General features: G+C 41.0%; 51 protein-coding genes, 2 pseudogenes and 3 CRISPR repeat arrays (1 of these 56 running past the window's edge). Of the genes and pseudogenes, 23 read left to right on the top strand and 30 right to left on the bottom strand.

Annotation, left to right across the window (positions count from 1 at the left end; all coding sequences use genetic code 11):
- A protein-coding gene (locus tag ACM0OX_RS18295) for an RNA-guided endonuclease InsQ/TnpB family protein (protein ID WP_414516489.1) crosses the window boundary here: on the bottom strand, nt 1–687 show its 5' portion. The gene continues 564 nt to the left of window position 1, outside the view; 687 of the gene's 1,251 nt are visible here — the first part of the coding sequence; it begins with the start codon at nt 685–687; its stop codon lies beyond the left edge, outside the window.
- Between ACM0OX_RS18295 and tnpA the strand changes: the two genes are divergently transcribed.
- Nucleotides 667–1,074 carry an IS200/IS605 family transposase gene (gene tnpA, locus ACM0OX_RS18290; RefSeq protein ID WP_199338549.1) on the top strand — a complete coding sequence of 136 codons (408 nt, stop codon included), beginning with the start codon at nt 667–669 and terminating at the stop codon, nt 1,072–1,074. The genes ACM0OX_RS18295 and tnpA overlap by 21 nt on opposite strands.
- A 203-nt stretch (nt 1,075–1,277) precedes the next feature.
- Nucleotides 1,278–2,303, top strand: a complete 1,026-nt coding sequence (locus ACM0OX_RS18285) for an endonuclease NucS domain-containing protein (protein WP_414516488.1) — start codon at nt 1,278–1,280, stop codon at nt 2,301–2,303.
- 52 nt (nt 2,304–2,355) lie between these two features.
- A CRISPR array of direct repeats spans nt 2,356–2,991; the repeat unit is 37 nt; unit sequence GTTTCAGTCCCCGTGAGGGGATTTAGTCAATGGAAAC.
- 262 nt (nt 2,992–3,253) lie between these two features.
- Here ACM0OX_RS18285 and cas6 (ACM0OX_RS18280) read toward each other — a convergent pair.
- Nucleotides 3,254–4,405: a CRISPR-associated endoribonuclease Cas6 gene (cas6, locus tag ACM0OX_RS18280; protein ID WP_414516487.1), complete on the bottom strand. Its 1,152-nt coding sequence runs from the start codon at nt 4,403–4,405 to the stop codon at nt 3,254–3,256.
- 164 nt (nt 4,406–4,569) lie between these two features.
- Nucleotides 4,570–6,538: a CRISPR direct-repeat array (repeat unit 37 nt; unit sequence GTTTCAGTCCCCTTGCGGGGTAATAGTCTTTGGAAAC).
- 45 nt (nt 6,539–6,583) lie between these two features.
- On the opposite strand from cas6 (ACM0OX_RS18280), the gene ACM0OX_RS18275 reads away from it, so the two are divergent.
- A complete protein-coding gene (locus ACM0OX_RS18275; protein WP_414516486.1) occupies nt 6,584–6,757 on the top strand; it encodes a hypothetical protein in 174 nt (57 codons plus the stop codon).
- On the opposite strand, the gene cas2 is transcribed toward ACM0OX_RS18275, so the two are convergent.
- From cas2 to ACM0OX_RS18240, 7 genes are all read right to left on the bottom strand, one after another.
- Nucleotides 6,758–7,051, bottom strand: coding sequence for a CRISPR-associated endonuclease Cas2 (gene cas2, locus ACM0OX_RS18270; protein ID WP_114082173.1), 294 nt, complete (start codon nt 7,049–7,051; stop codon nt 6,758–6,760). It abuts the gene before it with no gap.
- A 25-nt stretch (nt 7,052–7,076) separates the two neighbouring features.
- Nucleotides 7,077–8,054, bottom strand: a complete 978-nt coding sequence (gene cas1d / locus ACM0OX_RS18265) for a type I-D CRISPR-associated endonuclease Cas1d (protein WP_414516485.1) — start codon at nt 8,052–8,054, stop codon at nt 7,077–7,079.
- Between the two features lie 79 nt (nt 8,055–8,133).
- Nucleotides 8,134–8,733: a CRISPR-associated protein Cas4 gene (cas4, locus tag ACM0OX_RS18260; RefSeq protein ID WP_114082171.1), complete on the bottom strand. Its 600-nt coding sequence runs from the start codon at nt 8,731–8,733 to the stop codon at nt 8,134–8,136.
- Between the two features lie 27 nt (nt 8,734–8,760).
- Nucleotides 8,761–9,786, bottom strand: coding sequence for a CRISPR system precrRNA processing endoribonuclease RAMP protein Cas6 (cas6, locus tag ACM0OX_RS18255; protein ID WP_414516484.1), 1,026 nt, complete (start codon nt 9,784–9,786; stop codon nt 8,761–8,763).
- Nucleotides 9,764–10,534: a hypothetical protein gene (locus ACM0OX_RS18250; RefSeq protein ID WP_414516483.1), complete on the bottom strand. Its 771-nt coding sequence runs from the start codon at nt 10,532–10,534 to the stop codon at nt 9,764–9,766. Before ACM0OX_RS18250 ends, cas6 (ACM0OX_RS18255) begins: the two co-directional genes overlap by 23 nt.
- The gene (locus ACM0OX_RS18245) at nt 10,515–11,477 is read right to left on the bottom strand and encodes a DevR family CRISPR-associated autoregulator (RefSeq protein WP_414516482.1); all 963 of its coding nucleotides are present in this window, start codon (nt 11,475–11,477) and stop codon (nt 10,515–10,517) included. The genes ACM0OX_RS18250 and ACM0OX_RS18245 overlap by 20 nt, the downstream gene beginning before the upstream one ends.
- Nucleotides 11,470–13,305, bottom strand: coding sequence for a hypothetical protein (locus ACM0OX_RS18240; protein ID WP_414516481.1), 1,836 nt, complete (start codon nt 13,303–13,305; stop codon nt 11,470–11,472). Before ACM0OX_RS18240 ends, ACM0OX_RS18245 begins: the two co-directional genes overlap by 8 nt.
- A 76-nt stretch (nt 13,306–13,381) precedes the next feature.
- Between ACM0OX_RS18240 and ACM0OX_RS18235 the strand changes: the two genes are divergently transcribed.
- Nucleotides 13,382–13,513 carry a hypothetical protein gene (locus tag ACM0OX_RS18235; protein ID WP_414516480.1) on the top strand — a complete coding sequence of 44 codons (132 nt, stop codon included), beginning with the start codon at nt 13,382–13,384 and terminating at the stop codon, nt 13,511–13,513.
- Nucleotides 13,514–13,516: 3 nt separating this feature from the next.
- Here ACM0OX_RS18235 and cas3 read toward each other — a convergent pair whose 3' ends face one another.
- Both cas3 and ACM0OX_RS18225 read right to left on the bottom strand, forming a co-directional pair.
- Nucleotides 13,517–15,562, bottom strand: a complete 2,046-nt coding sequence (gene cas3, locus ACM0OX_RS18230; RefSeq protein WP_414516479.1) for a CRISPR-associated helicase Cas3' — start codon at nt 15,560–15,562, stop codon at nt 13,517–13,519.
- Complete coding sequence (locus ACM0OX_RS18225; RefSeq protein WP_414516478.1) at nt 15,543–16,169, bottom strand: DEAD/DEAH box helicase; 627 nt, start codon at nt 16,167–16,169, stop codon at nt 15,543–15,545. Before ACM0OX_RS18225 ends, cas3 begins: the two co-directional genes overlap by 20 nt.
- 125 nt (nt 16,170–16,294) lie before the next feature.
- Between ACM0OX_RS18225 and ACM0OX_RS18220 the strand changes: the two genes are divergently transcribed.
- The gene (locus tag ACM0OX_RS18220; RefSeq protein ID WP_414516477.1) at nt 16,295–16,933 is read left to right on the top strand and encodes a Uma2 family endonuclease; all 639 of its coding nucleotides are present in this window, start codon (nt 16,295–16,297) and stop codon (nt 16,931–16,933) included.
- Between the two features lie 12 nt (nt 16,934–16,945).
- Here the strand turns inward: ACM0OX_RS18220 and ACM0OX_RS18215 are convergent, their stop codons facing one another.
- From ACM0OX_RS18215 to ACM0OX_RS18160, 12 genes are all read right to left on the bottom strand, one after another.
- The gene (locus ACM0OX_RS18215) at nt 16,946–17,299 is read right to left on the bottom strand and encodes a hypothetical protein (protein ID WP_414516476.1); all 354 of its coding nucleotides are present in this window, start codon (nt 17,297–17,299) and stop codon (nt 16,946–16,948) included.
- Nucleotides 17,300–17,336: 37 nt separating this feature from the next.
- The gene (locus ACM0OX_RS18210; protein ID WP_414516475.1) at nt 17,337–18,359 is read right to left on the bottom strand and encodes an IS4 family transposase; all 1,023 of its coding nucleotides are present in this window, start codon (nt 18,357–18,359) and stop codon (nt 17,337–17,339) included.
- A 71-nt stretch (nt 18,360–18,430) separates the two neighbouring features.
- Entirely contained in the window at nt 18,431–19,276 is an 846-nt protein-coding gene (locus ACM0OX_RS18205; RefSeq protein WP_414516474.1) for a putative CRISPR-associated protein, read from the bottom strand.
- Nucleotides 19,277–19,315: 39 nt separating this feature from the next.
- Nucleotides 19,316–20,572 carry a TIGR02221 family CRISPR-associated protein gene (csx2, locus tag ACM0OX_RS18200; RefSeq protein ID WP_414516473.1) on the bottom strand — a complete coding sequence of 419 codons (1,257 nt, stop codon included), beginning with the start codon at nt 20,570–20,572 and terminating at the stop codon, nt 19,316–19,318.
- A gap of 2 nt (nt 20,573–20,574) precedes the next feature.
- The gene (cas6, locus tag ACM0OX_RS18195; RefSeq protein ID WP_414516472.1) at nt 20,575–21,345 is read right to left on the bottom strand and encodes a CRISPR system precrRNA processing endoribonuclease RAMP protein Cas6; all 771 of its coding nucleotides are present in this window, start codon (nt 21,343–21,345) and stop codon (nt 20,575–20,577) included.
- A complete protein-coding gene (csm5, locus tag ACM0OX_RS18190; RefSeq protein ID WP_414516471.1) occupies nt 21,339–22,637 on the bottom strand; it encodes a type III-A CRISPR-associated RAMP protein Csm5 in 1,299 nt (432 codons plus the stop codon). The genes cas6 (ACM0OX_RS18195) and csm5 overlap by 7 nt, the downstream gene beginning before the upstream one ends.
- 6 nt (nt 22,638–22,643) lie before the next feature.
- Nucleotides 22,644–23,693 carry a type III-A CRISPR-associated RAMP protein Csm4 gene (gene csm4 / locus ACM0OX_RS18185; RefSeq protein WP_414516470.1) on the bottom strand — a complete coding sequence of 350 codons (1,050 nt, stop codon included), beginning with the start codon at nt 23,691–23,693 and terminating at the stop codon, nt 22,644–22,646.
- Nucleotides 23,690–24,658: a type III-A CRISPR-associated RAMP protein Csm3 gene (csm3, locus tag ACM0OX_RS18180; RefSeq protein ID WP_414516469.1), complete on the bottom strand. Its 969-nt coding sequence runs from the start codon at nt 24,656–24,658 to the stop codon at nt 23,690–23,692. The genes csm4 and csm3 overlap by 4 nt, the downstream gene beginning before the upstream one ends.
- 2 nt (nt 24,659–24,660) lie before the next feature.
- Nucleotides 24,661–25,137, bottom strand: a complete 477-nt coding sequence (gene csm2 / locus ACM0OX_RS18175) for a type III-A CRISPR-associated protein Csm2 (RefSeq protein WP_414516468.1) — start codon at nt 25,135–25,137, stop codon at nt 24,661–24,663.
- 4 nt (nt 25,138–25,141) lie between these two features.
- On the bottom strand, nt 25,142–27,421 hold the full coding sequence (gene cas10, locus ACM0OX_RS18170) for a type III-A CRISPR-associated protein Cas10/Csm1 (RefSeq protein ID WP_414516467.1): 2,280 nt from the start codon (nt 27,419–27,421) through the stop codon (nt 25,142–25,144).
- Between the two features lie 67 nt (nt 27,422–27,488).
- Nucleotides 27,489–28,415 carry a CRISPR-associated protein Csx3 gene (locus tag ACM0OX_RS18165; RefSeq protein WP_414516466.1) on the bottom strand — a complete coding sequence of 309 codons (927 nt, stop codon included), beginning with the start codon at nt 28,413–28,415 and terminating at the stop codon, nt 27,489–27,491.
- A 44-nt stretch (nt 28,416–28,459) separates the two neighbouring features.
- Entirely contained in the window at nt 28,460–28,765 is a 306-nt protein-coding gene (locus tag ACM0OX_RS18160; protein WP_414516465.1) for a CRISPR-associated protein Csx3, read from the bottom strand.
- 102 nt (nt 28,766–28,867) lie between these two features.
- Here ACM0OX_RS18160 and ACM0OX_RS18155 point away from each other — a divergent pair, with 102 nt between their 5' ends.
- Together ACM0OX_RS18155 and ACM0OX_RS18150 are read left to right on the top strand one after the other, a co-directional pair.
- On the top strand, nt 28,868–30,262 hold the full coding sequence (locus ACM0OX_RS18155; protein ID WP_414516490.1) for a TIGR03985 family CRISPR-associated protein: 1,395 nt from the start codon (nt 28,868–28,870) through the stop codon (nt 30,260–30,262).
- Between the two features lie 7 nt (nt 30,263–30,269).
- On the top strand, nt 30,270–30,848 hold the full coding sequence (locus tag ACM0OX_RS18150) for an HD domain-containing protein (protein ID WP_414516464.1): 579 nt from the start codon (nt 30,270–30,272) through the stop codon (nt 30,846–30,848).
- Nucleotides 30,849–30,930: 82 nt separating this feature from the next.
- Nucleotides 30,931–33,351: direct repeats of the CRISPR family, unit length 37 nt; unit sequence GTTTCAGTCCCCGTGAGGGGATTTGGTTAATGGAAAC.
- Nucleotides 33,352–33,615: 264 nt separating this feature from the next.
- Here the strand turns inward: ACM0OX_RS18150 and ACM0OX_RS18145 are convergent.
- Both ACM0OX_RS18145 and ACM0OX_RS18140 read right to left on the bottom strand, forming a co-directional pair.
- Entirely contained in the window at nt 33,616–34,602 is a 987-nt protein-coding gene (locus ACM0OX_RS18145; RefSeq protein ID WP_414516463.1) for a hypothetical protein, read from the bottom strand.
- A gap of 109 nt (nt 34,603–34,711) precedes the next feature.
- On the bottom strand, nt 34,712–34,957 hold the full coding sequence (locus ACM0OX_RS18140; protein WP_179076365.1) for a helix-turn-helix domain-containing protein: 246 nt from the start codon (nt 34,955–34,957) through the stop codon (nt 34,712–34,714).
- Nucleotides 34,958–35,141: 184 nt separating this feature from the next.
- On the opposite strand from ACM0OX_RS18140, the gene ACM0OX_RS18135 reads away from it, so the two are divergent.
- From ACM0OX_RS18135 to ACM0OX_RS18085, 11 genes are all read left to right on the top strand, one after another.
- Entirely contained in the window at nt 35,142–35,999 is an 858-nt protein-coding gene (locus ACM0OX_RS18135) for a hypothetical protein (RefSeq protein ID WP_414516462.1), read from the top strand.
- Between the two features lie 114 nt (nt 36,000–36,113).
- The gene (locus ACM0OX_RS18130) at nt 36,114–36,440 is read left to right on the top strand and encodes a hypothetical protein (protein WP_414516461.1); all 327 of its coding nucleotides are present in this window, start codon (nt 36,114–36,116) and stop codon (nt 36,438–36,440) included.
- Nucleotides 36,433–36,633 carry a hypothetical protein gene (locus ACM0OX_RS18125; protein WP_414516460.1) on the top strand — a complete coding sequence of 67 codons (201 nt, stop codon included), beginning with the start codon at nt 36,433–36,435 and terminating at the stop codon, nt 36,631–36,633. The genes ACM0OX_RS18130 and ACM0OX_RS18125 overlap by 8 nt, the downstream gene beginning before the upstream one ends.
- A gap of 25 nt (nt 36,634–36,658) precedes the next feature.
- Nucleotides 36,659–37,117 carry a DUF1392 domain-containing protein gene (locus tag ACM0OX_RS18120; RefSeq protein ID WP_414516459.1) on the top strand — a complete coding sequence of 153 codons (459 nt, stop codon included), beginning with the start codon at nt 36,659–36,661 and terminating at the stop codon, nt 37,115–37,117.
- A gap of 43 nt (nt 37,118–37,160) precedes the next feature.
- On the top strand, nt 37,161–38,054 hold the full coding sequence (locus tag ACM0OX_RS18115; RefSeq protein ID WP_414516458.1) for a hypothetical protein: 894 nt from the start codon (nt 37,161–37,163) through the stop codon (nt 38,052–38,054).
- 55 nt (nt 38,055–38,109) lie between these two features.
- The gene (locus ACM0OX_RS18110) at nt 38,110–38,250 is read left to right on the top strand and encodes a hypothetical protein (RefSeq protein ID WP_414516457.1); all 141 of its coding nucleotides are present in this window, start codon (nt 38,110–38,112) and stop codon (nt 38,248–38,250) included.
- Nucleotides 38,251–38,261: 11 nt separating this feature from the next.
- On the top strand, nt 38,262–38,711 hold the full coding sequence (locus tag ACM0OX_RS18105) for a hypothetical protein (protein ID WP_414516456.1): 450 nt from the start codon (nt 38,262–38,264) through the stop codon (nt 38,709–38,711).
- An 8-nt stretch (nt 38,712–38,719) separates the two neighbouring features.
- Nucleotides 38,720–38,923, top strand: a complete 204-nt coding sequence (locus ACM0OX_RS18100; RefSeq protein ID WP_322709592.1) for a hypothetical protein — start codon at nt 38,720–38,722, stop codon at nt 38,921–38,923.
- Nucleotides 38,920–39,609, top strand: coding sequence for a hypothetical protein (locus ACM0OX_RS18095; RefSeq protein WP_414516455.1), 690 nt, complete (start codon nt 38,920–38,922; stop codon nt 39,607–39,609). Before ACM0OX_RS18100 ends, ACM0OX_RS18095 begins: the two co-directional genes overlap by 4 nt.
- The gene (locus tag ACM0OX_RS18090) at nt 39,597–40,196 is read left to right on the top strand and encodes an alpha-ketoglutarate-dependent dioxygenase AlkB family protein (protein ID WP_414516454.1); all 600 of its coding nucleotides are present in this window, start codon (nt 39,597–39,599) and stop codon (nt 40,194–40,196) included. The genes ACM0OX_RS18095 and ACM0OX_RS18090 overlap by 13 nt, the downstream gene beginning before the upstream one ends.
- Nucleotides 40,197–40,378: 182 nt before the next feature.
- Complete coding sequence (locus ACM0OX_RS18085) at nt 40,379–43,600, top strand: plasmid replication protein, CyRepA1 family (protein WP_414516453.1); 3,222 nt, start codon at nt 40,379–40,381, stop codon at nt 43,598–43,600.
- A 19-nt stretch (nt 43,601–43,619) separates the two neighbouring features.
- On the opposite strand, the gene ACM0OX_RS18080 is transcribed toward ACM0OX_RS18085, so the two are convergent.
- Nucleotides 43,620–49,043: an AAA family ATPase gene (locus ACM0OX_RS18080; RefSeq protein ID WP_414516452.1), complete on the bottom strand. Its 5,424-nt coding sequence runs from the start codon at nt 49,041–49,043 to the stop codon at nt 43,620–43,622.
- Nucleotides 49,044–49,117: 74 nt separating this feature from the next.
- A pseudogene (locus ACM0OX_RS18075) lies at nt 49,118–49,336 on the bottom strand (sensor histidine kinase); the annotation flags it as partial.
- Between ACM0OX_RS18075 and ACM0OX_RS18070 the strand changes: the two are divergent.
- The 5 genes from ACM0OX_RS18070 (at nt 49,320) to ACM0OX_RS18050 (ending at nt 54,006) form a co-directional block, all read left to right on the top strand.
- Nucleotides 49,320–50,096: a DnaB-like helicase C-terminal domain-containing protein gene (locus ACM0OX_RS18070; protein ID WP_414516451.1), complete on the top strand. Its 777-nt coding sequence runs from the start codon at nt 49,320–49,322 to the stop codon at nt 50,094–50,096. The pseudogene ACM0OX_RS18075 and the gene ACM0OX_RS18070 sit on opposite strands and share 17 nt — an antisense overlap.
- 115 nt (nt 50,097–50,211) lie before the next feature.
- A complete protein-coding gene (locus ACM0OX_RS18065) occupies nt 50,212–51,630 on the top strand; it encodes an ATP-dependent DNA helicase (protein ID WP_414516450.1) in 1,419 nt (472 codons plus the stop codon).
- A gap of 207 nt (nt 51,631–51,837) precedes the next feature.
- Nucleotides 51,838–52,230, top strand: coding sequence for an ASCH domain-containing protein (locus tag ACM0OX_RS18060; RefSeq protein WP_414516449.1), 393 nt, complete (start codon nt 51,838–51,840; stop codon nt 52,228–52,230).
- The gene (locus ACM0OX_RS18055; protein WP_414516448.1) at nt 52,227–53,813 is read left to right on the top strand and encodes a DNA cytosine methyltransferase; all 1,587 of its coding nucleotides are present in this window, start codon (nt 52,227–52,229) and stop codon (nt 53,811–53,813) included. Before ACM0OX_RS18060 ends, ACM0OX_RS18055 begins: the two co-directional genes overlap by 4 nt.
- A gap of 19 nt (nt 53,814–53,832) precedes the next feature.
- On the top strand, nt 53,833–54,006 hold the full coding sequence (locus ACM0OX_RS18050; protein WP_414516447.1) for a hypothetical protein: 174 nt from the start codon (nt 53,833–53,835) through the stop codon (nt 54,004–54,006).
- A 113-nt stretch (nt 54,007–54,119) separates the two neighbouring features.
- On the opposite strand, the gene ACM0OX_RS18045 is transcribed toward ACM0OX_RS18050, so the two are convergent.
- The 3 genes and pseudogenes from ACM0OX_RS18045 to ACM0OX_RS18035 all read right to left on the bottom strand — a co-directional run.
- Nucleotides 54,120–54,920 carry an isopentenyl phosphate kinase gene (locus ACM0OX_RS18045; RefSeq protein ID WP_414516446.1) on the bottom strand — a complete coding sequence of 267 codons (801 nt, stop codon included), beginning with the start codon at nt 54,918–54,920 and terminating at the stop codon, nt 54,120–54,122.
- 74 nt (nt 54,921–54,994) lie between these two features.
- Nucleotides 54,995–55,129 (bottom strand): annotated as a pseudogene (locus ACM0OX_RS18040) (IS4 family transposase); the annotation flags it as partial.
- 203 nt (nt 55,130–55,332) lie between these two features.
- The coding region (locus ACM0OX_RS18035) for a DUF6519 domain-containing protein (RefSeq protein ID WP_414516445.1) at nt 55,333–57,671 on the bottom strand (2,339 nt) is incomplete at its 5' end.

Here is a 57,671-nt window from a genome sequence, read left to right as displayed (position 1 = left end):
TTCCAGCCCGACATCTATGCCAGTATTCGTTTTAATTTCGTCAATCGGTAGCAATTCAGGTACAGTTTTATCTTCAAGAGAAAAACTGACATACCACCCATCAGCTTTACTTAAAATTGTCGCTTGCTTAATCTCAAAACCATCTGGTATTGGTCGATGCAAGATAACTTCAATCTCACCAATCTTGGACAGCTTGAGAGTATTGCCTACCAGATGTGCGCCAGCCTTGGGTGAATTAACACGAGGGAATGTAAATGAACTTATATTACCTCGCTTTTTAAAACGTGGTTTACCTCCTCTCTTACCTTTTTTATCAGGTATTAACCACCGCTTCCATGCCTTGTCCAACCGTATTAAATTTTGTTGTTGGCAATCGGCATAAATGCTTTTGTAGTCGGGGAATAGTTCTTTGGTTTGCTTGAGTAACGAAGCTTGTGTATAGTAATCCGGTTTCTCTGGTATCTCACCAATTGGCTCAGAAACTAAGCTACATCGGTCAATTTGTGACCTTGTACGTTTTAACCAGTCCAGTCTTTCCCCTAGCGCGTAGTTCCAATGACGACGCAGTAACTCGCCCCAGATTTCAAGAATGACAATCTGTTCGGGAGTGGGATTGAGTTTGTACTGGTAAGTTAGTAGCATATAGTCATAATACCATTTGGTGGCATGACTTACAATATAGGACACAGAGCAGTTTATAGCCTAAATATTCATTTAGTGCTTGTAACGAAATACCGGAGAAAAGTTATCAATCAAGCAATGCTCAAGCGACTGCAAGAGATATTCGAGAGTACTTGCGCTAAGTGGAGAAGTAAGGTTACAGAGTACAACGCAGAATCAGACCATGTTCACTTGGTTATCAGTTATCCGCCGGATGTGGAAGTAAGCAAGCTCGTAAACAACCTCAAAACCGTTTCTAGTCGTTTAATTCGCAAGGAGTTTAATGAACACGTTAACCAGTTCTATAACAAGCCAGTATTTTGGACAGGTGCGTACTTTGTTGCTTCGTGCGGTGGTGTCACCCTTGAGCAACTTAAATCTTATGTTGAAAAGCAAAGTAGTCCTGATTGCTGATTTCGGGGGGATTGACCCCCACTCAATCAGCCCGGACTACCCCCGTCACCGCTAATTGGAGTACCAACGTGGCGGGAGTACCCCGGAGGTTTAGATGGTCGCAGTCAGTATTGATGCGATGAAAATTTTCCACAGCGATCGCAATCTTACTTTGCTCAAGGTAAGCTAAGTGTAATTTGATTTTTTAACGTTGACCCAAAAGTATGCTGGCTGGTGCTGCTTTAAGAAAAACAGGTGAGGGTTGGGAGTTTGCGTCCGAAGCTGCCTTAGAAGATTTTATTTGGGAGAATCTACAGCAATTATTAAGTTTTACACCTCTCAAACGGCAGTATGCGGCTAAGGGCGAATTCTGCGATATCTTAGCTTTGAACGAGAGCAAACAGTTAGTTATTTTAGAACTAAAAAATGCTGAAGATAGATATGTTATCCAGCAGCTAACCCGTTATTATGATAATTTGCTAGATGAGCGACCTTTTTGTGAACAAATAGACTATCACCAACCAGTTAAACTGATAGCTGCCGCACCTTCATTCCACAGACATAATCTGATTGATTGCAAGTATAATCTGCTCAAAATTGATTTATTGCAGATTCAAGTATTCAAAGACAATCAACAGTTCCAGTTATGTTTGCAAGACATCAGCACTAATCAAACTTGGTCAATTCCTATTTCCTATCAAGAGCTAAGTTTCAGCAGTACAAAACATGGCATTTCAGAAACACCACAATTGCTTTTAGATTGGCTCGGTGCTTGTTCAGCAGAGGAACAGCAAGCAATTCTTAAGTTTCGAGAGAAAATTTTGAGCTTTGATGAGCGAATCAAGGAACAAATTGAGGGTAGAAATACTATCAGGTATGGCAAGGGTAAATCGAAACCTGTGGCTGAATTTTGCTATCAAAGGGCATCTCATAAACCAGTTGTATTTTTGTGGTTGCCAACTCCTACATCATGTTGGTTTGGGCAAAAAGAAGTGATTGGCAGGTTACGCCTATGGATAGATGGTGAAACAGTTACTGATATAGGTCATGTCCCCGAAGGCTTTGGAAGAATGAGGCTTCAGATTGAATGGGACGCTATGCCACGAGAGAAACGACCTAAAAATATGTTTCATAGCGGTTCTTACAAATCATTTACACCAGTACCAATTCCTCAAGGTTACAATAACGTTTCTAATGCTTTAGAATCTCTGTCAGATTTAGCGCTAACAAAGTGGCTTGCTAGAATTTGATGTCTTACATTTCATCTGGCCCATAACCCCTTCAGATAGATACTAGCGCTAAGTTTCAGTCCCCGTGAGGGGATTTAGTCAATGGAAACACGTAAAAATTATCTTTATTCTCTTCAAGCATAAAGGTTTCAGTCCCCGTGAGGGGATTTAGTCAATGGAAACTTGGCTGTAGTGCTGTTGCGGTGGACGCCGGGGGGTGTTTCAGTCCCCGTGAGGGGATTTAGTCAATGGAAACTTTCAGCTTCAGTTAAAGTCATAATACTCCTGGATTGTTTCAGTCCCCGTGAGGGGATTTAGTCAATGGAAACTTGACTAGTTTTGATGGAGCGATATCAGGGGAAAAGTCGTTTCAGTCCCCGTGAGGGGATTTAGTCAATGGAAACCCGCAAGAGTATTTACCCTTGCCTCTCCTTTGCCCATTAAAAGGTTTCAGTCCCCGTGAGGGGATTTAGTCAATGGAAACCGGGTAAATTGCTTAGGGCGAGGCAGGTCTGGAAGTTTCAGTCCCCGTGAGGGGATTTAGTCAATGGAAACCCCAACAGGTGCAACTGCCTCAGAAACGATATTAGGTTTTAGGGTTTCAGTCCCCGTGAGGGGATTTAGTCAATGGAAACAAAAAACTAAATGTCGCAATCTAAACATTCCAATCAAGTTTCAGTCCCCGTGAGGGGATTTAGTCAATGGAAACCGCTCGGTGCTAAAACTGTTACAGAGCAGGCTTTCTGGGAAGCATTTTGACGGATTGAAAAAAAAGGTCATTTTCAGCCCTTCTTATTGCAAATAGTTTGCAACTTCCCAAAGTCTTGAAACGCTGTAATTATTTACTTGTCAAGGTTCTAGTGAATTTGGCAGAACCCCCAGGGTTTTAGGCCCCGCTTCGATTTGCCAAACATCAATTTGATTACCCAATCATAAGACAATTACTTATCCTTGTCCATAAGCAAAGGTTTTCAACTATTGCTTTCTTGTTTGAAGGACTTTCTGGCTAATTTCACATAAGTTTTCACGGTCAACACCGGCATCTCTAAATCTTCGGCGATTGCCTTCAATGATTCCCCCATCTCTCGCCGCGCCAAAATCGTTGCCCAGGTAACAGCAATTTTATCAGTACGCTGCCCTCCTGTGCGTTTGCGTTGTGCAGTAAATAATTCTGTCAGTTCCTCAATTCGCTCTCCAAGAAGATTTGCAAGCAACTGAGTTGATTTATTCGTTTCCGGCTCTACCCAATCCAAGCGAGTTTGTCCTAGCCCAAAAGTAGTTTTATGTCCTGTACCACAGTAAGGAGCCAACCGTACTAAAGCATAAAACAACTCGCTAAATTCTTCTTTGGCTAAAGCTGCTTTGGTTAAACCTAATGAGATTGCGCCTGTGAAACCTGTGACTGACCCACGCTTGCCTGCTGCCACTTTCTCTGATTCCAAGCGGTGTTGATGAATAATCACTTCTTCATCTATCCATTTGAGAAAAGGTTCTTGTTCTGTTAGCATCGCTGAAAAATCATTCCACCGCCGCAAGTAACTATGGAAAAGATTCTCTGGTACTGGCAAAGGGAAATGATTTCCTTTTCGACGAAAGCTTGTAGGTGAAATAAAACTGAGACTGATTGTAAAAGGTTTATCTGTATATGATTGCAGGAGTTGTTTGTAGGTAGTCGGTGCATGGGCAATGCTTACCTGTTTTATCTGTAGAGATGCACCTTTTAAATCTAAAGAATGTGGTAGTTGGGTCAACCAGTGTTTGAGAAACCGTGCTACCCGTTTAGATAAAGCATTGACGTGCCAGTAGTAAATTTGATTGGCTTCTAATCGTAGTTGTTTGCCACTGGCAATTAGTTGACCTGACAGCGCTGAGATATTAAAAGGTTTTTCTGACTCTCCATCATGAAGATAAGCTGAAAGGTCTGGGTCAAATTGTCGTACCTGCTCCAGAAACCATGCGTGCAGTCCGATCGTGTACTGCGAGTAAAGCAAAGCAGAAGCAGTTGACTCCAGTTCAAACACTAATCCCACTAATTCGATTTCATCTGCCCATGTCACAACAGAGGTGACAGATTTTTGCTTTGGCTTTGGTTTATGATTAGTAGATGTAGCTGCTCTTGGCATTGCTTAGGAATTTACCAATAATGCTCAATATTGTACGCAATTTCCATCCTTTCTGACTGAGCAAGAGACAAACAGCTAGTGATGCACTCTCGTGAACTTGGCAGGGTTATAGTCCTTGGAAACATCTTGGCTTTCCATGAAGGATTTACGCTTGAAGAAGAGTTGTTTCAGCCCCCTCGCGGGGTAATAGGTTTTGGAAACTCTATTCGCTAAAATCCATCAATTCCGTCTACTTCAAGAGTTTCAGTCCCCTTGCGGGGTAATAGTCTTTGGAAACAATTACAAGCACAAGTTGCAGAACAACTAATTGATGAGTTTCAGTCCCCTTGCGGGGTAATAGATTTTGGAAACTTGCGATCGCTTCCGCCCAAAGACGTGACCCCAACCAAGCTGGAGCTGTTTCAGTCCCCTTACGGGGTAATAGATTTTGGAAACTATTTTCTACTCTTTGGACAACAGCCTCTAGTTGTTGTTTCAGTCCCCTTGCGGGGTAATAGATTTTGGAAACGGTGAAGACTTTCTACGATCACAAAGCTGAGACGATGTTTCAGTCCCCTTGCGGGGTAATAGTCTTTGGAAACATTAAGTTTCTAAGGTTATCGATATCAATTGAATGTTTCAGTCCCCTTGCGGGGTAATAGTCTTTGGAAACCAAAATACTTTGCAGTATCTTTTATTTTGTGGTAGTTTCAGTCCCCTTGCGGGGTAATAGTCTTTGGAAACGATATTAAGCCAGCAGCTGCAAAAGTGGGAGTGTTAGTTTCAGTCCCCTTGCGGGGTAATAGTCTTTGGAAACTTTGAGCTTATTGTTGCCTCTGAACACCATAGGGAAGTTTCAGTCCCCTTGCGGGGTAATAGTCTTTGGAAACCTTGAAAGCTGAAATTAAACTATCAGACTTTCATAAAAAGTTTCAGTCCCCTTGCGGGGTAATAGTCTTTGGAAACTTAATCCTCTTCCGGTTTCTGGTGATAAGCTTGCGGTGTTTCAGTCCCCTTGCGGGGTAATAGTCTTTGGAAACCACCGCCTCTGTGGGTTAAATCAAAACTCAAATATGCTGATAAGTTTCAGTCCCCTTGCGGGGTAATAGTCTTTGGAAACTTGCGTGAATCTTGAACTCCAAACTTTGCGATCGCAGGTTTCAGTCCCCTTGCGGGGTAATAGTCTTTGGAAACCGAGAGTCCTGATATCCTGCGATCGCGGCTCAAATGTTTCAGTCCCCTTGCGGGGTAATAGTCTTTGGAAACCGAATCGCTCCTAGAAAGTCGCAAGTTTTACTCATAGTTTCAGTCCCCTTGCGGGGTAATAGTCTTTGGAAACCGAGTACATTTCCAAAAGTTGGCATCATTTTCTGTTGTTTCAGTCCCCTTGCGGGGTAATAGTCTTTGGAAACCGGACTTCTTAATCATTGTCAGGAACCTCAAGCAAAGTTTCAGTCCCCTTGCGGGGTAATAGTCTTTGGAAACCAAAGTTTGGGGGCATCCAGATGCTAAAGAAGTGCCATAAGAGTTTCAGTCCCCTTGCGGGGTAATAGTCTTTGGAAACTTCTGGCAAGATGCTGTTTGCTCAAGGAAAATGCAGTTTCAGTCCCCTTGCGGGGTAATAGTCTTTGGAAACGTCTGCTTTGGTAAAAAATAAAGTTCCTATATCAAGTTTCAGTCCCCTTGCGGGGTAATAGTCTTTGGAAACCTAAATCAGGTTTGCATTTTGCGGATTTGATAAGGCACTCGCGTTTCAGTCCCCTTGCGGGGTAATAGTCTTTGGAAACGCAGCGGCGGCTACATCGTTATGAGTGGCGGACAGTGTTTCAGTCCCCTTGCGGGGTAATAGTCTTTGGAAACTCTTGACGCACATCCTTGGACACCGGAGTTATTGAGTTGTTTCAGTCCCCTTGCGGGGTAATAGTCTTTGGAAACTCAGCGATCGCTTGTCAAAAGAACTTCACGCTTGCGTTTCAGTCCCCTTGCGGGGTAATAGTCTTTGGAAACCTTAAATTATTTATGTTCCAACAAGCTATTATTTGGTGTTTCAGTCCCCTTGCGGGGTAATAGTCTTTGGAAACAAAAATGCTCCCAATTGGCGGTGATTATACTGAAACGTTTCAGTCCCCTTGCGGGGTAATAGTCTTTGGAAACCGCTCCATCTGAAACTGTTACGGAGCAAGCTTCTTGGGAAGGTTTTTGACGGATCGAAAAAAAAGGTCATTTTCAGCCGCTCTTATTGCAACTAATTTGCAACTTCCCGAATTTTTGAAACGCTGTAATTATTTACTTGTCAAGGTTCTGGCGATTTTGGCAGATGCCCAGGGTTTTAGCCCCCGCTTCGGCTTGCCATCCATCAAGCTGATTACATAATCATAAAACTATTGTTTGCTCTTGTCGAGGGATTTCAGATCCGTATGTAATTGTTCGCTTGATTGCACCAGCATCAAGTATATACAATCGTACCGAATCCTCTTCAGGCTTAACCAGTTTTTCTATTTTGGTCTGGAGTGTCGCAAATTGGATCGCGGTTAAAAAACACTCAAAAACGCTGTATTGTGTCCATTTTCCGTAACCAGACAACATTTTATGTAAGCGAGTGCGACGTTTATTTGCGGCTTTGTTATCAGGCAGGTCATAAATAATCAAATAAAACAGAGTAGTCATTGTCAAATTTTTCGATAATTGATAATTAACGTAAAGCTAAAGCTTTATATGGAATCCCTTCTTGTAAATGGCGGGCCAATAGCCGCGCTTGTAGTTCAATCGCTCGTCTATAAGTGCATCTATACTCAAAAACTGGATGTTTAAATTCATCATTCATTTTGCGCTCGAATGCCTGTAAGAAAGTTTTTCTGGCAGTATCCTTGAGACGATATGCACCTAAACTTTCATTAAAATCATCAGGTTGAATTTCATGTTTATGCAATACAGCTAACACTACATTGTCAGCGATCAATGAGCGAAACTCTTCCATGAGATCCAGCACCATTGCGGGCTGACCATGATGGACTTCATGTAAATAACCAATATAAGGATCTAACCCAGCAACATGAACCGCAGCTGTTACTTGAACTCGCAACAAACCGTAGGCAAAACTGAGTAACGAGTTCACTGGGTCAGTAGGCGGACGACGATTTCGACCAGTAAATGTCCATTGTTTTCCAACCATCCGTGGCCAGCAAGCAAAATACTCTCGTGCAGCTAAACCTTCAATTCCTCTGACCTGATCTATGGTTTTTTGGCTTTTGACAAGACTTTTACGCTCTTTGAGAGGATTATCTCGCTCATTGTGGCGATACAAAACCTGATATTGATTATGAATTTTGGCTGTCACAATTGCTTTGACTAATTCTAAACGTCCGACGGGATCGCTATATAGTTTATATTGTGCTAATCGCAATTGACCATTGCGCGAATAACCAGGAAGTGCAGAACCCAGATATTTACCAAAACTAGAAAGATAGTGAACAGGCATACCTAATTCCAAAGCATAAACTAGAGCATCACCTGTGACTTGAGGATTGCCCATCAAGACAACTTGTTCAACAGTTTGGGCTGCAACAGTCTGTTTTTTCCAAGAACCATCTGATTGTTTAAGAGCAACATTAAAAGCTTCGTAATTCTTGCTCAAAACGGCATCAGCCTGAGTTACGTAAAGTACTGACATTTTAGATTTGTGATAGTGAGTTATGGTTGAAGAAGAATTCAGCTATTCTGAATTCAGGGGTCACTTACTCCCGATGAAATTAATCCTCCGTTTCAGAAGTCATTGACACCCGTAACTGTTTAACTTCAAAAGGCAGACAAATCTCTTTTAAACTGCATGAAAGACACTTTTTAGTGTTATCAATTGGTACAGGCATAGTTGTTTGAGATGCAAGTTGAGCAAGAACAATTGCTTGCTCAGTCATTTGTCGTAGTTGAGGTGTAAATGCTACTGTCTGTCTTCTGCGGTTAGTATGATAAAAAATCTCACCATAAGCAAGGCAGCGTCCGGTACGTTCTTCTAGACACAAAGCTGCTGCACAAAGTTGAAAATGGTCATTAAGATGTTGTGCCATCTTCCCTTTTTTATATTCCACAGGGACAAGTTGACCATCGCATTCTTCAACTGCATCAATGATACCTGCGACTTTCAAGCGATCGCTCCACACCCACTGCTGCTGATGAATCAGCATCTCTCCTTCTTGAAGTGTTCCTTCTTCATTGATATTGCGGTGTATGTGGCGACCCAAGATAATATGCTCGTTATCTGACATTTCGCCCAACACATATTCAAGGTAAAATCTGCGTGGACAATATTCCCAGGCATTGAGGTATGCCAAGGGTAAGTAATCTTCATTCATCTTTTCGTTTGAATGCGTATTTTTAGTTCAGCCCCGTAATCGGGATTCAACCGATCTCACTTGGCCCATTCCCATTGCTGTTTTACGCCCAACCCCTGCAAATGTTGCAAAATGAGCTAAGATTGTGGCTATTCTTGCTTGCTCAGAATCTAAAAATCGATACTTTACCCATCCTTGGGCACCAATTTCTGCTCCACCTTCCATTTTTAAAGCATGGGTTTTGAGGTCATAAGCAGAAACTAAACCATTCCACTCAACTTCGGGAAATTTCAGTTCTGGCGGAGCAAAGGTATTCCAACGGCGCAATAGACTGTTAAAAACTAATTCTGGTAGGGGGAAAGGCTGCACTGCTCCATTTTGCTTGAAGCTAGTAGGTGAAAGAAAGCGCAACTCAATCACGCTTTGGGTTGTTGCCTGCGCTAGTTTTTCAAAACTATTAGCTTGCAGGATATCTATGCATTTTCCTAATTGGCAAGGTATGCCTGCCAGCATGATTGACTTTCCCAGGTTGGTACTTAATCCCCAAAGTAAAGGTGCTAGCAGTTCTTTTTTCAACAAAGTAATTCTCAACTGCATCTTTTGTGGAGAAACATACTGCATTGCCACAGTTAAGGGTAAGGTATTTTGTTGATGCAAGTGTTCAGCTAAGGCAGTATCGGCATTAGCGAACCACTGAAAACATTGAGCATGGATGGCTCGTCCTAATGTTGGCAGGGGTGCAGCAGATGCAACAGAGACTTTAATCACATGCAAAGCCTCGGAATCTACTTCAACCCCTGTTAGTTCATAGGGTTTTTGCCACCACTCCACCAAGGTATTCTGAGCAATCTGCTGACAAATAGATTGCATCAGATTTGAATATAAAACTGAGTTTGGCAATACAGGCATAATTTTGGTAACACCTCCATTAATCCGTAAAGGAATCCAAACTGGTAAAAGCTGAGTTTCTGATAGCCAAGAGTTCAGTGAAGTGGGGCTAATTGAAGTTTCTACTTGTTTGAGAACTACACTAAGTCCAGCGAATGTGATTTCAGTATCTTTGGTAGATATCATAACGGGCGCTTGTAGCAACAAGTCGTAAAGGTAGAAATCCAGGTTTAATTACCCGGTCTTTATCCAGTTGTGCCTTCTCAGTGGAAAAAGGATTGATTCGGTTAAACGTAGCCTTTTCACCTAAATCATCCATTGGCTGTGCTGTAAAGCCAGTAATAAGATTTGATTGAAATAATGGTTCAGAAGTCTCTTGTTTGTATTCAGGAAGATATTGAAAAAAACAGCCCCGTTTGCCAAAGTAGTTAATTTGAGCAAACAGCCGCTCTAGTTCTGCCAAGCGATCGCACCCACCACAACAAATTTGTAGATGTCCTTGTAAATGCACCCATTCCCGAAAGACAAACCCACCCTGCATAGGTAGTGTCGCCCGGCTCTTATCTGCCTTATCAGCAGTTTGGTCGTAGTAGCGGAGTTTGTAGCCATTGCGATTCACAACTAATTGCTCTGGCGGCCAAATATAAATTTGTAAGTCTCGGATCCAGGTAAATTCGCTTTTAATCCATCGATCAAAATCACTTTGATGCTGTCTTCCTTGACTTTCCAACAACACTTTCAGCAACGCCATCTTGATCGCATAAGGAGTTGGCACTAGATTAGACCGAGCCGCCATGCTCGTTGCATCGGAGCGTTTGAGGGAGAATAGACTAACGGGCTGATAGGTAACGGTTAACCATTGGCTAGTGGTTGCTTTCACCTGCTGCTCCTCTTTTGGCAGTGAGGATTTTGATTTATTCGATGGCTTCGACATTGTTACTCTCCCAAGGTTGCGATCGCTCAATTAGAGTTTGAATTTGTTCAGCGAACTGGGCAATTGTCTCAAAATCAAAGCAGTGAATTGTACCTGCGCCATTAAGATTATTTAGGGTGTCAGCCAAGCTATGAATTTGGCGCTTGTAACTTGCGGATAAGGGACTGAGCATTGGTGCGGGACAACGGCGAGTGCTAACAGTAATTACACCTTCAAAATGGTCAGGATGGGGTAAATGGGTATTGCGCTTTGCACCATTGGGTTGCAAATAGGTATACAGCACACTTTTGAGTAAGACATCTAGCCGCTTTTTGCGTTCAATAGGATCAATGCTGTAGCTAAAATTATGGGGATTGTAGCCAATACGAAAAGCTTCAATATTGAGGACAGTTGCATATAAACCGGAACTGACCTGTACATTGTAAGGAGTTGGATTATCTGTTCCATATTTCGCATGGAAGTAACTCTGGGTTTTGACTAAGGTTGGTAAACCCACAGCCGCCCCAAATTCAATTACAGATTCCCGTTTTAGAGTTTGTCCACCCTTAACTGTCACCATAAATCCCTCTAAGTCGCTGATTGTGCAACGTTGGAGTACTTGGTTCGTTTTGGCAGTTAAATCTGTGTCTGACTGCGTAAAAACCGGAAGTCCTTTTTCCAAGTCATAACCAATACGGTCAGGATGAAATTGTTTACCTCCTTCTGAAAGTGTTAGTCCTTCCTGAATTGCAATCCGGTGCAGATGTTCTGCTTGGATATGTTTGAGCATATCCCCAGAAACTCCATTAACATATTCAGGTTCACTCATATCTTTCTGAATAATATAGTAGCGACGCGTTAGCGATTGATTGCCCTCGTTGCCTTCATTATTCAGAGCATGAAGTTGCCAGGATAGTACACCGCTTATAGAAATTGAATAAATCGGAAATTTTGTCTTAGTCATTGTTGGATTCTCCTAAATTCTCAGTTGGTTCCAAGTTGTTTAAATCTTGGTCGTCATTAATATCTGCATTCTCATCTTCCAAATCCACTTCTTTCGCCTTTGTCCAACGGGCATACCCGTAGGCAATTAACAAATTGGCAACCAGTACTGTGTCATAGTTTTCAACCAATTCAACTAATCGGTCTAGGTCTTCCTTGGTTGTCCAAACTCGTCTTAGGGATTTGCCTTCCTTGAGAAGTTGTTCCGATAACCGTAAATTTTCTGCTTGGTATTTCGCCAGAAAATCAGTAACTTCGCTCAAAAAATCCTTCTTGGAGCCAGATTGACTGCTCAAACGTTGTGCCAATCCATAGGTGCGTTGCCAATCTAGTTCTATAACACCCTGTTGGGTTTTCACCTTCCCTGCATATACTGTTGCTTGATTAATTGCTTTGGCGATGCGGAGAAAGCTGGGGTCTGTAGTAATTTTGGTGAAATCTGTGTCTTTTTTAGTCATAGTGTTCAGTCCAGCAATTGAAAATAAACGGGGAGGTTTTGCTTTGGGATCTGCCAAGCGTTTAACTATGTAATCGGCGTAACTGGCCTGAAAACGAAAAAACCTACGAAGATTTGTCCCAGTAATAAAATCTCGATATGCAGCCAACAGTTCGCTGTGTCCCTCTTCCGCCGATAGGCTACCGATTACAAACAGATGCTCATTTAGAACCTTCAAATAATCTGTCAATTCCTCAGAATTTTCTGGTCTAATCCACCCAGGAAGCCCCAAGGTAAAAACTTCTTTGACACCATAAACCTGCCCTTTGGAGCCAAAGTGAGTGCCTACAAAGTTGCTGACAAAATGGTTAATCGGTTGCCATAGGTCAAAGTCATCTAGTTCTGCATCAACTTGAGATGGGTGACTATTGAGCAGTTGTTGACAAAACCGCAACACTAACTCTGCATCAAACCGGGCAATCCCATGTCCTCCAGAAGGTGGGTTATATTTGCGTAATTTATCTAACACCTCCCGATATTTGCTCAACTGAATATCTAATGGTTCTAACGCTACAACTCGCCAGTCATAAACTCGTTCGGCAATTTTGACCCGTTCAGCAACCCCAAAGCTAAATAATCCTCCTGCAATCAGCCATAAACTTAACCAATCTGCTTTTTGGGAATCTACTTTGTTGCTATCCGCCTTGATGCGGTTAACTCCCTGAACTGATGTGGGCAGGTAAACTTTCACGGCGCTGGCTTCTTGAGGCAACTGGCGACCAGTTGCTTGTTTGAATAACTCTGCAACCTGCTTAGTTTCTCCATTCAAGCTAGAGTAATTCTCTTGGCTAAAAGCTTGGAAGAGGGTAACAAGCAAAATGCCGTAGTCATCCTTATTTTGCCAACCCAATTGCCACAGTTCATTATGATTGCGATCGTGGCGCATGGAAGTTAGGACTACACCATTTTGAGTACTAGGATGGGGTGGATCTGGTGCATCTTCATTAAATTGAACTTTGCCCCGTTGCTGAAATACATAATCTCGGTAGAGTTTTCGCGCATCGCTTTGTTGTACTGTGTCAAAGATAATTGTTTCCTGAGATATTTTGCTGATATCTGTCTTTTTACCTTTGACTGGTGGAAACGGGTTGGTGTAACTTAGTTTACCTATTGGTTCTAAATTGACAGCCTTCTTCAACTGGATGCAGTAGCGTGTCCCTTCATCCACAAGCTGAATGTTGATTTTTTGGTTAGTCGCTTTCAGGGCATATTCCACAAGCTGCACCAGACCTAGCATTAGAAAGGTGTCGGCATAAGTGCCGAATTTTTTAGTGACAAATAGGCGCTCTATCATCTGGCGTTTTACCCATGAGTGTTGTGTACTTCCAAAGATTCTATACCCCGTTGGAAGAGGGCTATTCCAATACAATATGTCAAACCTTTTCCAATACAAAGCCCATTACTTAGAGTTAGAGCAAAGTAATATTTTCTTTGCTGTACTTGTGATGGCACACCTGCGGACACAGAAAGTAAATCAAGACTTCGTTGGCCGATTCCGTTGATAGCTAGATATTGTGAAGCTGTACTGAACGCTGATCGCAAAGGCGCAAAGCTCTGACCACTAGTAAATAAAGTTGTAAATATTCAGTTTGGTCGGATGTAAACCTATTTAAATCAAAGTCTTTTTTAATCGGGTACACATCTTTACTCAAGTTTGCTTTTGGTAAGGATAATGGCTGTGGTAAAAACCTATGAATACTTCGCCAACTATCAGCGATCGCTTGCTTTGCCCCTGGGTGTAACTCTATACTTTTAATCTTAGCCGTTGCTGCTTGATCCCATCCCCCTGTCCAAGCAGAATGGTGACGACCCGCAGCCATGATTACTGTATGACAGATGTATTTAATTTGTTCTGTATCTGCGGAAAAATCATCTTGCAGTAGGGGTACTAACGATTGCTTGAGAATATCTTGAGCTAAGTAAGCACTTTCAACTGCATGGTTTGGACGCTTGTGTTTCTTTTCATAGGCTTTGAGCGCATCTCGTTGGCGTCTATCTTCTGGGCTGTAGTCGGTGTGCGCTAGTAGATGTTTTCCGGGGTTTCTGCCAGAGAATGAAGAATGAGCCACCGCTTGCCATCCCCGCATCACTTCTTGCCATTTCACTTGTAGTTTCCCCAGGTCATGGGTAAAAATAGCCAGAAATACTAGTAATTCAAATAAAGCTTCTGCTTCTTTTTCCTGCGCCTGCGGGAAAATTTTACCTTTGATAAATTGTCCACCAGCCGCTAACAGTTCATCACGAACACTAGTATAAGTAGTTTCTATGGGCATTCCATTTTTTAATCGGTTTAGCGTAAATGCTTCCCGCCAGCATTTCCACATCAACACTAGATGCCCTACATAATTGTCCATCTGGTAACGATACTCACTGGCGATTGCACGCTTTGACTTATCAGGAGAAACGAAGTGGTTTCCGAAAACATCAATACCAATTAACAAGCCAATATGTTCGTCATAATGAACATAGCGAGGATTGACTAAAATCCGTATACTGCCAATAAGTGCCTCACGAGATTTAATTAGAGTACAAACAGGTTGACTATACGTTTCTGCTTTCCCTTTTGGGTTTTCAATCTGCTTAAAAATCCAGTCTGCTCCAAATTCCATATTTTGAAACTCCCGCCACACTTTGCATAACATGGAAACAGGCAGCGAAAAACTTAGCAGTTTTTGGGGGTCAACTACTTCCTCTTCAATATCAATTAAGCCATCTTCTTCCCAGATAAACACACTGCGGCTATCAACTGAGCGAATCAATTCCCTCCCGGCAGATTGATCCCCTCTAAAAAACGCATCCTCAAAGCGCTGTTCAAAATTCATCCGGTTGTTAAGTCGTCGCTGTTGCTGTAGTAAGTCTTCTGTAGTGTGAACTTGATTTATCCATTGTTCTTCAGTACGAAATCCAACATTCTCATTGGACTGTACAGATTGACTGTGTTCCTGTAACACAAGCCATGTGAGTTCACAGGTTTCTTGAGGATATGGCAGAAAGCTTTGCTTTTTAGGTGCTGATTCTTCTTCTAGTTCTTGATCTGCGATTGCTGTTTTACAAGAAGCTGGATTAACTTCAACTGTAGGATAAATATAGACTTCTCCTTTCTCACCACCAAACCGAGCGCAACGTCCAGCCCGTTGTAAAAGCGAGTTCATTGGACAAAGTTGAGTGTGCATGACTTGGCAGGTGATGTTGATTCCTGCTTCTATTACTTGGGTAGAAATCAAAACGTAGCAATTACCATCATCTTGCCAGTTTTGGGCAAATATAGTTTTCAGGTCAGTTTCTTTATGGGCACGATGTTCTGGGAGGAATCTCGAATGTAACAATGTAACGTGTAATATTCCCTCGTAGTTCAGTTCCTCTAAATCCCGAAATAAACCCTGAGCCTGGGAAACTGTGTTACAGATGATTATTACTCGTTTACGCTGGTTGGCTTGAATATCGTTTAGGATTACCAAAGCATTAAGAGGATGGGATATGGCTTGAAATGTACGACAGCGATCGCCTTCTATCGACTGTAAATCTGCATCTTCAACTTGAATAATTTCCATTGTTTACCAACGTCTGTATTTGGGTTGCAAGTTCATTAGTTAAAGTGGCGGTCATTAGCAAAAATGGGGAAATGCCTTTAACTTGTTGCAAAACTTTCAAAACAGTAGCGAAAGAGCGGTCTGGGTCAAGCAGATGTAATTCATCAAATACGAGATATGAGGCAAAAATCGCTCCTGAGTTAACATTGGCAGAACCACGACCGACTGAGTAAGGAATATTCAGGAAGCTGCTCAACATTTGGTCAATTGTGCAGAAAACTATATCACCTTCAAAGCGGGGGTCTTCTGGGTTCTCTCCTGTTTGTAGGGTGACAGCTAGAGAACGGGATGATGGATAAACCTTCTCCCAGTTCGCAACTAATATTTCAGTACGTTGGCGGAGGCTGTTGGCTAGGGTTCGCAGGGGGACAACGTAGATGAGTTTATTGGGAAAGTCTATATTCAGGGCTTTGGCGAAGAGGAAGGGTGCGATCGCTGTTTCTGTTTTTCCTGACCCTGTTGGTGCCCGGAGGAGGATATCTTGACGCTGTAAGAGTTTGGCGATCGCTTCTCGTTGAAAGTTGCGCGGGGCGTAGGTCGTGAGGGTTTGGAAATATTCATCAATCATAATTGATAAAATGAATTAGGATGATTTTGATATTAGTTAGTAATCAGTTATAAGTTTAGAAACTTATACTAAGTTCTTGCTGAATACTGATTATCATTAACTGCTTACTGATTCTGCGAGGAATTATGCTGCTAACTGAACATCGCGCTGACCGAGTGGTTCTTTATAATATCAGTTGGCAAAAATTTGAGAATTTATTAGTAGACTTAGGTGAAAGCCGTTCAGCTAGGGTAGCTTATGATGATGGCACATTAGAGATTATGACACCGTTACCAGAACACGAATATTACAAAGAAATAATTGGTGACATCATCAAAGATACGGCTGATGTTTTGGAGCTAGATTATGAGTGTTACGGCTCAACTACCTGGAAACGAGAACTAAAAAAGGCTGGAATAGAATCTGATAATTGTTTTTATTTTCAAAATGAAGCTTTAATTCGAGGTAAACTCAAGTTTGATTTAAATCAAGACCCACCTCCAGATTTAGCTTTAGAAATTGATGTTACCAGTAAATCTTTAGATCGCTTTCCCATCTATGCACGGTTAGGCGTACCTGAAATTTGGTCTTATGACTCTGGAGAAATCAAAATTTACCAGTTGCAAGGTGAGGAATATCTTGAAAGAGAAACAAGTTTAGTGTTTCCTAATCTGAATATTCAAGAAATTCCGTCACTAATTGAAAGATACCGTATGGTGGGAAGGCGAGTTTTCCGACAAGCGATTAGGGAGTGGGTAAGGGGACAGATGGATGAAGAAGGGTAAGGCGATGGCTATTTATCTTGACTTTAACTCGTAGTAGCTATCAGAATCTACACGCATGAATGGAGAATATGCTCGACGTTCACTATCAGGATTCACTTTAACTTTAGTTGGGTAGTTAGAACCTTCCTGATCTTCACGAATTGCTCTCCATACCAACATACGCCAACCTTCTACAGATACTAAATAACGATCTGTTGTTCTACCAGGCTTTAGCCAGTATAGTCCATTGCCCACATTAATATGTTTGTCAGATTCAAAAGCTGCTGTAGAAGCAGAAACTTTTGATAGATACCGAAATGGATCGCAGTCATCTAATTTTGCTATGTTATCAAAGCAGAAATGTTGAATCCTAATACAAAACTTCACATATCTAGTTACACTAACTCTAAATGGCCGAAAATAGTCAACATAACATCATCTCCTCAAACCAATGAACATAACTGATCTTCTGACACATACAAGATTGTAAATAGCGGAATTTATCTAATAGCGTATGTCCCCATTGTTGTGGAATTGATAATATCTGTAAAATTAAGTAAGCTATTAAACTAACGTAAATTTGTATGGTGATACCATTGACATTCTTAGTAATTAATTTGTCAAGTTTTAAGTGCATCTTTAAAAACTTCCACAACAATTCAACTCCCCAACGTAATCGATAAATATCCCTAATTTCATCATCACTAACGGCAGCCTCTCCCAAAGCTGGTAAATTAGTAACTAGACGAAACTCAGTTTTTGCCTCTAAATCACAAAAATTAATTACTCTATAAGCTTGTGCATCATCAGATGCACCAACTTTGACCAACCCATTTGAGCCATCAAATTCTAGTTTCCAGTTGTTTTTTATCCGCAAAACAAAATATTTATTTTCTTGTACTAATTCTTTGATAAATTTTAATCCAGCAAAACCCCTATCCATTACCCCAACAGCATTTATTGGTAGACTAGACATCATTTTAGAACCAAATTTATAATCATGGTCATGCCCAAAATTGATGAAGTTATCTGATGGACTTCCAGTAGCTATATTTAGGGAACTAAAAAGTTTTACTTGATGGTGTCCTAGTATCCATAACAACTTACTGGTGAGAGTGATAATTGTTGAGTCAATTGGACAAATTGCATATTTATCGTGTAATTTTTTTTGAACTTTATTCTGTACTAATTCATTTAATTTTTGGTAGATTTCTTGAAATGGTTTTTGGCTTCGATGTAAATTTGCTTTAGAGAAAGTAGAAATATCTACCTCAAATCCTGTGTTGTTTAATCTCTTAAACAAATCTCGCATACTTGTTAAGCTGTTATCTATAGCATAAGATAACCAGCACTCAAAGAACAGACGACTGTTCAATACTGGATAATCGTTTTTTGGCAGTCTTCTCAAGATACCTTTGACAATCTTGGGAAATGAATTTATAATCACTATCAAATAGATATACTTTAATCTTCCGCCCAAAACTTAACATATTTTGGGCTATTTTTATCGGATTTTTCTTAACATTCAACACTTTTGTTATCAAAGCAATCTTTAATAGCTTTTTGAGAAAGAAAAGGAACTAAAGCTGAAGGTTCACGCATTTCCTCAAGGAATAAGAAACCTATCGCAGAAATGGTTACTTGTTTATTAGAAACTTCAACCAAAGGTTCTAAAAGTTTTCTTTCTATATAAGGAACTTTTTCTTCCCATTCTGCTTGAGATATTTCTGTCTCACGCTCTATTTTTTCAAATAAATCTTTATATATATCAAATTGGGATCGCTTAAACTCTACAGGAAGCGGTGGCAATTCTAGTAATGTAGTTGACTGCTCAAATATGTAATCACACTTAATTCCCTTTAACATACCCAATAAAACGGTGTAAGGAACTAGAGCTTTATATCCTCCTGTTGGATTGAGAATAATATTATTGGGATCGTAACTATCAACTTCTTGGAGAATACGTTTGACAAAGTTAACAACCCCTTCTCTTTTGAAAAGTTTAGCATCTTCAACTTGAAGTCCTGTAATTCGTTCTGCTTTTGCATATATGCCATTCCTGTGATACTTGAGATATTTTTCAACAGCAAGAGCGCAACAGTATCCATCATCTGTATTTGATGACAGCAAAATTACTCTGTCTTGATTTGTAATACCAATTCTAAAAAGTGAGTGAATTTCAGCAGATAAATGCACCTTTAAGTTTTCTCCTTCAGGGACAATTTCACGAAAAGTAGAGAACACTTGTTCAGCAGCATCTTCCACGCTTTTTTGTTGCTGCACCCAATCCATTAATTTTTTGGGGTGAACTCCCAATGCTTTTGCAGCGCTTGTCCCCACAGAAAAGATAACGGTTTTTATCATTTTAAAACCTGGGATATTTATTAAATTGGTTGTAAATATTTACTCAGTAATTACACGCTCTGGTAATAATTCTTCTGCAATTTTTTGTAATTGTGGATATAATAATAAAGCTTTTTCTTTCAGCTTTAAGGCCGGTTGAGGATTAAGGTTCATACCTACATGAGCAATATCATTGCGTAGTTCAGCCATTTGACTCCAAACTTTAAGCAGTTCCTCTACTTGTGGTAAAGCTGTAAGTTTTTCATCACAAGGACTAGGAGTAATAGGACGGGGTAATGCTTTTCTATTTTCAACAGCATTATTTATAGCACCTTCGACATATTTTCTACCTTTATTTTTATCAAACATTAGTTCACCAAATTTCAGAACTAATACAGAAATGAGCCATTCACGTGCTAGAGTTACTGCCTGTACAACTCTATCTCGCTGAATGTACCACTCAATCATTTGTAACTGTAACCATAAATTTTCAACTAATGCTACTTGATTAGTTGGATCTTCTAAAGCAAATTGTCCATACTCTTTAACAACTCTTTCTGACAATAACGAAAATGGTTTAGCACGTTCAGCAAAGCTTGGTTCTGCTTGTTTTAAGATTTCCTCTAACCTAATAGCTGATTGCATTGTTTCAATTGGTCGAGTCAGATTTAGAGCTAATGAAATAGTCTCAATACTTTTAGCAGTTTTTTCTAGTTGACTTTTTAATGGTCTACTAGCAGGATTATTACATAACTCAACACTTGATGGAATAGCAGTTTTGAGTAAATTGGCTAGTGCTTGTCCATCTCCTATTTCTATAAAGCGTTCTGTTGCGGTTAACCAGTCAATCATAGACACAAATTCTGATAAATCAATTACTGGAGCTATACCATTATTAGAAAATGCTAATTCCCATGCTCCATAGTAAATAGCCTCAATTGTCACGTTTTTGGCAGCTTTAAGGTATGCTGCAAACAAAAAAACCAGAAATGGTAAAGACCTTAACCCATGAGTAATATCAAATATTACACTATCATTTTCATTTACTTTCTCAGTAATAATTTTAAACGTTTCCCACATTTGCTCAGTAGTTTCACCAGTTGGTATTTCAACTGCTTGTATACGCTCATTTTTTAGATTTTCTAAAATAGGAAAGGTTGTTTTTTTAGCTTCCTTGGTGACACAAACTAACATAGAATCATAATTACAAAACTTATGCAAAGCTTCAGCAAAGACTTCTCCATCATAATTTTTATCTTCAAAACTATATGTAGTTTTCTTAGCTTGAATTCCTAAAAATGTAATAATTATTTTCATAGCTATTTATTTGATGTATTAATCAATGTCTGTCCCATCCCTAAACGAGTTTTCATTCCCGTACCAGAAAACCGCGCGTATTGAACTAATAAATTAGCTACATTTGCCAATAAAGGATCAGCACGGTTTAAAACTTGTAACATTACATCGCCAACAAACCCATTTACAAAATTTTTATTTAACTGATAACTTCGCGTTTGAATTTTGTGATTTTTCAGGACGACTGCGTTACTAAGATAAGTAATTAACTCATCACTTCCTAAATAAATAGGCGCAAACGTATTCCAGCGTTCTAACCAGCTACGGAACATTAATGTAGGTAATGGTAGAGGTAAATTTACTCCGCTTTGAGCAAAGGCTGTAGGTGTAATAAACTGCAAGTCAAAATATTTGGCTGGTTCTGGCTCATTTCCTACTAAATTTGTATATAATTCTTCATAGCTGGTAATTTCATCTTCACGATTTATAATGTTGAACTTTGCACCTAAAAATTCTAGAGAATCTGTAAGATTTAGATGAGAAATTGCTTTTGCTGAAATTTCATTTAATCCACATAGAGATATTTGGTAAAATTCTTCTGGGTGAAAGGTAATAAAATCTCTGGCAGTGGAATAAAAACCGATTATCCCTGAGTAAGAAACAGCAGGTATGGTCTCGCTTCCCATTTTTAAACCTAGCTGTTGATGTAGTTGTTTTACCAGTTCCAAACCATAAGGGCGAGGTAAAACTATTGATGTAGATACTGTTAATCTCCAGGTAGAGTGAATTAGCATAGGTCTTTTAAAGTATTGAATTTCACCCATCCAGGAACAAATTTAATTTCCCCGTTGCTATTCATGACTGTTCGCCGAGATTTTGGGGCTTCAAAACCAGGTGCTTGAATACCACAAATATCGCGGATTTCTGCTCTGAGTTGGTCGTCAAAACATAACCCTACTGTGGTTCCAGTCATTCCACTACCCCAACCTAACCGTAGTGTATAGGGACATTTTTCTGGCTCGTATAAATCCCGGATATGGCTAAAGTCTAAGTTCTTGCCAGATGCTTTATAATTATTTTCTATTATGTTCCAATAATCATGCTCATAATCCCATTGTTCTTGAGCAAAATCCTGGCATATTTGCAGTAGTTCATCAAGGTTATTAAAGGGTAACTTCATTCCCTGTTTATGCTGGAACCATGAAAGCATTTCTGGATCTAAGGTGAGAGTAAATTCTGTCTTGACATTCCGCACCATCTCAGCGTAGATAGAGGCTTTATATTTGGCTAAATAATCAGGAAACCTGCTGGAAACTATTACTTCAGCGACAACAGAAAAATTTATAGGAATTGGTTTACCTGTTTTACTGGGTACTGTTGTTTCAATTATCGATTCAGAGTCACTAACTTTCAAACAGCGTAAAAAGTCTGTGTTTTGATTGCTACCAGTTAGTGTTTTACCTTGATAGTTGAGAGTATAATTAGAAAACAAATTTTCCATAAAAAGTTGATCATCAGCAAATTTTTGTTTATGCTTATTTTTCAATTCTCCTAAACTTTTTTTCAGTCTGTCTTCAATTTCACTTACCCGATTTTGCAAAGGTACTTGATAACGGTCAGGATATTTGAGTAAATGATAGGCTATAGCTGTCCTAATTGCACCTTTAATTGAGGAACCAGGGACAAATAAATATCCCATACCATTCCGAATCATTGGACGTAAATCTGTAATCTTTTCTTGCGTAAAGTTTTGGCTAATTGAATCTTTGGGGAAAATGGGGTTTTCATCTGTGTCTTTTGCATTCCACCATTCATTGCCAAAAGCTTGTTTTAAAAGTCTGGTTATGTCTTGATGTTCTTCAATTGCTTGAATATAGTCGTTAAGAAAACTTCCTCCTTTTTTTAATAATCCTTTAGCTAAGGCCGCTTGATTAGGAAGATAAACTTTTTTGGCTGTCTGCACATATTCAAAAGAATTTAACCTAGATACAGATGAGCCAATATGTAAAATGGGACTGGTCAACTGCACCCGTTTTGATTGGTAAAATTCAGGCTTTTTCAGTGCAGATTCAGGTGCAATAACCATTATTTATTATTCCTGTACTTTAACCGGTATACTTAAGCCAATACCATTTCGGTAAATACTATGTTTCTTGAATTCCTGGGGTTTGACATCTACCAGCTTTCCTTGTGGTGGTGCAGAAAAAACAGAACCTTCACTAAACATTCGTACCATTTGACGACGTAACTGACTTTCTCCTATCCAGCCACCCCGTTCTTGAATTTCATAACTGGCTTTATCTAAAAAATCAGTTGTTATGGATAAATCCCAATATAAACTCATGAGGCTGTGGTAAGTTCCCCTAGAAAACTTAACTAAACTTTGCCAAGTTTCTGGTAATTCTGACCATTTAACTTCAAATCGTCCTGCTCCACTAGAACGTTCTCCGCCAATTCCTTCTTCTCCTAAAAGATGTAAAGCAGCTTCGAGTTTATCGGCTAATTTCTCACCTTCTAGAGAGAGTTCTAGGAGAAAATATAAACCTGCGGGGTTTTTCTCCCAATCAAATTGAACAAAGCCTATATGATAAATGTTTGTAGCCCTGATATTTCTATCTATAGCTATTTTTGGTAATTGTTCAATTTTGCAAGCTTTGCTATAGTCAAATACTCCTGCTGTTGCTAGTCTGCCCTTGGTTTTTCCAGGAATGTAATTTTCTAATTCCTCAGCATCATCTGTTGTAAATCCTATTCCTTGATACCATCTTTGCCATGTTTCCAAAGGTAAATAGTTGAGTTTTTTGTAAACTTTGAAAAATGCTAAATCATTCTCCGGGTAGTTGATAGGAAATTTCAGAGGGCGGGGAAGATAGTAAATTGTATCTTCATCAATCTCTCGATAGATAAACGTAGAACTGATACGAAAGGGGGCTATACCTTGAGGTTGTTTGTCAGTGGGAAATAGCTGTAATAATTCCTCTACTGCCTTTTTGCCAAACAAGCGCGCATAGCTACTTACCCAGGCGCTAAATAAAGTATCTGAACGGACGCGATCGCTTGTTTCTTCTAAACCAATTCCCACTTCCCCAAAGTGAGCCAGATTGCGTCCAAAGTTCAGTTTTACTAATTTCCAGACGCTCATGATTCATTTCCTGGTAATAATCGCTGTTCGATATACTCGCGTAAACTTCTGAAATTATCTAACAGTGCTTGGGTGTTGGGAATGGTGTCTAAGGTTTGTAAAGCTGATGTTCCTTGGGATGCATTGGCAATTTGGCGATACTGTTCTAAGCTGCGATAGTTAAACCGAAAGACTTTTCCATAGCCTCTTGAACCATGACCGCCCAGCGCATCATCTTCCAGAAAAGCCAGTGCGATCGCTATATTTTGCAAGTCTTCAACCGCTTGCTCTTGATTTTCGACAGTATAAACTAACTCAAAATCGAATTTTGCCCCTGCTGGTACGCGTTCTAACTGTCTGGGATTCGCTGCTGCTGTTACTCTGTCAATACCGTTTTCAAATTTCCACTCGGTCATATATAAACCAGTGTCAACTTTTTTCAATTTGTCTGCTGACTCTGTTGATAAGTGACAATCACGGATAATCAGGCGACTTGGTGCATTACGTCCGCGATTAATTTTGACACAGTTTTGACTTGCGATTATACGCGTAGGATTTTTATCTGAAAATAATCTTTCGTTTGTAGCAGTCTCAATCGGCATCCAAAAGCCAGAACCTCCAGTTGAGCCAAACAATCGACTAATTTGACAGGTTTTAGCGCCTTCATAAGTAATAAATTGTCCTGCTTCAACTTCGGTAAACCCATTTTCTAAATCATCACTTTCATAGCGCCATGTGCCACTTCCTCCTGTACGATTTAAAGGTTTCTTTAATAATCTTTCTAAAGTGGCTCTTAGTTTACCTTTGATAGATGAACCAGGGAGATAAGGATACTTTGTTAAAGGGTCACGAATTACAGGTTTATCTAGTCCACCAATATCTAAATTTTCGCCACCACCACCAATATGCAATCCAGTTTTTGCAGTGAGTTGACAAGTGAGAGTTAGTTTACCAAGTAGAGGTGTTTGTTCGTATGATACTTGCATAATTATTTTCCACCTTCAGCTTTGTGATAAGCAATAATTGATTCTATAAGTTGCACTAACCGTTCAAAATCCTCTATGCTATTAACTCGATCAATAGCAGCCGACATCACATCACCTAATGGTTTTGCCGCTTTTTGTCTAGCTGCGGCGTATGCAAGTTTGGGCTTTAATAGCACGACCTCTGTTTCTATTGCTGAAAATTCACCTTTTTCAGTTAAGTCGGCTTTTAAGCGATTTATAGCATCTAAAAATTTGCGAACTTGGTTAGTTTCTAATCTTTGTTGTTTAAGATAAGGGCCAAATACTGCGGCATCGTTAACTAAATCACGAATAGGATATGATTGTAAACCTTTGAATCCTTTTATTTTAGTAATAATTTCCTGCACAATATTGTTGTTTGGAATTACGTTGGCTGGCGAATTTAATGATTTAGTATTTACTAGTAAGGGATTTGGTTTCGGTTTAATTGTTTCTGGCATATAATTATCCTCTATTTAATAATTGAATCCAAGTCGCTATGGTACGAAAATAAGGTGCATTATACGGATTTTTTAGAGAAGTACGAAAATCGTTATCTTTTAATACCTCTTTGGGTAATCTCGCTATCGTATAAGCTATCTTCGGCAAGTGCAAATAATACCGAGTCGCTAAAGCATCCTGTGATTTTTTATCTTCTTTAAACTTTTCCAATGCCTGTTCTTGGATTTGTGCAGTGATGAGCAGGTTACGTACAAAATTACGAGAATAATTTACCCCAATATCTTGCTGTTTCAATCTCTCAACAAAGGGGAAAATACCAAATAAATTTGGTTTGGCTTCGGAATCCAGATATTTTTGGGCATCAACGTCAATACTATTAAAATTTTCTATTCCTAGCCATTCATCCCATTTGAAAACTTGACCAAATAGCCCTAAGCTGTCCCTACCATTTCCTTTGGCAGCATCTTCAGCTTTTCCTGAAGATTTTGCAGCTTGATATAATGGAAATTTAATATCATCAATACTAATACCACCTGAAAGAGTAATGTTTTCATTATTACCTGTATAAAGACGAAATGACTGATAAATATCAAAAGCAAATTCTACGACTTCATTCCATGAACCACTGATAAATAAATCATCACCACCTGCATAAATAAATAGTAAATTTAATCGCTGGTCATCTGGGGTAAGTTGTTTCATTTTATCAGAAACGTTTTTCTTTCTATCTGCGGCTAAACTGTTAAGGTACACTTTAAAGAAATAACTCATTTGGCGAGATAACCCAGCTAATCTGGTTAAACTTTGTTTTTCACCTAAACCTTTTGCAAATATTTGCCCTAATCGGTCTACATCCATTCGTAGATAACCAACTCTCTGTGTACCTTTAGCTTTTCTTGCCATTTCACCAGCACGTATGAAGCCTATTGGTTCTTCTAGATTCTCAGAGTTTTCCTCACTTTTCTTTCCATAATTACCTAATAATATAGGAAAAACATTTTGAAATTGCTTAAATTGATAATGCTCTAACTTCCAATCATTAACTAACAAAACTTGATCAGAATCAGTGTCTATTTGTTTCCAATTTTTGAATAAATGATAATGAATATCCCCTGTAGGAAGTTTAAACGAGAGTGTATGTAATGCATTATTAATATTTTTATCTGTTGAGCGTACAATTGCTTTGACCCCAAACAATTGACTCCCTAAATCAAACATACTCCGACAAATTCCACAAGCTAAAACTGAATCTGGCTCATGTTTATTAAGAGGTTGTAAGGTTTCTACATCGTCACGATGACAGACACGACAAGGTTCATAACTATGACGTGGTGCAATAAATTTACTAATTTGGTGTTCAGCAAATTTCTGAGATTTATATATAGCTAAATTTTTGGTTACATTTGACCAGTTTTTAGCAAATTTATCTTGGAGTTCCGTAATGGGAAATTTTAAACAATCCAAAGCCAGAAATAATTTCCCTTGAAATTCTGTTAAGAGCCATTGATTAAACTGCTGACGTACTTTTTTGACAATATTTCGATTTTCTTCAGTTACAGATGCCAAAACATATAAGTTTCCACCACCTGCATAAATTATATTTGTTCTTGGTAACTGAAGTTGCTCTAATAATTGGTTTACAACTTCTTCCGTAACTAATTCAAGATAAAAACTTCTCGCCCTTAATGACTTAAGCGCTCCTTCTGAAGAAATGCTATATATGAATTTTTGAATTCCTGATAAATCACCAGCAATTAAACTAATTTCTTCAGTAGGATTATTCAATAAAGCTACTGCAACGGCTGCTGTAGTCCTTGCTATGTCTACCAAAGCTACATTCGATTCTCCAAAGCTAAGACACGAAGAGAATTTTTCTAATATCAGTAGTAATAAAGAAAGATTTTCTCCGTTATCCTTGAGATATTTTGAAAGTTCGTTATTAATCTCTTTTTTAAAAGCCTTTTGCTGTTCTAGGGTAGGTTCGGAGTTTAAAGGATAAGGAATATCAGGATATTCTTTATTATCATTATCGATCTCTACCAATGGGTGGTAGTGCAGTTCTGTTCGTTTTTCCTCTGCTTCATCTGATAAATTTACCTTGTCAAATAACAAATGTAGTATTCCCACTTCTGTATCTTGTGTCCAGCCTAATATTTTTTTTGCTTTAGTAACTTCTGGATACTCATTATCTAAAAGAGGATAAGCAAAATCAGCCCATTTAGCTAAGACCGCAATCGCCTGTTGAATAACCTGTAATGCAACCTTTTCAGAACTTGTCACCATAAAAACTTTTGATTACCGAAACTGCAAAATCTATCTGAACTGGGATAGTAAGCGATCGCTTCTTCTTTTAACCCTTTCCACACAACCCCACCAACAAACGTGCTAAAGCCTGCACCATTGGACGAGATGAAACATCCTCTCCTCGTACAAGGTAATGAACGCTACCAGTTAATAAAGGAGATTGGCTAACAATTTCATCTTCTTTACCCTCACAATCACTATGAAGATTGGCAATGATCTGTATATTCAAATCCCGACAAAACTCTTCCCATAGCGGAACTTCTGACTTACCTCGATCGCCTGCTAAAATCACTGCATGAGTTGCTTCTCGTACAATCACCCGATTTTCATCAGTAATTCTTCCCCCAGCATCAATGATATTCAGAGGTGTATTGGCACTCCGTACCCAACCAGCCGCCTTTTGTGCAAACTCTGGGGTGAACTTGGCTTTATACTCATCTTTGAGTCTTCTGGCTAAATCTGGATCTCGTCGTGCAGCATCAGAAAACCAAGCACCTTCCCCATCTGGACAAGCAGTAATTACATAAGGATAGGGTGCGCCTTCGATCAGAGAAATTGCTTGCTTTAAACCTTCGCGCAAACAAGACTTACCAGACTGTGGAGGGCCACAAAGGACAACTTTAATAACTGATTTGGTCTTGTGCGGTTCGTCCGTTTCAATTAGCTCACCGATTTTGTATGCCGGAGTTTGGGAAACTGCCGTAATGAAAGTTTTATATCCTGGTCTACCAATCTTGGGGTCAAAAACAGCGATCGCACCATAAAGCTGAGATATCTTATGTGCGATTACATAACTAACGGCTACAGATGCTGGCCCATCAATCTTCAGTAATTTTCCTCCAGACAGTTCACCTGATGCCACCATCTCATCTAAACGCGCTGCCGCATCTCTCACTAATTGGTCGCCATTGGCATCTTTACCAAACCCAACTTTCAAAACGTCGCCTTCTAGCCTGATGTGATACGCTGTCATAAAATTTTTTACTAGCTACACCCATCTCCTCCATCAGTCAAATATCAATCTATTAAGTCTCCTAGTTTATACGATGGATTGTGTGTGATAGAAATAACATATTTACCTAACTTGGGATCGTAAAAAGCAACAGCACCATATATATGAGCAAGCTTATGTGCTAGAACAAACGCTACAGGAATAGAAATAGGCCCATTAATCTTTAGAAGTGGCCCTCCCGCGAGTTCTCGTGATGTTGTCATTTCCTCCAATCGGGCTGCGGCATCGCGCACAATCTGGTCATTTTGAGCTGGTTCACCAAAATTTATCCGTAAAATTCCGTCTTTTAGGTCGATTTTGTAAGAACTCATTACCTTTAGATTTATGTGATGCGTACATCATACACGCACTTGGAAGAAGTGTCTTCCAAGATGTTGTATCTTGGTATTATTATTTTTATCGAGACTCGGCTGGTGTCTGAACTAGTTTTTCAAGATATTCCTGACATAGAACTATTGCAGTGTTTAGGACACGGTTATCTCAAGCAAAATCTAATACGAGCAATTCGCTTGTGGGTGTGGTTGCGTTCGTTATACGGCTCCGAAGGAGCATCGCTGTATGGAGATAATCAAGACCGTGTGGTTTTAGACGATTCTTTTTCTTACGCAGACTGGCGAAACGCATTCTTTAGTCCTACACATCCCAAAGGAGAAAAAATTCCTGCCATACATGATTCTCATTGTCCTTGTGCTAAAACCACAGCCCAATGGTTATTCAGCGAAAAAACAGGAATAGTTGCTAGCCAATGGCGAAAATTAATCCTTGCTCACACAGGCATGGGTGAATCTGAACTGGATACTTTATTGCAACGGCGCTTATTTGGCGTAACTCGTCGTTCACTACAGGGTGATTTGGAAATTCTGGCTAAACTCGGCTGGCTTGTATACAAATATCAAAAATACTACCGAGTGTCTGAGTTCCCACCACGCCCTGTAACTACAAAAGATCAGGCAAGCGCTGCTAAAGTCGGTGCTTATGAATTGAGTTTCATGCATGAAGATTTGGTAGGGTTTGCAGAGAATCACTCCCAAAAAATCAATGGAGTACAACGTTTCTTCTTAAAACTCGATTATGTGATTCCTCGTAGCACCTTAGATGCAGTTGATGATTGGCAGTACGAGTTAAGACAACTTTGGGCTAAAACTCCAGTTCCACCCATCAAACTCACTTATGGTAGTGCCAGAATTGCTAATAACGTTGATTGTATCGTTTACCCAGTATGCATCTACTACGTACAGAGGGCAGTTTATCTCTGTGCTTATGGTGAAAGCCCTCAAAAAGATACTGACTGGTACAATTTCAGACTTGACCGCATTCGGAGTTTGGTTGCTCTAGAGTGGACAGACCCGAAACTGCCCTCAAACTTACAACAGCAATATCAAGAGAAGTCTTTACCAAACCCAGATGATATTGCTTTGCAAATGTCTAAAGCATGGGGATTTGATTTCTACTTGCCTTCCCAACTGATGTTACTCCGATTTGACCGCCAGTTCTGCGATCGCTACGTTAAAGGTACTGAACGCCACGATACTTTTGAAGAAATTACTTATCAGCAAGTACAACATTTGATTCAACGTGAAATTAAACAACCTCAACAGCAAGATTTATTAAAAGTCCTTGCCAAACGCTCAAAAACAGATGCTTACTATCAAGCACGTATCCGATATCAAGATAACGAACACAGAGATAACAATCTAGTCATGCGTTTACGAGCATGGCAGCCAAAAGTTGAAGTTTTAACACCTTGGGATTTACGGCAAAGCTTTGCTGCTGATGCCGCTACTCAATTTATGCTTTATCACAATTGACGCAACTATGAATTCATTAAAACTGACTGAACGATTTGAATCAGCTTTAGTCTACGCAACTCGTCTTCATGCTAATCAAACACGCAAAATTAGCGGCGTTCCTTACATTTCACATTTGTTAAGTGTAACGGCTTTAGTTTTAGAAGCTGGAGGTACCCAAGAAGAAGCGATCGCTGCTCTTTTGCATGATGTAGTCGAAGACCAAGGCGGTAAACCCATTCGTGAAGACATCCGTCAACTCTTTGGTGAAACAGTTTTGGCTATTATCGATGGCTGTACTGAGTGGGACACACCTCCTAAACCTCCCTGGCAAGAACGTAAGCAGCAATATTTAGAAAAACTGCGCTATGCTTTACCTTCTGTACGCTTGGTTTCTTTGGCTGACAAACTGCATAATTCCAGATCGCTTTTAGCTGATTGCCAACAATATGGAGATGTCATCTGGACTAATTTTAGTGCCGGTCGAGAAAAAACTTTGTGGTTCTACCAATCATTAGTTCAGGTTTACCAACAGACCGGATCTGATTGGATGACACAGGAAATCGAAAGAGTTGTTAATCAATTGTGCCAGGAAACCCCTGCTTAATCTTTAGATTTTTAATCCCCCTTGCGGGGTAATTGGTTCTGGAAACGAGTTCAGCAGTCATGTCTTGAACCTTTTCTGGCCTGTTTCAGTCCCCGTGAGGGGATTTGGTTAATGGAAACCTTTCCACTTAATTTAGCAAGTAAGTCAATCCACTCTCGTTTCAGTCCCCGTGAGGGGATTTGGTTAATGGAAACGTCCCAATAACCGCCGAACCACCCTACAAGAATCGCGTTTCAGTCCCCGTGAGGGGATTTGGTTAATGGAAACCTTTCCAATCGGCGCAATGTAAAGCTGATGTTGAATGTTTCAGTCCCCGTGAGGGGATTTGGTTAATGGAAACATCAAACTCACCATCTTCTATCCGCTGAAGCGTTGATTCCAAGTTTCAGTCCCCGTGAGGGGATTTGGTTAATGGAAACTTTTTTAGCTAACTCACATTGAGCCTTCCAAACCTCAAGAGGTTTCAGTCCCCGTGAGGGGATTTGGTTAATGGAAACTCCTTTTTACCATTATATTCGCTTTGATGAACTGCAAGTTTCAGTCCCCGTGAGGGGATTTGGTTAATGGAAACATAGTTACTTTCATGTTTTGAGCCTTCATCATTTAGAGTTTCAGTCCCCGTGAGGGGATTTGGTTAATGGAAACCTTGCTAATCTTCAGGCGATTGTGTTGTTTCTTCGTATTGTTTCAGTCCCCGTGAGGGGATTTGGTTAATGGAAACTTTATACCCAAACAATAACGATGGGCAAAACCTATTTAGTTTCAGTCCCCGTGAGGGGATTTGGTTAATGGAAACATCTAGCTATAAAACAACAGACGCCCACGTTGAATGTTTCAGTCCCCGTGAGGGGATTTGGTTAATGGAAACATTATTTAATGCAGGTGTAATTGAAAATCCCGGTAGATGTTTCAGTCCCCGTGAGGGGATTTGGTTAATGGAAACCTTGCTAATACAGGGAGAACTCCGAGAATACTCGGAGGGTTTCAGTCCCCGTGAGGGGATTTGGTTAATGGAAACTGAGCAGACATTACGATCCTCCTTTGTTTAAATGTTTCAGTCCCCGTGAGGGGATTTGGTTAATGGAAACTTAATAAATATTGCTCCCAAAGCAGTGCATTTAAGTCGTTTCAGTCCCCGTGAGGGGATTTGGTTAATGGAAACCGATAGACGGTAACGATATTTATAACGACGTTATTAGTTTCAGTCCCCGTGAGGGGATTTGGTTAATGGAAACATTATATGAATGTTCATCTGTTAGCGTGACGATACCGTTTCAGTCCCCGTGAGGGGATTTGGTTAATGGAAACCATTTTCAATAAATTCTGCAATTGCTTTTGATACGAGTTTCAGTCCCCGTGAGGGGATTTGGTTAATGGAAACCAAGTACCCCAGTAGTTTTAACTGCGGCACAAGTGTTTCAGTCCCCGTGAGGGGATTTGGTTAATGGAAACCTCCTGGAGCTTTGCCCCCAGGAGGCTAGCGGCCTCGTTGTTTCAGTCCCCGTGAGGGGATTTGGTTAATGGAAACTAATCCAAATAATCTTGGATATCTTGAGCTATTTCCAGTTTCAGTCCCCGTGAGGGGATTTGGTTAATGGAAACCTACAGTTAGAAATTTCAGATATTACAGAGTCACACATGTTTCAGTCCCCGTGAGGGGATTTGGTTAATGGAAACCTTTCAATCTTCCACAAAAATAAATCTTTATGATTAATCGTGTTTCAGTCCCCGTGAGGGGATTTGGTTAATGGAAACCATCAAATCTAATAGGAACCTTCATTGCTTTTGTTTCTTCTGAGGTTTCAGTCCCCGTGAGGGGATTTGGTTAATGGAAACTATATTCCTGGCACTATTCCTTATGGATATGGGTAGTTTCAGTCCCCGTGAGGGGATTTGGTTAATGGAAACACTACCCTGTCCTCCCAAATTAGAAAGAATTGTAGGAAGTTTCAGTCCCCGTGAGGGGATTTGGTTAATGGAAACTTTGGATTGTTTGCTCCTGGAGCAATTACTGCTGCAACGTTTCAGTCCCCGTGAGGGGATTTGGTTAATGGAAACCGATAGTCAATTTCGCCCTCAGAGATTGGCTGATGAATGTTTCAGTCCCCGTGAGGGGATTTGGTTAATGGAAACCCCCAAAAATGGGCGTGCTGGTAAATTGCGCTTAGGATAGCCGGTTTCAGTCCCCGTGAGGGGATTTGGTTAATGGAAACATATAGAAAGCGTGACTAAAGACGTACAGCAAGAAGTTTCAGTCCCCGTGAGGGGATTTGGTTAATGGAAACATAGTGCTTGACGGCAACGGGGATTATAGCATAGTGTTTCAGTCCCCGTGAGGGGATTTGGTTAATGGAAACCTATTGACAGCCAAACTATCCGGGTATTATAGTAGAGTTTCAGTCCCCGTGAGGGGATTTGGTTAATGGAAACCTTTGATCCAGTAGAGCGCATCCGATTCATGTTCAAGTTTCAGTCCCCGTGAGGGGATTTGGTTAATGGAAACCGCTCGGTGCTGAAACTGTTACAGAGCAGGCTTCCTGGGAAGCATTTTGGCAGACCTCAAAAATAGGTCGATTTCAGCCGCTCTTATTGCGACTAATTCTCAACTTCCCTTAAAACTGAAACTGTGAAACTATTTACTTGTCAAGGTTCTGACGATTTTGGCAGATCCCCAGGTTTTTTGACCCCGCTTCGACTTGCCAAATATCAAACTGATTCCATAATCATAAGATGTGTATCCATCTATTGTCTATGAGTTTGTGGAGTATTAATCTATAAGCCCGTATTCTCGCTCAATCAAACTCAACAATTTCTCTTCCAAAGCCGTCAAATAAGTACGATTCAGCTTACCCAACGACTGCAACAGACTTTTAACTGTCTCCTCCAGCCCACTCGAATACACCCGACTGATGCGATCGCAAATCACCCGCATCTGCTCACACTCGGCAGGCAGGTAATTGTAAGATTTAAGGTACTGCAAACCAACCGTGTACTCGCTATCCCAGAGTTTTACAGTGCAGCTGAATTCGCCCACATGGTTAACGATACCCCAACAGCCACCTTTGCCTCTCAGTTCGGGATTGTCTTTGGTAATGATTTGGCATACTTCGCCCAGTTGGTAGGTATTGGGTACTTTTGTACGTTCTATGATGCGCTGCACCACATCTTTGACAATTCTGGCTGGCGGCACTTTTCCCCCTGCCTGCTCCACCGCTTGCCGCCATACTTCCTGCTGTTGCGATGGTTCTAGCTTAGTCAGTGGTCGAACTTGGCGTTCGGTTGTAGGCAAAATTTGGGAACCATTGGTTCCCATTTCATCCGATATCTCGTTTTGGGAACCAATGGTTCCCATTTCATCCTGTATCTCATTTTGGGAACCATTGGTTCCCATTATTATGTTGTCAACTACATTTGAAGCAGCTATTAAATAATTTACATGGCGGTGAGTATACGCAAACCGAGAACGGCAATATTCCTCAAACGTCTTGTGGGTCGAGCGGTACAATCTGCGATCGCGCAATTCTGCCAGTGCCTTACCCGCCTCAAAAAACGCTCTTTCCACACGGCGCTCTAGGTGAAGGCGATCGCGCTCCTCCGTTTCGGACAACTCCTCTACTTCAGCAGCAGTAACTGTAATTGTTGCTGAAGCTGGATTTTCTGGATCAAAGATGTCTCCGGCAGAACTAGTGCTTGCTTTTAAATTATTGGATGCAGCAGAGGTAGCTTTTTTGCGCTTAGAGGTTGGTTTATTCATGTTTCCACCTCTTTTAGTTCAATGGCATTTGCTCAAAGTGTGATAGTTAGTTGCGATAATCTCTCCCAAAGTACTCACCAAAAAAACCTGTGGATTAGCAGTAGCATGATTAAATATCACAATCTTCCTCCAGGTTTACACCAAAGGAAACTCCCAAAACTTCTTCGATTTTGCGAAGGTTTTCAATTGAAAGCGCCCCTTTAAGAGTTTCCTTTTCGATGTCGTACCAGTAAGTGCGCGACAAACCAACTTCATCACATATTTGCTCTAGAGACTTACTCGAATCTAATCGAGCTTGCTTAATCCGCTCTCCTAGCCCCTCAATTTCAACTTCTTTGACTTGTCTTATTCGCATTTTTGCACTAATCACACTTACCACCTCCTTAGAGTAAAGCGTTAACTATTAGTTTTACTATACACTACTAACTACTAGTTGACACACTGTAAACTAGTAGTGTACTATAAAGATGTAGAGAAAGCGCCCCCGACTACCAATCTAGAGCGCTTCTCTAATCCTAATTTCAAGGAGTTTAACAATCATGACATATCCGACATACAGCCATCAACAGCTACAACTGAAATCTATTGCTCGGCTCAAGCAAATCTACAGCGAGATTGCCTGCACAGTCGAAGTAAGCGACAAACGCTGTAAGGATGCCTGGATTACTGCGATCGCTGAATATCAAACCAGCAAGATTCAGAAAGTCACCCCTGCTGCCCCCGACGAACAAGCCACAGCCCAAGCCGAACTCGACAGCTACATTGCAACCCAAGCCCAAGCCGTAGCCCCAGAACCCCTCACAATAGTCGAAATCTCGTTTTCTGATCACGAATATTACGCTGATGACAAACTGGTAGCCAGCATCAGCCATGATGACAACCACTTAACGCAACCCTGGGTAGTAATGGTCAACGATAAAGAAGTATTTCGTGCCAATACTCTAATGCGTTGCGATCGCTTCATCTGCACTCACCACAAAGATGGCTCATTACCTGTGCAGGAACAACTTGCAACACCCCCTACGACCGAAAACCAAATCATGGCGCATATCTTCAACCAGTGCCAGAATTACGGGTTTGAAATTCTCGATGATGGCATTTACAACGACAACGGCGTGAAACTGGGGCAAGTCGGATGCACTGACGGTGACTGGTGGGTGATTCAGGGTTATTCAGGCCAGCAGCAGTATTCTAACTCGGTCTATGATGCAGTGCGATCGCTGTCGATGGCAGATACTTCATTTGCAACTGAACCCACTCCTGAATACTTGCAGCATCTCCCATTGCAACAGCTGACTACTGACGAATTACAGCAGTTGCTCTCTGCTGAAGTGGCTAACTGTGAGCAGTTAACCGCTCAAAACTGGCAACGGTTACGGGAGCCTGTAACAGCGTAATTCCAATTCGCAACTCGCAATTCGCAAGTCGCAATTAAACTGCGAATTGCGAACTGGAAATTACGAATTGATATTGCCCTTTCCCCCTCCCCTAATCATTCACTCATTACAAATATGCAACCCACAATATCCATTCCCCAACACTGGGCATACCCTCGCTTTACTTTGGAACAGCGTACAGAACAAGGCACGATTCTAGGACTTTATTACTATCCCTCCGGTACAGAATTAGCTGAACAATTTGATGATGGTTGGCGTTATGCTCTGATGCCTAACAAGAATTCTGACGAGATATCGTACTTGAAAGAAGATCAAATCCAACCGCTCACACCAGAAGAATTATTCCAGCAAATTACCGCAGAGATTGACTTTTATCAACAGCAGATAAGCATTCTCAACCGACAGTTAACCGTATTAACTCAAGGTGCAAACAATGGCTAAGTCTACAGATAACTTTGAGGCTAGAGCCAAGCACCTGCTGCGTTTACTTCAGCTTTGCGATGGCTGTGTTCCATTGCACCGTTTGCAATTCCAATTCTCCGATTCAGTCATTCAAACACTGCTGGATAGAGAAATGGTGCAAGTACAGAATACGGGACGCGGCTTTTTGTTGGAGATTGCCAAGGATTTTTAGGTTATTAATCCCAGGGAAGAAAATCATGATTGATAATATTAATGCACTTCAAACAAGCTGGTATCTCTCTCCACCTTGGTGTGGAACAATTCCATCCGTTGAGGTGAATTTACTGGAGAGAGTATATTTACGAACCACGAGAACATTCGGCTACTGTTGCGGTATGCAATGGAAGTATGAGTGCTGGATTTATTCAATTGATTGCCGCAATGAAATACTCCACGCCACACAAAACCAAATTATCGGGACTGGAGAATTAGAAGCCATCAGTGTACAAAAACCTGCTTTCGTTTTGGGCGAAAGAGTAATGCTCTGCTCTCACGATCAGGGAGCAAAACAACGGCTGATTTTAGGGATTGCGCTGGTGCATAAATCTTGGTTTTACCTTGTTGAATTGGTGTCGCCAACTTTAACTCAATCACGGACTATATCTAATCGTTTCTCACTGGTTGGTGAAAAAAGTTTGGTGCGCGTGAATATCTAATTCTCTCTAATCAACAACGAAAAATTCTCACCCAACTAAAGTTATGTCACAAATTGAAATCGCCGAAATCATCGAACAGATAAAACAAGAGATTCAAATCGACGCTAATGGTCAGGGCAAGGCCAGTGTTCGGGCAGCAGCTAGATTAGCAAATGTTAATGATGCTGGATTGCTCAGAAGCCTCAAAACTGCTGCTGATATTTCTCGCTCTAAACTGGCTGAAAGGCTTATCTACAAAGGCTTTGAAGGTGCTGAGATTAAATCATGGTCTGAGTCCGGTATTCCCGATGTCGCTGTAGCAACCATACTTCATTATTACGGCTATGAAGCTGGTAAGAGATGTACCGCACAAGCAAAATTAGCCTGTGAAGCTTTTGAAAGCATTGGTGTTCGTGCCTGGATTCAAGATTTATTGGGGTGGACAAAACCCACCACCCAACCACAAGAACAACCCACTACACCAGCCCTTCCCCCTGTTGAACAACGATTGCATACTCTTGTCCTGGCAATGAAGACTTTAGCTGAGTTAACTGGTGGCAGACTCAACCCATACATGGAACAGCAATTCAAAGACTATGCCGGGAATCTTCTGGCAGAACACAACAGAAAATTGCTCACTCCTTCAGAAGAACGATGGTTGGGGGTTGTGAACTTTGCAGAGAGCGAACTTGGAAAGAAAGTCCCCCTGAACGGCCCTCACTACCGGGGACATCTTGGGACATGGGTTCGCACGTTTTACCCACAGTTAGGCGATCGCCAAGAAACGCGACTGGTTAACGGTGTGCAACAGCCCATCTATGTCTACGCTTGTCACGAGCCGACTGTTGCGGCTGGGTTGACCAAAGCTATAGAAGAATTCTTCGCTCATCCGAGTCCTGGTGCAGCGCTAAGGCAGGCGGGAGCTTTCGCTAGTAAGAAAGCTGTAGTTACTGCTTAATGGTCATTGGTCATCGGTCATCGGTCATTGGTCATTGGGCATTGGTCATTAGGCATTGGGCATTAGATATTGGGCATTGGGCATTAGATATTGGGCATTGGGCATTGGGCATTGGGCATTAGATATTGGTCAAGCAGAGCGATCGCCGAATCATCAAGAATTAAAACTTTTACAACAAAGGCAAATTCTACCTTGAGGGGAAAGGATATGGAACTTGGAATTTTTCAAAAAGACGCACTCATTGAAAAACTAGCTAAGAAATTCTACGCGATCCAAGGCTATGTAGTCCGTGAAAGCTACCGGATGCAATCAGCTACGCATCCAGCAGAAAGAGCGTGTGTGGCTATGGCTATCATTGCAATCGAAGAAGTTGAATTTGAACTTGCTAACGATGACGATACAGAAATTATCAAATGGCAGCGAGGGCAATCTCTGAGTGAAGAATGTCAATACTACTTTTGCAAATATGAGAAATTTACTTTAACACTATTGACTTCGCCACATACAAATATGACTCGTGTAGAAGTTTATTTAGAGAATACAAAGCTTTACGTTTCTAAAAAAGCAATCAGCCCTCAAGAAGCAACAGAAGAACTACAGGATTTTATCAGCACACTTGCTACACAATTACAAACTTTGAACCGAATTGAGTTTTAGGAGTATCTATGAAAGTCGTAGTTCAAGTAGTAGAAAAAATTATTAGTGAAGCCCACATTCACATTCCTGATGGACTCACAGAAGATGCAATCAGACAGCACATTGTTGGACTTTATAACAATGGCGAAATGACTCCTGATTTAAACATATTTCAGGTTGATTTTGAATCCATCAGCGCAACGATTGTTCAACAACCGCAGGAGGCAGTATGACTGCCACACCATTACTAAAACCCCAGACAGCTATTCTTGAAACTGTCACCCGACATCCTCTGAACTTCTATGAGTCTCCCTCATGGTTCACAACTGAATTACTGCGCCATGTTCCGTTATCTGGTGTCATTGGTGAACCTTGTGTGGGGCATGGAGCGATCGCATCATTACTTCAGGCGTGGCTACACACCAAGCAGATGTGGACGAACGATATTGATCCACATAAATCGGCTGATTACCATCTGGATGCAACACTATCCGAGTCATGGGCTAAGTTTCCCGATTGCGACTGGATTTGTACTAATCCACCATATTCGGAGTTTGCTGCACCAATCATCAAAAATGCCTACCAGAAAGCGCGTATCGGTGTAGCTGCATTCCTTCTGACCAGTTTTCTCGAACCCTGTGATGATCGCGCTGATTTTTTGCAGCAGCACCCGCCGTCACTTGTATTGATTCTGCCGCGCTTCTGCTTTCGGAAAGACAAACGGGGCACTCGTTGGGCTACCGATAACGTTACCATCTCGTGCTTTGTCTGGGACAAACGCGCAACAGGGCAGCAAATTATTATCCGTCCCAAATCAGAAATTATTGGGTTTTACAAAAATCCAGAACAGGCTATTTCACAGGAACGGGCAGAAGAAATTGTTCGGGCGATTGCCAAAGGAGAATTATGCAACAACTAACTTTATTTCCCGAATCTGTTCCTACTTTACCAGTCAACTATTATCCAGAATTTTTGAACAAGGAAGAAGCCGACGAACTCTACCAACATTGCCAAGAACTGCAATGGCAACAAAACACAATCAGAATGCTGGGTAAAACGATGCCTGTTCCGCGCTTAGAGTGCATTTATGGCGATGAAGGCTGTGATTACCTTTACTCTAAAAGCGTACTACTCAAACCACTACCTTGGACTTCAGCGCTAGCTCAACTGCGAGATAGGATTACTGCTGCTACTGGCTACAGCTTCCGCATTGTCATTGGCAATCAGTACAGAAGCGGACAGCATTCTATCGGCTGGCACAACGACAGTGAAGCTTCGATGGGATTTAACCCAGCGATCGCCTCTGTCAGCCTGGGTTCAGTGAGGAAATTCCAGATAAAACCCATCGGCGGCAAACCAACGGATTTCTGGCTCGAACACGGCAGTTTACTTGTGATGCACCCAGGCTGTCAGTCTACACATCTTCACCAAGTTCCCAAGACCAACAAAGTGGTTAGCACACGTATTAATTTGACTTTTCGACCGCACGTAGGCAAAAGCAGATGAGAAGGATAAGAGGGAAAAGGCAAAGGAATTGTTCTCACTCCTTTACCCAACCCCAAAAACCTTTTCCCAGAGCAACGCTGGCTTGGTGACTACTTCATAGCCAATAAGCTCTCACAAAAAATTGAACCGGCGGCATAGGTGCAATGCCGCTTCATTTCCATGCGTCTATTTCTAGAGGAAACATGATTACAATTAGTTCAGAAAACCAGCATTTAACTGAATGGCTCAACAGTTGCGTTGACGAAGAAATCTTCCATCTGAATGTGCGATCGCTTTCTGGGACTTTACCCTACGAATATCTGCTCTACAGTCCCAAAATCTCCCGTCGCAACGATGGACGATTACGCGATCGCGATTTGAAAAAATACCAGCATATTGAATTAGGCGGCTGGTGGTGCAATGGCGTTGACCCCCTCAACAACTACGTCCTGATGATGTGGGGTTGCTTCAAACCCGACCACCCCCGACGCGATCGCCAGAAAATTCACAAATTGATCAAGTACGAGCATCCATACAGAGAAGAGACACGCGCTTTCTTCCTTTTAGTACCGAATCGCATTTGGGTGAAAGTCTCCAATCGTAGCGGTATCCCCATTACTGAAGAAGATTTACAGCATCCCGGTGGTTTCTGGTACTGGGTTTGGAGGCATAACGTACCAGTCACAATTGTCGAAGGTGTCAAGAAAGCAGGGGCATTACTAACTGCTGGTTATGCAGCGATCGCAATCCCCGGTGTTAACGCAGGATACCGCACACCCCATGATGAGTACGGTAACGCTATTGGTAAGCCCTCTCTGATTCCCGACTTGAAACATTTTGCAACACAGGGGCGACAGGTCAACATTTGCTTTGACCAAGACAACAAACCTGAGACAGTCCAGCGAGTCAGAACCGCTATCAGCCGCATGGGTCGGCTGCTGGTAAGTGAAGGCTGTTCGCTGCGAGTGATTGATTTACCATTCGGGGCAGAGAAAGGGGTTGATGATTTTATCGTTGCCAAAGGGCAGCCGGCATTTGACGCACTTTACAATACGGCTGTTGCATTGGAATTGTGGGAGATTAAGCTGTTTACTCTGCTGACTTATCCGCCAGCGATCGCACTCAACCAAAGATTCTTGGGACAGCTTCTCGTCCCGGAAGGTGAAAAGCTGATTATCCTCAAGGCTCCCAAAGGTACTGGTAAAACTGAATGGCTGGCTACTGAGGTGGCCAAAGCCCATGACCAAGAGAGACGGGTATTAATAATCACCCATCGTATCCAATTAGGCGAGGCATTGTGCAATCGCTTCGGTGTTAACTATGTCACAGAAGTTCGCACCTCGGAAACAGGCACATTCTTGGGATATGGAGTGTGTGTAGACTCCCTGCATCAGGAAAGTCAGGCGCGATTCAACCCTAACGACTGGGTGAATGATGTCATTATTATCGACGAATGTGACCAAGTATTCTGGCATTTGCTCAACTCTGGTACTGAAGTCCAGAAGCGGCGTGTGTCTGTTCTCAAAAACCTCAAGCAGTTAGTACAGAATGTTCTAGGGAGTAGTCAGGGAAGGATTTATCTGTCTAGTGCCGATGTTTCCGACACGGATGTGAAGTATGTTTTATCACTCGCTGGAGAATATCGGGTTAATCCGTTCGTAATCGTCAACAATTATCGTCACGTAGCAGGCAAGTGTTACAACTACTCTGGCAGCAACCCGAAGAATTTGATTGCGGCATTGGACAAAGCGATAGCTTTTGGTGGGCATCATTTACTATGTTGCTCTGCTCAAAAGGCTAAGTCTAAGTGGGGAACCCAAGCATTGGAGGAACGTTTTCGTCGGAAATACCCAGAATTGCGAATCCTGAGAATTGACAGCGAATCTGTTGCTGATCCATCTCATGCGGCGTTTGGTTGTATCGCTCACTTGAACGAGATTCTCACCCAGTATGATTTGGTTATCGCCTCCCCAAGTTTAGAAACTGGGGTCAGCATCGACATTCGAGGACATTTCAGCGCTGTTTGGGGGATTTTTCAGGGAGTGCAGCCGGTTAATTCTGTGCGGCAGATGTTGGCAAGGGTTAGGGAGACAGTTGACCGTCACATTTGGGTGAGAGAGTGGGGTATGGGAGTTGTAGGCAATGGTTCCACATCCATCGGAGGATTGTTGAGAAGTCAACACGTCGCAACACAAGCTAACATTGCGCTGTTGTCGGCGGCAGACAATGACGATTACAGCTTTGTTGACCAGAACTTTCAGCCGGAGTCATTGCAGACTTGGGGTAAGCGTGGTTCTGTGATTAACGTCGAAATGCGGCGCTATCGAGAGTCTGTGCTTGCAGGTTTGGTCGAGGATGGTTACACCGTTATCGATGCCGACGATGTTGATGATGACGAGAGTGGGGCTGTAATCGAGTCGGTTAAGGCGGCAAGTGAGCAATTGTATACTGCTGAGTGTCAGGCGATCGCGGATTCTGATGAACTCTCCCCAACCGAACTCAAAAAGTTGCAAGACAAAAGAGCGAAAACGAAAACCGAACGACATCAGCAGCGCAAGGCTGAATTGTCCCGTCGCTACGAAATTGACGTAACCCCTGATTTGGTTGAGAAGGATGACGACGGCTGGTATCCTCAACTGCGGATGCACTACTATTTGACGCTGGGGCGAGAATTTCTGACAACCCGTGATGCTAAACGGGCAAAAGCGCAGTTAGAGGCGGGAGAGAATTCAATTTGGAAGCCAGATTTCAACAAGGGGCAGTTATTACCTGCTGTTTTGTTACTGGAAAATCTAAATCTGTTGCAGTTTCTTACACCAGATGTTCAGTTACGGGGAAATGACGAGAAGATGATGCAGTTTAAGGCACTGGCTGTTCAGCATAGGCACGTTATCAAGAATTACTTGAATGTGACTATCTCTGAAAAACACACACCGATTGCGATCGCACAGAAACTACTTGCGAAGATTGATTTGAAGTTGGATTATGTCGGTCGGTTGGGTAAGCGTGAAAATCGGGAGTGCGTTTACCGGTTTGTTGCCCCTGATGATCAGCGTGATTCAATTTTTGGGCAGTGGTTAAATCGGGATGAAGCGTCAAACTGTGATTCGGTGTCAGTCAGCAATAATATGAGTACAACTACACCAGTCATTGACACCGCCCCCCAGGATATTCCTCAAACACTCACGCCCGTGGAAAGTCCTGTTACTCAAGGATGGAAGGGGCTGAAACTGAAATTGCAGCAAGGCTTGGACAGCGTTGGTTCGTTCTACAATCAGTTAGTCTCCACAATCGGCGAGGCTGTTGGAATTGCTGATGGTGAACCTTACTGGAACGCATACCTGGGGCAGTGGCAGATTTGGGTTAACTTTGGGAGCGGTTGTACGTCTGTGGTGTGCGATTGGTTAGCGGTGGTGGTTAACTGAAATCACACTTTCGACCAAGTTAACTTTGAGCCTGAACCAAAATCGGTAAGGTAATCACAAATTCTGTGACAACGCCTGGGGTAGAATTAACTGCAAGTGTTCCACCGTGTTTTTCCACAATAATAGATTTTGCGATCGCTAACCCTAATCCTGTTCCTTTTCCGACAGCTTTTGTCGTAAATAAATGGTCAAATATTTTTGATTTGACTTGTTCAGTCATCCCTTTACCATTATCAGCAATGGCAATTTTAACTAGATTATTTTCGACTGAAGTTGTAATTGTAATGCAGTTAGGATGAGCTTTATTTTCTTCAAAAGAGCGTCCCTGATTAGATTCATCTAATGCATCAATAGCATTTGCAAGCAAGTTCATAAATACTTGATTTAATTGACCAGGAAAACATTCAACCTGGGGCAAATTACCGTAATTGGTGACAATTTCAATTGCGGGACGTTGTTCGTTAGCTTTTAGACGATGTTTGAGAATGAGAATGGTGCTATCAATGCCTTGGTGGATGTTAAATGGTACTTTGTAATCTCGATCGGCACGAGAGAAAGTACGTAAACTGGTGCTGATGTTTTTCAGGCGATCGCACGCCATAGACATAGAATCAATCATCTTGGGAAAATCTTCTAAACTATAATCCAAGTCGATTGATTCGGCGTGGTCAATGATTTCATCATTTTTGTTGGGTAAACTTGATTGATAAAGCTTTAAGTGTTCGATAATATCAGTAAACGTTGGTTTAGCTTGTTTTAGACTGGCAGCAATAAACCCAAGAGGATTATTCATTTCGTGAGCTACACCAGCGACTAAATTGCCTAGTGCTGACATTTTCTCACTTTGCACCATTTGTAATTGAGCTTGTTGTAAATCTTGCAATGCTTGTTGCAAATCTTCTGATTTTTGCTGCGATTCGGCGAATGACTCCTCTAGCTGTTGGGCATAGTTCTGTGATCGCTCATACAATTGAGCATTTTCCAAAGAAATCGCCGCCTGAGCGCAAAGTAAATTGAGCAGTTCGACGCGATCGCTTGTAAATGCTCCCGTAACTAAACTATTTTCTAGGTACAACACCCCCAGCAACTTCCCTTGATGCAAAATCGGGCTACACAAGATACTCTTGGGCTGCTGACGCATGATATAGGGGTCATTGGCTAAGGTTGGATCGACTGTTGCATTAAGTAGCACAGTAGTCTGCCTGTTGTGCAAGACTTTGTAAATCAGCTTCAAAGGAATATCCTGACTTTCTTCAACCGGAAGGCGCTGCAACACGACTGGCTCTGACCCCAGGGTAATTGACCCTTTAATTAGCAGGCGCGAGTCTCGCAACAGCATGAGTACGCATTTATTAGCCCCGGCATTTTTGATGACGATTCTAAGCAACGATGAAAGTAGTTTATCGAGTTCGATTTCACCGGAGATAGCTTGGGAAGCTTCGAGAATAGCTTTTAAATCTAGGGTATCCGAGACACTGCTAGAGGTAGATGTGACACTCTCCAATGCAAAGATAGTTTCCCTAGTGGAGAACAAAGAACGGGCTTGTTGTAATATGGGAGCAAGTAGTTGAGGATAGCGTCGTTCCAAGTCAGCAACCTTAGCTTTAGCACCCCAGCGAGAATATGCGTAATAAGCTTCAATCATGTAGTCCCCAGCTATGCGCTGTCTGCCCCAGTCGAGGTAAAATTTTGCTGCTAATTCGTTGGCTAAACCTTCTTCTTGAATATAGTCATTTTCTTTAGCACCTGCGATCGCGCGATCGTAGCTATCTCCTGCTTCATAATTCTTGCCTAAAACCCGATGTTGTTCAGCTTCTACTAGGTCGTATTTATGTTGAAAGTTCATCGGTGCGGAAACTGCACGATGGTGGAGTATGGCTTGATTTTTGGAAACCCGCTCCAGCAGTTCGGTTTTGTCTGTGGCTTCGGTATGGGTAGCCAGTGCTGTCAGGGAATCGTAAAAGTAAAAAACTAATTCGCTAATCCCGCTTCCTGCAACTGCTAGGGTTTGACGCACTTCTATTGCATCTTGAATTGCCTGTGGATATTGATTGAGGAGATAGGAAGTAGTCAGGCTATAGACCCAATAATAATGCAATCCAATTAAATCATTAGTAGCGGTGAGTTCGGCGTGTATTTGCTCTGTTTTATTTGTCAAAGTTGACTGGTTTTGACTATTTTGGAGCCGCTCAACTGCTTGTAAAACAATGTAAGAGTAGTTTAAAGATGTTTTGAGATTGAGCTTGGATAGGGTATTTAAATAAGGTTCTGTTTCTGTCACCAAAGTATTTAAATCCTTACCAGTTATATAAACGCACTGACACATATGGTGGACGTGATAGCCTGCAAACTCTGAATCGCCGACTTCCTGGGCTGTCTGGAAACCTTCCCTGTATAAAGCTAAACTGTTGCAAAAATGAGATTTATAATGGATAAAAAATGCGGCCAGGAGAAGATTAACTTTTGGCTGCATAAAACGTGCATTGAGTTTTGCCACTAATTGTGATGACATCTGAGCAAAGTCATAAGCTGTATCCAAATCCCCTAACATCTTGCTCAATAAAACCGCATAGTTAGTGTAACTAAAGGCTGATAGGGAGTTATTGCCTTTCTGAATCGCCAATATAACTTGAGTCAGAACAATAAATGGAAATAGTTGGGAAGCAGAAAGATAGGCTGCACCGGTAACACTAGAAAGTAACTGCATAATTGCCAATGCTTCTGGTTCTGTCATCACCGGCAAATCGAGTAAATTTTCAGCAGTTCTACCATTAAGCAATTCCGTTACCTTTTCTACAGCCGATGTTATATCTGTCGGTGTCGGTTGCTCTGGAAGATAAGTATTAAATTTGGTTAAAGCAGTCTGGGCAATCGCGATCGCCTCTTGAAATCTCCCCTGGGTTGTATAGGCTTGAATCTGGATTTCGTAGGCTTTGACGTATTCGGTCGCTTGGAGATTTGCAGCTAAAATTACCTTTACTCCCTGCTCAATTTGCTCGTAATTACCGCATAAATACGCCGCTTCTGTTGCTCCTTCCTGCAATCCTAATATCAGGCTGGTTTGGGTCTGCCAAGCACCATCAGACAGTAAATTTATACCTGTAGTGAAATATTTGAAAGCTGGTTCGTAAGCATTCGAGGCTTTAGCTTTGCGTCCAGCAATTAGATTAAGTTGGGCAAGATTATCTTTTTCCGATTGGTCAAGGATAATTGCGATCGCCCTGTTCCAATGGTTGACAATCTCGAAAATCTTGGCTTCTAGTTCGGTGTCTGGGGTGCTTTGTCGCAGCAACCGAGCGATCGCTAAATGAGTGGACTGTTGTTGATCTTCTGGAATCAAGGAATAGGCCGCTTGTTGAACGCGATCGTGTAAAAATTTATAGGTAACAGGTTGTTGATTTTCTTGTGTAACTACTTGGTTTTCTTGCCCAACATAAAACTTATAAACATCGCTAATTGGTAAAATCAACCCTTCTTGTAATGCTTTCCACAAAGCAGTAGCCGTTTCGGCTTGGCATTGTTGTGAAACAATTGCCAAAGTTGCTAAATCAAAAGAGTTGCCAATACAAGCAGATAACTGCAAGACATTTTGAGTTGATGGTGGCAGTTTTTGCAATTGAAAACTCATAAAAGCCACAACATCATCTGTAACCGATTGAGTCGTTACTTGTGCAATGTCACATTGCCAAAAACCTGAAGTAAAATCAAATTGAATGAGATTTTCTTGATGCAATGCTTTCAGAAACTGGGTTGCAAAAAACGGATTACCTTGAGTTTTTTGATATACCAGTTGAGAAAGAGTCCATGCCAAATCTTCTGGACATTTGAGTGTTTCAGCAACTAGCTGATTGACTTTTATTTGACTCAATGGTGCTAACGTAATTGTATTAATCGTTGCTTGGTTTTTTTGACTTTCATTCAAAGTCAACATTAATGGATGTCCCGGATCTACTTCATTATCACGGTACGCACCAATTAAGAAAAGATGATTTGTATGAGCCATCAATAGCTGGATTAACTTCAGTGATGCTGAATCTGCCCATTGCAAATCATCAAGGAACATTACTAAGGGATGTTCTGCACTGGTAAAGACTTGAGTAAATTTTTGAAATAATAAATTAAATCTATTTTGTGCTGCTGTTCCTGATAATTCTATGGCGGGTGTTTGTTCACCAATAATTTTTGATAATTCGGGGATGACTTCAATAATTACCTGTCCATTTTCGCCAACGGCTGATAATACTTTATTTTTCCATTCCAGAATTTGAACGTCACTTTCTGTTAGCAATTGCTCCATCAAATCCCGGAAGGCTTGGACAAATGCAAAGAAGGGAATATTGCGTTGAAATTGATCATATTTTCCTTTGATAAAATAACCGCGTTGCCGCACAATTGGTTTATGAACTTCGTTAACAACTGCTGTTTTTCCAATCCCTGAAAAACCAGCTACCAGCATCATTTCTGTTGCACCGAGACAAACTCTCTCAAAGGCTTGCAGTAGGGTTTCAACTTCGGTTTCTCGTCCATAGAGTTTATCAGGGATGATGAAGCGATCGCACACATCCCTTTGTGCAATTTCAAAAGCGTTTATTACACCATTAAGTTGTAGCTGATGTAAACAATTTTCTAAATCAAACTTCAGTCCCAACGCACTCTGATATCTATCTTCCGCATTCTTTGCCATCAATTTCATCACGATATCTGAAATCACCTGCGGTATCTCATCTCTGATAACTAAAGGAGGTTGTTTTGCAATATGAAAATGTACCAACTCCATTGGATCGTTTGATTGAAATGGCAAAACTCCAGTAAGTAACTCGTAGAAAGTCACACCCAGAGAATAAAAATCAGTTCGGTAATCAATCCCCCGATTCATTCTGCCCGTTTGTTCTGGGGAAATATAAGCAAGTGTCCCTTCTAAGACATTGGGGTTGATGAGTGTCTGCGTTTCTCGTGGTAGTAAGGAGGCGATACTAAAGTCGATTAATTTAACTTGTTTGGTTTCTGGATTAATTAAAATATTGGCAGGTTTGATGTCTTTATGAATAATTCGCTCCCGATACAATATATCTAAGGTGTTGCAGAGAGCGATCGCAATTCGTAAAAACTCTTCACTAGAGGCGATATATCGCGTCTGGTCAGAGGTGAAATAATCTTTGAGAGAAATCCCGCCAAAGTCTTCCATCACCAGCGCATAGCCATTTTGGTACGCTTGGAGGCTATGAGTTTGAACGATCAGGGGTGAGTTGAGATTTTTGGTAATGGTGTACTGATTGCGAAACGACAAGAGTTCAGAGAAGCTGGGATAAGGATTTTTTAGCAGTTTAATCACTACTGGTAATGAGTCAGTCTCTCGATAGCCTCGATAGACAAGGGTTCTGGAACCATTGTATAGTTCTTCAGTGATGCAATATCCGGGAATACTGACTAAAGTGCTAACCATGCTGCTAAATCCTGAATATTTCCAGATTTAGTATTCCCAGATATTTGAAGTTATTTACCAAAAACCGCCAAAAATCATACCGGAATTTCAATGATAAATTCACTACCTAGACCCAGACCAGAGTTAAAACTCAATTTTCCGCCGTGGGTTTCTTCCACAATTTGACGAGCGATCGCGAGTCCTAATCCTATTCCTTTACCAACAGCTTTTGTCGTAAATAAATGGTCAAATATTTTTGATTTGACTTGTTCGCTCATCCCCTGACCATTATCAGTAATGGCAATTTTAACTAGTAGTTCGCCTTTTGGTGCTTTGACCGTCGTTGGAGGTCGCGGCGGAATCGGCAAGTCCACCTGGGCATTAGATATTGGCATTCGGGCTGCTGCTAGCGGCTTAACAACCGCTTATTTCGCTTTAGAAATCTCTGCCTCACAAATGGTCAAAAAGACCCTCTCAAGGCTGGCAGCACCCAATGTTCCTGCTGATCTGCTTTTTAAACGCAATGCACTCCGGGAATCTCACTGGAATCATTTGGCTCAAGCTTGTGCTGATGCGATGGCATTACCATTTTGGTTAAATGACAACCCCGTAATCACCACATCACAAATCAAAGGTGATTTGCAAGATATACAAGCTCGTTGCGGTTCAGTCAGTTTGGTGATTGTGGACTATGTGCAGTTGATTGAACCAATGCGCCGTGAACGTGGGGAAAACCGCGTGCAAGAAATTGACTCCATCTTGAAACAACTCAGGGCGATCGCTAAACAATTCAATTGTGCTGTCTTGGGTTTAGCGCAGTTAAAAAGAGAAGTTGATTCTCGCTCTGAAAAGCGTCCAACCAAAGCAGACTTTCGAGAATCGGGAGGATTTGAACAGGAGGCTGCTGTGATGTTGGGTTTGTACCGGGAAGATTACTACGACAAGCAGACTACTCAAAAAGGCATTTTTGAAGTCTCAGTTTTGAAAAGCCGGTTTAGTAGTGAAACGACTGTTAATCTCTTGTTTGATGAAAGATTTGGACAGTTTAAAAATTTGGCTAAATCTCAGTATTGAACATATAGCTGAATAATAAAAAATCTTGAACTAATTAACTGCAAGATTCAACAAAGTACCGTCTTTTTGAGTAAAATCTGTTACATGAAAGAATTGATTTTTGGAGATAAGTACATTGAAACCAGTAACAATTATTAATTTTGGCTGGAGCAAAAGTAAGCATCGGGAAGGATTATCTTTAGATCAGATGCAAGCGTTTGATTTAATCCATGACTGGTATGGTTCTAACCCTGATATGCCATTTGTATTGCGCGGTTATGCAGGTACAGGAAAAACGTTTTTAGTACAGCGAGTAATTCAATCGTTTCAGGATTGCTTCAAAACACGAGACTTAGATAAAAATAAAAATAAAAATAAAAATGTTGGTTTAAGAGTTGCTTTGTGCGCTCCAACGCATAAAGCAAGACATGTATTGGACGCAATGGCTCAAGAGGCAGGTCTTACTGTACATATCTCAACTCTCCACAGCTTACTTCATGTTATGCCTGGAGGAGAATATGATGAAAATGGAAAGCAACGACTCAAACCAAATACTTACTCTAGAGAGCCTTATTATCACGAATTTGACTTAGTAATAGTTGATGAAGCTTCCATGTTAGGGCAAGAACTTTTTAAGTTAATTCCTTCGCGGACTCCTACTATTTTTATGGGAGATCCAGCACAATTGCCACCGATTGAAGATAATGTTGATTCTTCGCCAATCTTTCAGTTGCCTTTGGGAATGGAATTAACACAAGTCATGAGGTACGAGGGGGCAATCGCTACTTATGTAACTGCACTCCGCCAAAATTTAAATTCTCAATTTCCACCACGATTACAGAGCGAGGGTAATATTGAGAAAATGCAATTTGATACTTGGATAGCAGCAGCTATTGATGCTTATAAGTTTTCTCGCTCTTCAGCCAAGATTTTGGCATGGACTAATAATCAAGTTAACAATCTGAATCAGCAAATTCGAGCTGCACTTTATCCGGGTGCTGAACCAATAGAGATTGGAGAAATTCTCTTTGCGAAAGAACCTATTTTTTTAAATGCCGACTCTGGGGAGCAAAAAGAAATTTTTATGCATTCCTGTGCTGAATGCGAAGTAAGAGATTTTAAAGAATACTCTGGCAGTAGACATCATCTAGTGCATAGTCCGTTTAAAACTTATCGGATTGAAATCAAGAATGATCTGGGTAAAGAAGCATCCCTATCAATAATTCACCCTGATTCTTGGGATTTAATTAAATATGCAGTAAATAATGCCAAGAAAGAAATATTTCAGCTAACTGCAAACCAAAGAAGCTATGCTTGGCGAGAATATTACGAGTTCTTAGAGACTTACAATTTATTAGTGAAAGGCAGCTTGATGAATCGATTACAATACGGTTATGCAATTACTGTACATCAATCTCAAGGGGGAACATTTACTAATTGCTTTGTTGATACATCAAATATTTTTGGCTGCCGAGATAATGTGATGCGGAATAAGTTATTGTATGTTGCTTATAGTCGGGCTTCGCAACAACTTTACTGCTATAGTAAGTGGTAAAATTAAAAATTTTATCCAAATCCTGAATTAGGATACATTCTCATGTCTAAACACCTCATTAGGAACATGAGAATGAGAATGCCTTTATTTCTAAAAAGCACTTTCCTTTCATTTTCAGGCTAATAGTAATCAAATTAACTATTACATTACTACGAAAATATCAGAATTCCAATTTAAATAATTAGATTTATTTTTTGGAGCATCCACATGAAAGCGCTATCTGTTCGTCAGCCTTGGGCATGGGCAATTATTTTTGCTCTAAAGGATATTGAAAACCGTGGCTGGCCAATTCATTATCGCGGCGACATTCTGATTCACGCAGCCAAGACTTGTACCAAAAAAGAGTACCAGTTAGCGGAAGAATTTTGTCAAAGCATGGGGGTAGTAATCCCAGAATTAATCTCTCTACGTCGCGGCCAAATCATCGGTATGGTCACAATAGTGGATTGCAAGTTTTCACAAGTTGCGTCTGGCTGGGGGATGCCTGAGCAGTACCACTGGAAGCTGGAGAATCCACGCGAAATTACACCAATTCCTTACATTGGGCGGTTGGGAATTTTTGAAGTGCCTGATGATTTGGTCATGGAGGTGGCTGCATGACTAAAACAGTAATGGTTAAGTTCTCTGCAATACCCGAAAAATTCTTAGAGGACGACCTTGAAGCCCCACAAATTCATAGTCAAGAATACCTCTACCCGTACATTAAAAAGAAAAAATTACTTCACGAAACTGAAGTACATCAAACACCTTCTGGTTCTACTGCACCAGTGGACGTTACGTTATCTCCAACACCCGAAAAATTCTTAGAGGACGACCTTAAAAGCATACGAATTCATAGCCAAGGATGCCTATATCCGTACCTTGAAAAGAAAAAGTTACTTGATGGCTCAATAGTTTTTTACCCACGAGTTATAGGCCAACGTGACCCAGACAACCCGACTCAGTGGCGATGGGGTTTTAACTGGGAAGAACGAGTTGATGGAGTATGGAAAGGCAAAAGTATAGGCTCAATTCCCCCTGGTGCTGTCCCAATGATTCGTCTAATGCAACAACAGGGGGCAATTAGGGAAGATATCATCGCCTTTATCAAAAAAGCGAAAACCAAAAAGACATCGCCAAAATTGGATGTCTGCAAAAATTTTGATAACACAAAATTAAAACCAGTTCTGCCAGATGATGCTCCGATCGCTGTAGTACTTTTCGCGGGTGGCGGTGGGATTGAAGCGGGGATGGTGCAAGCGGGGATTCGTCCAGTCATTGCGGTGGAATTCGACCCCACCAAACCAGACTTGAGCAGGGCGATCGCCAAAACCCATCACCGCAACTTTAGCAAGTACGGCTGTAGAATAATCCAGCTAACAGTTCAAGAAGTAGCACGGTTAGGATTTCTAGGTTTTCCCCGCCGCCCCGACTACCTCCATGCCTCCCCAGTGTGCGCCAACTTCAGCCAAGCTCACACTGCCAAAGCAGGTAAGGGTGGTGAAACTCACGACGATCTGAGTGCAGCGATCGCAGTAGCAGAAGCCATCCGACAGTTACAGCCACGGGTGTTTACGCTGGAGAATGTGCCGCGCTATCAGAACAGTCAGAGTTTCAATATCATCCTGGATGTTTTGGAGCAAGAGGGGTACTCAGTCGATTACAGCGTGGTCAACATGGCCGACTTTGGGTTGCCCCAGGCGCGGCGGCGGTTAGTTCTGGTTGCAAGTAGGGGTTTTGGCGTTGCTTTACCCACTTACAGAAAACCAATAGGTTGGTACGATGCCATTGCCCATCTCATTCCTATGATGACTGATTCCCAACTACTGCCCAAACAACAGCAAGCGGTAGAGAAATTTCTGGCAGCTAACGAACCAACACCACTGCTGATTGAACGAGTCGGAGGGCGAAAAGATGTGAAATACAAGCCCGCACATTTACCTTACAATACGATACTGCGATCGCATTTCACAGATCACAAAGGTTGCAACCGTAGTAAGTTCGCTGATATCTGGTTGCCGGATGGGATAGTCAAATCCTTGTCTATTGAAGGGGCTGCAATCTTGCAAGGGTTTCCCGGTTGGTACGAATTTCCCAACGAGACTGCTACGGCTGGGTCAATCATCGGCTATTCCGTACCACCCATTTTTGCCGCGCAGTTATTTACTCAAATACAGAAACAATTATCAGGAGCATTTTTATGACAAACCGAGAGCAACTCACTTGAAATGTGTTGCTACAGGTAAGGAAGAGGACAACCAACAAGCAGGGGACAGAAAAGAAGAAGCACAGAGGTTGTGCGGTGAGAGCGAATTACCGCCTTCCGCCTGCTTTAATGGTTTTCTTTCCTTAGCGACAGTTTACATCTGGGTTCGCAGAAATTTATTAGTAGGATAGATTCATAGCTGCCTTCAGCAAGAACTGCCCTCTGCCTTTCTCAATGAGTTATCTCAAAAAGATTAAAGATAAGTAATTCGGATTAACTACCAACAGTTTTGAAATCATTTTAGTTAAAATGCCCTAATTAAAGTGCCTAGAGTTGGCGTACCTAAAACTGAAGAGGCTAAATTCCCTGGGATATTCCCATCAATTATCCAGCAGTCAATCCCTAAACTAGAAATAGTCAAAAACTCCTCAACTTTCTTCGCCATCCCGCCAGTAACATCTACTGATTTGCTCTTGCCCAAGAAAGGTTTAATCTGAGAATAGTTAGCTTGAGTAATATTGGAAACTACTTGCCCATCTTGGTCATATACACCTGCATAATTCCCAACATTTATTAGTCTAACTTTAAACTTACCTTGAAGATAGAAGTATTTCGCTAGTTCTGCAAGCATTGCATCTGTCGAAAAGACAGTACCACCAATAGCTTTATCTAGAACGACATCACCAAAAATTAAAGGAATCAAACCTGCTTGTAGACTACTTTCTATTACACTAAAGTCACTCTTCAACAGTTTCTTATTATGAGTTATTGTCATAGTAATAGGTGGCAAACTTACCACTGGTAAACCTGCTTGTAAAAAACTTTTAGCTAGTAGGAAGTTTAAATCTAAAGCATCTTGGTGAACTAAGCAGAACCCTAGTTTTTCTTCATCACATGAAAAACCATTAATTGTATTATATTTATTCGCTGATTGGTGGGCGAAAGAACCAGCACCGTTACCAATAATCAGTTTCAGATTAGGATTTTCATGTTTGATTAGGCTCACTTGCTCAACCAGTTGTGTTATAACTTCTCTTCGAGCAGTATAAGGTTTATCCTTGTCAGTAATTAAGGAACCTCCTAGCTTCACCAATACTAATTCCATAATCAAATATTAAATGAGGAAAGATAAAAACTTATAAAAACTAATCCTAGACAAAAAAAATCAAAATTGCTAATCCAACGAGAATTCCCCAATATGGTAACTCGCCCGCTCATTGCTAACATCGCTATGATTATCTGATTCAATTGCCGCATGGTCATAGCATTTATTTGCGGTAGCAAGCATTGTAAAAGTGATAGGATGTCGAACATGGGCGAATTGTAGCTTTTGACTTGTCGTTGTGGAAGACAATAACTCTACTACATCAGCCCTCTCCCTTTATACTCTTTTTTTGGCACAGGTATTGCCTGATGTGTCGGGTTTGTTCTAAGCGTTTCCTAGAATAGCATCAGATGATCCCCTGAACTCTCTGAATATCCCGTCTTATTCCTGCATTCGCGCCAATTTCTGCAAGTCAAGTTTTGATATGAATAATACTTACCCAGTCACCTCCTTCAGAGCCATTTCCACTAAATCGCTCAGGAACACCAGGCCAAATATTGTTACCATCCAATGCCTGAATCTTGCTAACTGTTAATTTATTGTTATCTAGTTTAAGAATGTAAATTTTACCTCCATCGACTAACCGCCATTTTAAATTTTCTTTTTCCGTAAACAAAATAATATTTGGGGAAAGGGAAATTCCTTTTTCTTGAAATTGCTGACGTAATCCATCAGGAATCATCCCTTTATTTAAATCTCCTTGTAAATTAAATTTTTCGCTATCAAATAATGGCTCCTCATTCATAATCCAGTCGCCATGCAATGAGACAGTAAACTGATAGATATTACTTTGGTAAAAGACAGCTTTTTGCGACCAATCATCAGGTGTAATTAATCTAACAGCTTCTGTATAAGCAGTATTTTCACTTGTCAAAGATTCAACTTCTGTAATTAGATTGATATTACTATCTAATATATTATTGCCCATTGCCCAACGGATAGATTTTATTTCAGTTTTTGTAACTTGAACTGGCTCAACTTTCATTGGCAATATATAAAATACTTCACCTTTCAACACATTATCCGTATGAGCTAAAACAGATATACTACTCTTATGTAAACTATCAATTCTTACTGGTTTTTGAAATTGAATTACTAAACCTAGTTTAGTAAATAAATTTCTCAAATCCTGAGATTTTAAATTAAATAATTGATCCTCTGGGACATTGTTATAATTTTCCTGTGCTTCTGCAATAGTAGCTTCTAAAACTTGATCGTGATGCCAACTAGCATTGATTATGCGATTGAATTCTGTTATTGCTTGTGTAGTGGTTTCTTTCTGATTAATAGGCGTTGCAGGATTTTCCTGAGAATTCGCTAGTATAGGATTATTATCTTTATTACTTATAGGTGATATAGTGCTTTCTTGACTACCAATCTTTCTTCGGCAATCATAAACTGTTACATTATTAGGATTACCTAAAAATACTGCTAGAGGTGCATAATAATGCGCTATACCATGCGGTGGTTGAGGTTGAGGCTCTAATTTTCCTTCTTTGTTTTTTTGTTTGGGCCATTCTACATTGCCAGTAGCTGTTCGGACAGGAATTAACCAATAATCACCTACTTGATAAAAGTTATTCTGAGTATCTGCTTGAAATTGAATCTCAATTCCATCTTCAAGGGGGAACCATTTATTACTCCCTTCAGATAAATTTACTTCGACTTCTTTAGAGTCCCAACGGCGTAATAGAGGGTGCTTTTCTGGAAGCAATGTGTTGCTCTTGCTATCTCCTGAGAGAATTACTTGATTCTCAATGCGATCCACTTGCTCAACTTTTAGTAATTGGCGATCGCTATCTCCAAGTATATAATCATCATTGATGATTTCAACCCAATCACCTGCTGATAAACTAGAATTTTTGTCTTTTCCTAAATGTTCTAGCTTGAATACAAGTACTGAGGAATTTTTCTCAGTAGATGTCACAATAGGAAAAACAATTGAGCTATTTTCGCGTGACCAAACAAATGATAGTTGATTAGTGTTTTTAGCAGTAGAAACTCTAAAAATTTCCGCACGATAAAGATGGTTTTCAGCACCACGAAATTTGGAATTAAACGGAATAACACATGGATCGTTTATTCCTGTAGAACTAGGCTTTGTAATTCTGGCAATAATTTCGCCTTTTCCAGGCTTCAATAATTCTTGACCTAGCACACTCTGAAAATAATCACGATCCTTACTAACTTGTTTGGCAACCGTTTCAATATCTTGATTATCTTTTAATTGTTTGAGCTTGACTTGCCAAACTAACTTAGAGCGAATTGCTGTATCTGCTCCCCCTAAAGCAACTTCACGAATATTAATTTTGCGATCGTCACGATCTTCAATCGGGGTTATCTGTCGTTCCCAAACATCAAGATAAGCAAGATATGCTGCTCCATTTAATTGAACTTTACAAGTATCTGTGGCTTCCGGCGTAAAATCTGGCTGATGAGGATAAGATACAAGTTCCTCATTTTCACAAAGTATACCATCTACATAATAGTTGCCTTTGCCAATTAAATACTTTTCAGATTGAAGTAGTTGCTTTAGTTCTTGTTTTTTTCCCTCACTGAGATTGTTAATATTATTAATTTGCTCGTCCGTGGCGATAAATTCAAAGCCACAATTCTGCTCTGGGCCACCTTGTAGTCCAAATATATCTTTGGCCAAACTTTGCAGGCGATTTAGTAAAATTGATGTCTGTTCGTTAAAGTCTGCATCTAATTGCACTCTACCTTGTTGCATCAATACTCGAAGGAAGTGCT

Origin of the sequence: Nostoc sp. PCC 9305 (genome assembly GCF_963920915.1) — a bacterium.
Classification (GTDB): Bacteria; Cyanobacteriota; Cyanobacteriia; order Cyanobacteriales; family Nostocaceae; genus Nostoc.
This window is presented reverse-complemented; position numbering and strand designations above follow the sequence as displayed.

Bases quoted from the DNA above. Each gene is read 5' to 3' on its own strand.
- tnpA (WP_199338549.1), top strand. From the start codon at position 667: ATGACTTACAATATAGGACACAGAGCAGTTTATAGCCTAAATATTCAT.
- ACM0OX_RS18285 (WP_414516488.1), top strand. From the start codon at position 1,278: ATGCTGGCTGGTGCTGCTTTAAGAAAAACAGGTGAGGGTTGGGAGTTT.
- cas6 (WP_414516487.1), bottom strand. From the start codon at position 4,405: ATGCCAAGAGCAGCTACATCTACTAATCATAAACCAAAGCCAAAGCAA.
- cas2 (WP_114082173.1), bottom strand. From the start codon at position 7,051: ATGACTACTCTGTTTTATTTGATTATTTATGACCTGCCTGATAACAAA.
- cas1d (WP_414516485.1), bottom strand. From the start codon at position 8,054: ATGTCAGTACTTTACGTAACTCAGGCTGATGCCGTTTTGAGCAAGAAT.
- cas4 (WP_114082171.1), bottom strand. From the start codon at position 8,733: ATGAATGAAGATTACTTACCCTTGGCATACCTCAATGCCTGGGAATAT.
- cas6 (WP_414516484.1), bottom strand. From the start codon at position 9,786: ATGATATCTACCAAAGATACTGAAATCACATTCGCTGGACTTAGTGTA.
- ACM0OX_RS18250 (WP_414516483.1), bottom strand. From the start codon at position 10,534: ATGTCGAAGCCATCGAATAAATCAAAATCCTCACTGCCAAAAGAGGAG.
- ACM0OX_RS18245 (WP_414516482.1), bottom strand. From the start codon at position 11,477: ATGACTAAGACAAAATTTCCGATTTATTCAATTTCTATAAGCGGTGTA.
- ACM0OX_RS18240 (WP_414516481.1), bottom strand. From the start codon at position 13,305: ATGATAGAGCGCCTATTTGTCACTAAAAAATTCGGCACTTATGCCGAC.
- ACM0OX_RS18235 (WP_414516480.1), top strand. From the start codon at position 13,382: ATGTCAAACCTTTTCCAATACAAAGCCCATTACTTAGAGTTAGAGCAA.
- cas3 (WP_414516479.1), bottom strand. From the start codon at position 15,562: ATGGAAATTATTCAAGTTGAAGATGCAGATTTACAGTCGATAGAAGGC.
- ACM0OX_RS18225 (WP_414516478.1), bottom strand. From the start codon at position 16,169: ATGATTGATGAATATTTCCAAACCCTCACGACCTACGCCCCGCGCAAC.
- ACM0OX_RS18220 (WP_414516477.1), top strand. From the start codon at position 16,295: ATGCTGCTAACTGAACATCGCGCTGACCGAGTGGTTCTTTATAATATC.
- ACM0OX_RS18205 (WP_414516474.1), bottom strand. From the start codon at position 19,276: ATGATAAAAACCGTTATCTTTTCTGTGGGGACAAGCGCTGCAAAAGCA.
- csx2 (WP_414516473.1), bottom strand. From the start codon at position 20,572: ATGAAAATAATTATTACATTTTTAGGAATTCAAGCTAAGAAAACTACA.
- cas6 (WP_414516472.1), bottom strand. From the start codon at position 21,345: ATGCTAATTCACTCTACCTGGAGATTAACAGTATCTACATCAATAGTT.
- csm5 (WP_414516471.1), bottom strand. From the start codon at position 22,637: ATGGTTATTGCACCTGAATCTGCACTGAAAAAGCCTGAATTTTACCAA.
- csm4 (WP_414516470.1), bottom strand. From the start codon at position 23,693: ATGAGCGTCTGGAAATTAGTAAAACTGAACTTTGGACGCAATCTGGCT.
- csm3 (WP_414516469.1), bottom strand. From the start codon at position 24,658: ATGCAAGTATCATACGAACAAACACCTCTACTTGGTAAACTAACTCTC.
- csm2 (WP_414516468.1), bottom strand. From the start codon at position 25,137: ATGCCAGAAACAATTAAACCGAAACCAAATCCCTTACTAGTAAATACT.
- cas10 (WP_414516467.1), bottom strand. From the start codon at position 27,421: ATGGTGACAAGTTCTGAAAAGGTTGCATTACAGGTTATTCAACAGGCG.
- ACM0OX_RS18165 (WP_414516466.1), bottom strand. From the start codon at position 28,415: ATGACAGCGTATCACATCAGGCTAGAAGGCGACGTTTTGAAAGTTGGG.
- ACM0OX_RS18160 (WP_414516465.1), bottom strand. From the start codon at position 28,765: ATGAGTTCTTACAAAATCGACCTAAAAGACGGAATTTTACGGATAAAT.
- ACM0OX_RS18150 (WP_414516464.1), top strand. From the start codon at position 30,270: ATGAATTCATTAAAACTGACTGAACGATTTGAATCAGCTTTAGTCTAC.
- ACM0OX_RS18145 (WP_414516463.1), bottom strand. From the start codon at position 34,602: ATGAATAAACCAACCTCTAAGCGCAAAAAAGCTACCTCTGCTGCATCC.
- ACM0OX_RS18140 (WP_179076365.1), bottom strand. From the start codon at position 34,957: ATGCGAATAAGACAAGTCAAAGAAGTTGAAATTGAGGGGCTAGGAGAG.
- ACM0OX_RS18135 (WP_414516462.1), top strand. From the start codon at position 35,142: ATGACATATCCGACATACAGCCATCAACAGCTACAACTGAAATCTATT.
- ACM0OX_RS18130 (WP_414516461.1), top strand. From the start codon at position 36,114: ATGCAACCCACAATATCCATTCCCCAACACTGGGCATACCCTCGCTTT.
- ACM0OX_RS18125 (WP_414516460.1), top strand. From the start codon at position 36,433: ATGGCTAAGTCTACAGATAACTTTGAGGCTAGAGCCAAGCACCTGCTG.
- ACM0OX_RS18120 (WP_414516459.1), top strand. From the start codon at position 36,659: ATGATTGATAATATTAATGCACTTCAAACAAGCTGGTATCTCTCTCCA.
- ACM0OX_RS18115 (WP_414516458.1), top strand. From the start codon at position 37,161: ATGTCACAAATTGAAATCGCCGAAATCATCGAACAGATAAAACAAGAG.
- ACM0OX_RS18105 (WP_414516456.1), top strand. From the start codon at position 38,262: ATGGAACTTGGAATTTTTCAAAAAGACGCACTCATTGAAAAACTAGCT.
- ACM0OX_RS18100 (WP_322709592.1), top strand. From the start codon at position 38,720: ATGAAAGTCGTAGTTCAAGTAGTAGAAAAAATTATTAGTGAAGCCCAC.
- ACM0OX_RS18095 (WP_414516455.1), top strand. From the start codon at position 38,920: ATGACTGCCACACCATTACTAAAACCCCAGACAGCTATTCTTGAAACT.
- ACM0OX_RS18090 (WP_414516454.1), top strand. From the start codon at position 39,597: ATGCAACAACTAACTTTATTTCCCGAATCTGTTCCTACTTTACCAGTC.
- ACM0OX_RS18085 (WP_414516453.1), top strand. From the start codon at position 40,379: ATGATTACAATTAGTTCAGAAAACCAGCATTTAACTGAATGGCTCAAC.
- ACM0OX_RS18080 (WP_414516452.1), bottom strand. From the start codon at position 49,043: ATGGTTAGCACTTTAGTCAGTATTCCCGGATATTGCATCACTGAAGAA.
- ACM0OX_RS18070 (WP_414516451.1), top strand. From the start codon at position 49,320: ATGGCAATTTTAACTAGTAGTTCGCCTTTTGGTGCTTTGACCGTCGTT.
- ACM0OX_RS18060 (WP_414516449.1), top strand. From the start codon at position 51,838: ATGAAAGCGCTATCTGTTCGTCAGCCTTGGGCATGGGCAATTATTTTT.
- ACM0OX_RS18055 (WP_414516448.1), top strand. From the start codon at position 52,227: ATGACTAAAACAGTAATGGTTAAGTTCTCTGCAATACCCGAAAAATTC.
- ACM0OX_RS18045 (WP_414516446.1), bottom strand. From the start codon at position 54,920: ATGGAATTAGTATTGGTGAAGCTAGGAGGTTCCTTAATTACTGACAAG.